Source organism: Streptomyces sp. NPDC093261 (assembly GCF_044753645.1).
Classification (GTDB): domain Bacteria; phylum Actinomycetota; class Actinomycetes; order Streptomycetales; family Streptomycetaceae; genus Streptomyces.
In genome coordinates, this window is the sequence record NZ_JBIVNO010000011.1 from 114,100 (window position 1) to 171,770 (window position 57,671).

Annotated in this window: 41 protein-coding genes, 1 tRNA gene and 6 pseudogenes (2 of these 48 only partly in view); 22 read left to right on the top strand and 26 right to left on the bottom strand. The window is 69.1% G+C overall.

Annotation, left to right across the window (positions count from 1 at the left end):
• On the bottom strand, window positions 1–338 hold the beginning of the coding sequence (locus tag ACIP94_RS23330; RefSeq protein ID WP_402428764.1) for an alpha/beta hydrolase. Its footprint begins 793 nt before the window's first position; only the first 338 of its 1,131 coding nucleotides appear in the window; its start codon is at window positions 336–338; its stop codon lies off the left edge, out of view.
• A 955-nt stretch (window positions 339–1,293) separates the two neighbouring features.
• On the opposite strand from ACIP94_RS23330, the gene ACIP94_RS23335 reads away from it, so the two are divergent.
• The 3 genes from ACIP94_RS23335 (at window position 1,294) to ACIP94_RS23345 (ending at window position 4,492) form a co-directional block, all read left to right on the top strand.
• Window positions 1,294–2,820 (top strand): hypothetical protein, encoded by a 1,527-nt coding sequence (locus tag ACIP94_RS23335; protein ID WP_402428767.1) that lies wholly within the window; start codon window positions 1,294–1,296, stop codon window positions 2,818–2,820.
• Window positions 2,821–2,915: 95 nt separating this feature from the next.
• Window positions 2,916–3,215 carry a LamG-like jellyroll fold domain-containing protein gene (locus ACIP94_RS23340; RefSeq protein ID WP_402428770.1) on the top strand — a complete coding sequence of 100 codons (300 nt, stop codon included), beginning with the start codon at window positions 2,916–2,918 and terminating at the stop codon, window positions 3,213–3,215.
• Between the two features lie 63 nt (window positions 3,216–3,278).
• Window positions 3,279–4,492 (top strand): IS3 family transposase gene (locus tag ACIP94_RS23345; protein WP_402429077.1). Its coding sequence is split into 2 segments (ribosomal slippage): window positions 3,279–3,531 and window positions 3,531–4,492, totalling 1,215 coding nucleotides; the frame shifts between segments, so codons are not numbered across the junction.
• A 179-nt stretch (window positions 4,493–4,671) separates the two neighbouring features.
• Here ACIP94_RS23345 and ACIP94_RS23350 read toward each other — a convergent pair.
• The 5 genes from ACIP94_RS23350 to ACIP94_RS23370 form a co-directional block, all read right to left on the bottom strand.
• Window positions 4,672–5,115, bottom strand: a complete 444-nt coding sequence (locus tag ACIP94_RS23350; RefSeq protein WP_402428773.1) for a hypothetical protein — start codon at window positions 5,113–5,115, stop codon at window positions 4,672–4,674.
• Between the two features lie 495 nt (window positions 5,116–5,610).
• Window positions 5,611–9,507, bottom strand: a complete 3,897-nt coding sequence (locus ACIP94_RS23355; RefSeq protein WP_402428776.1) for a polymorphic toxin-type HINT domain-containing protein — start codon at window positions 9,505–9,507, stop codon at window positions 5,611–5,613.
• Window positions 9,508–9,767: 260 nt separating this feature from the next.
• On the bottom strand, window positions 9,768–11,465 hold the full coding sequence (locus ACIP94_RS23360) for a trypsin-like serine peptidase (RefSeq protein WP_402428779.1): 1,698 nt from the start codon (window positions 11,463–11,465) through the stop codon (window positions 9,768–9,770).
• A 417-nt stretch (window positions 11,466–11,882) separates the two neighbouring features.
• Window positions 11,883–13,454 (bottom strand): trypsin-like serine protease, encoded by a 1,572-nt coding sequence (locus ACIP94_RS23365; RefSeq protein ID WP_402428782.1) that lies wholly within the window; start codon window positions 13,452–13,454, stop codon window positions 11,883–11,885.
• A 50-nt stretch (window positions 13,455–13,504) separates the two neighbouring features.
• The gene (locus tag ACIP94_RS23370; RefSeq protein WP_402428785.1) at window positions 13,505–14,002 is read right to left on the bottom strand and encodes a hypothetical protein; all 498 of its coding nucleotides are present in this window, start codon (window positions 14,000–14,002) and stop codon (window positions 13,505–13,507) included.
• Window positions 14,003–14,445: 443 nt separating this feature from the next.
• On the opposite strand from ACIP94_RS23370, the pseudogene ACIP94_RS23375 reads away from it, so the two are divergent.
• The 3 genes and pseudogenes from ACIP94_RS23375 to ACIP94_RS23385 form a co-directional block, all read left to right on the top strand.
• Window positions 14,446–15,089 (top strand): annotated as a pseudogene (locus tag ACIP94_RS23375) (helix-turn-helix domain-containing protein); the annotation flags it as partial.
• 49 nt (window positions 15,090–15,138) lie between these two features.
• Window positions 15,139–16,821 (top strand): ISAzo13 family transposase, encoded by a 1,683-nt coding sequence (locus tag ACIP94_RS23380; protein WP_402428788.1) that lies wholly within the window; start codon window positions 15,139–15,141, stop codon window positions 16,819–16,821.
• A gap of 13 nt (window positions 16,822–16,834) precedes the next feature.
• Window positions 16,835–17,287, top strand: a pseudogene (locus ACIP94_RS23385) (integrase core domain-containing protein); the annotation flags it as partial.
• A 320-nt stretch (window positions 17,288–17,607) separates the two neighbouring features.
• On the opposite strand, the gene ACIP94_RS23390 reads toward ACIP94_RS23385, so the two are convergent.
• Genes ACIP94_RS23390 through ACIP94_RS23405 form a run of 4 tightly spaced genes read right to left on the bottom strand, consistent with a single transcriptional unit; the run spans window position 17,608 to window position 24,430 of the window.
• Window positions 17,608–20,934, bottom strand: coding sequence for an SAV_2336 N-terminal domain-related protein (locus ACIP94_RS23390; RefSeq protein WP_402428790.1), 3,327 nt, complete (start codon window positions 20,932–20,934; stop codon window positions 17,608–17,610).
• 2 nt (window positions 20,935–20,936) lie between these two features.
• On the bottom strand, window positions 20,937–21,887 hold the full coding sequence (locus ACIP94_RS23395; RefSeq protein WP_402428793.1) for an AAA family ATPase: 951 nt from the start codon (window positions 21,885–21,887) through the stop codon (window positions 20,937–20,939).
• Window positions 21,884–24,031 (bottom strand): trypsin-like peptidase domain-containing protein, encoded by a 2,148-nt coding sequence (locus ACIP94_RS23400; protein WP_402428796.1) that lies wholly within the window; start codon window positions 24,029–24,031, stop codon window positions 21,884–21,886. The genes ACIP94_RS23395 and ACIP94_RS23400 overlap by 4 nt, the downstream gene beginning before the upstream one ends.
• Window positions 24,032–24,034: 3 nt before the next feature.
• Complete coding sequence (locus tag ACIP94_RS23405; protein WP_402428798.1) at window positions 24,035–24,430, bottom strand: CU044_2847 family protein; 396 nt, start codon at window positions 24,428–24,430, stop codon at window positions 24,035–24,037.
• A gap of 402 nt (window positions 24,431–24,832) precedes the next feature.
• Here ACIP94_RS23405 and ACIP94_RS23410 point away from each other — a divergent pair, with 402 nt between their 5' ends.
• Both ACIP94_RS23410 and ACIP94_RS23415 read left to right on the top strand, forming a co-directional pair.
• Window positions 24,833–25,111 carry a helix-turn-helix domain-containing protein gene (locus ACIP94_RS23410; RefSeq protein ID WP_402429080.1) on the top strand — a complete coding sequence of 93 codons (279 nt, stop codon included), beginning with the start codon at window positions 24,833–24,835 and terminating at the stop codon, window positions 25,109–25,111.
• Entirely contained in the window at window positions 25,084–26,046 is a 963-nt protein-coding gene (locus ACIP94_RS23415; protein ID WP_402428801.1) for an integrase core domain-containing protein, read from the top strand. Before ACIP94_RS23410 ends, ACIP94_RS23415 begins: the two co-directional genes overlap by 28 nt.
• A gap of 304 nt (window positions 26,047–26,350) precedes the next feature.
• On the opposite strand, the gene ACIP94_RS23420 is transcribed toward ACIP94_RS23415, so the two are convergent.
• From ACIP94_RS23420 to ACIP94_RS23435, 4 genes are all read right to left on the bottom strand, one after another.
• Window positions 26,351–26,710: a transposase gene (locus ACIP94_RS23420; RefSeq protein WP_402428804.1), complete on the bottom strand. Its 360-nt coding sequence runs from the start codon at window positions 26,708–26,710 to the stop codon at window positions 26,351–26,353.
• A gap of 571 nt (window positions 26,711–27,281) precedes the next feature.
• The gene (locus ACIP94_RS23425; RefSeq protein WP_402428807.1) at window positions 27,282–27,497 is read right to left on the bottom strand and encodes a hypothetical protein; all 216 of its coding nucleotides are present in this window, start codon (window positions 27,495–27,497) and stop codon (window positions 27,282–27,284) included.
• The gene (locus tag ACIP94_RS23430; protein ID WP_402428810.1) at window positions 27,488–34,447 is read right to left on the bottom strand and encodes a polymorphic toxin-type HINT domain-containing protein; all 6,960 of its coding nucleotides are present in this window, start codon (window positions 34,445–34,447) and stop codon (window positions 27,488–27,490) included. Before ACIP94_RS23430 ends, ACIP94_RS23425 begins: the two co-directional genes overlap by 10 nt.
• 783 nt (window positions 34,448–35,230) lie before the next feature.
• The gene (locus ACIP94_RS23435; RefSeq protein WP_402428814.1) at window positions 35,231–35,443 is read right to left on the bottom strand and encodes a hypothetical protein; all 213 of its coding nucleotides are present in this window, start codon (window positions 35,441–35,443) and stop codon (window positions 35,231–35,233) included.
• A 272-nt stretch (window positions 35,444–35,715) separates the two neighbouring features.
• Here ACIP94_RS23435 and ACIP94_RS23440 point away from each other — a divergent pair, with 272 nt between their 5' ends.
• On the top strand, window positions 35,716–36,561 hold the full coding sequence (locus tag ACIP94_RS23440) for a zinc ribbon domain-containing protein (protein ID WP_402428817.1): 846 nt from the start codon (window positions 35,716–35,718) through the stop codon (window positions 36,559–36,561).
• Here the strand turns inward: ACIP94_RS23440 and ACIP94_RS23445 are convergent.
• The 3 genes and pseudogenes from ACIP94_RS23445 to ACIP94_RS23455 form a co-directional block, all read right to left on the bottom strand.
• Window positions 36,543–36,627 (bottom strand) — tRNA-Leu (locus ACIP94_RS23445). The genes ACIP94_RS23440 and ACIP94_RS23445 overlap by 19 nt on opposite strands.
• A gap of 252 nt (window positions 36,628–36,879) precedes the next feature.
• Window positions 36,880–38,421 carry an aldehyde dehydrogenase family protein gene (locus ACIP94_RS23450; RefSeq protein ID WP_402428820.1) on the bottom strand — a complete coding sequence of 514 codons (1,542 nt, stop codon included), beginning with the start codon at window positions 38,419–38,421 and terminating at the stop codon, window positions 36,880–36,882.
• Between the two features lie 142 nt (window positions 38,422–38,563).
• Window positions 38,564–38,941 (bottom strand): annotated as a pseudogene (locus ACIP94_RS23455) (succinate--CoA ligase subunit alpha); the annotation flags it as partial.
• On the opposite strand from ACIP94_RS23455, the gene ACIP94_RS23460 reads away from it, so the two are divergent.
• Window positions 38,894–39,070, top strand: a complete 177-nt coding sequence (locus ACIP94_RS23460) for a hypothetical protein (protein WP_402428823.1) — start codon at window positions 38,894–38,896, stop codon at window positions 39,068–39,070. The pseudogene ACIP94_RS23455 and the gene ACIP94_RS23460 sit on opposite strands and share 48 nt — an antisense overlap.
• A 103-nt stretch (window positions 39,071–39,173) precedes the next feature.
• On the opposite strand, the gene ACIP94_RS23465 is transcribed toward ACIP94_RS23460, so the two are convergent.
• The 4 genes from ACIP94_RS23465 to ACIP94_RS23480 form a co-directional block, all read right to left on the bottom strand.
• The gene (locus ACIP94_RS23465; RefSeq protein WP_402428826.1) at window positions 39,174–39,851 is read right to left on the bottom strand and encodes a GntR family transcriptional regulator; all 678 of its coding nucleotides are present in this window, start codon (window positions 39,849–39,851) and stop codon (window positions 39,174–39,176) included.
• Window positions 39,852–40,002: 151 nt separating this feature from the next.
• On the bottom strand, window positions 40,003–40,950 hold the full coding sequence (locus ACIP94_RS23470) for a beta-ketoacyl-ACP synthase III (protein ID WP_402428829.1): 948 nt from the start codon (window positions 40,948–40,950) through the stop codon (window positions 40,003–40,005).
• Window positions 40,951–41,120: 170 nt separating this feature from the next.
• On the bottom strand, window positions 41,121–41,249 hold the full coding sequence (locus ACIP94_RS23475; RefSeq protein ID WP_402428832.1) for a hypothetical protein: 129 nt from the start codon (window positions 41,247–41,249) through the stop codon (window positions 41,121–41,123).
• On the bottom strand, window positions 41,224–42,549 hold the full coding sequence (locus ACIP94_RS23480; RefSeq protein ID WP_402428833.1) for an OFA family MFS transporter: 1,326 nt from the start codon (window positions 42,547–42,549) through the stop codon (window positions 41,224–41,226). Before ACIP94_RS23480 ends, ACIP94_RS23475 begins: the two co-directional genes overlap by 26 nt.
• 158 nt (window positions 42,550–42,707) lie before the next feature.
• Here ACIP94_RS23480 and ACIP94_RS23485 point away from each other — a divergent pair.
• Window positions 42,708–43,181 (top strand): annotated as a pseudogene (locus ACIP94_RS23485) (4Fe-4S dicluster domain-containing protein); the annotation flags it as partial.
• A 7-nt stretch (window positions 43,182–43,188) separates the two neighbouring features.
• Window positions 43,189–44,037 carry a formate dehydrogenase accessory sulfurtransferase FdhD gene (gene fdhD / locus ACIP94_RS23490; protein WP_402428836.1) on the top strand — a complete coding sequence of 283 codons (849 nt, stop codon included), beginning with the start codon at window positions 43,189–43,191 and terminating at the stop codon, window positions 44,035–44,037.
• Between the two features lie 178 nt (window positions 44,038–44,215).
• Here fdhD and ACIP94_RS23495 read toward each other — a convergent pair whose 3' ends face one another.
• Both ACIP94_RS23495 and ACIP94_RS23500 read right to left on the bottom strand, forming a co-directional pair.
• Window positions 44,216–44,743, bottom strand: coding sequence for an isochorismatase family protein (locus ACIP94_RS23495; RefSeq protein WP_402428839.1), 528 nt, complete (start codon window positions 44,741–44,743; stop codon window positions 44,216–44,218).
• A gap of 19 nt (window positions 44,744–44,762) precedes the next feature.
• A pseudogene (locus ACIP94_RS23500) lies at window positions 44,763–44,939 on the bottom strand (MarR family transcriptional regulator); the annotation flags it as partial.
• Between the two features lie 57 nt (window positions 44,940–44,996).
• Here ACIP94_RS23500 and ACIP94_RS23505 point away from each other — a divergent pair.
• The 3 genes and pseudogenes from ACIP94_RS23505 to ACIP94_RS23515 form a co-directional block, all read left to right on the top strand.
• Window positions 44,997–45,095: pseudogene (locus tag ACIP94_RS23505) on the top strand (zinc-binding dehydrogenase); the annotation flags it as partial.
• 158 nt (window positions 45,096–45,253) lie between these two features.
• Window positions 45,254–47,131, top strand: coding sequence for an exo-alpha-sialidase (locus ACIP94_RS23510; protein ID WP_402428842.1), 1,878 nt, complete (start codon window positions 45,254–45,256; stop codon window positions 47,129–47,131).
• A 10-nt stretch (window positions 47,132–47,141) separates the two neighbouring features.
• Window positions 47,142–48,374 (top strand): hypothetical protein, encoded by a 1,233-nt coding sequence (locus ACIP94_RS23515; RefSeq protein ID WP_402428845.1) that lies wholly within the window; start codon window positions 47,142–47,144, stop codon window positions 48,372–48,374.
• Here the strand turns inward: ACIP94_RS23515 and ACIP94_RS23520 are convergent.
• Window positions 48,313–49,326: a bile acid:sodium symporter family protein gene (locus tag ACIP94_RS23520; protein ID WP_402428848.1), complete on the bottom strand. Its 1,014-nt coding sequence runs from the start codon at window positions 49,324–49,326 to the stop codon at window positions 48,313–48,315. The genes ACIP94_RS23515 and ACIP94_RS23520 overlap by 62 nt on opposite strands.
• Window positions 49,327–49,486: 160 nt before the next feature.
• On the opposite strand from ACIP94_RS23520, the gene ACIP94_RS23525 reads away from it, so the two are divergent.
• The 5 genes from ACIP94_RS23525 to ACIP94_RS23545 all read left to right on the top strand — a co-directional run bounded on the left by ACIP94_RS23525 (window position 49,487) and on the right by ACIP94_RS23545 (window position 54,875).
• Window positions 49,487–50,350 (top strand): LysR substrate-binding domain-containing protein, encoded by an 864-nt coding sequence (locus ACIP94_RS23525; protein WP_402428851.1) that lies wholly within the window; start codon window positions 49,487–49,489, stop codon window positions 50,348–50,350.
• Between the two features lie 413 nt (window positions 50,351–50,763).
• The gene (locus tag ACIP94_RS23530) at window positions 50,764–52,590 is read left to right on the top strand and encodes an AMP-dependent synthetase/ligase (protein WP_402428854.1); all 1,827 of its coding nucleotides are present in this window, start codon (window positions 50,764–50,766) and stop codon (window positions 52,588–52,590) included.
• Window positions 52,591–52,674: 84 nt separating this feature from the next.
• Window positions 52,675–52,857 (top strand): hypothetical protein, encoded by a 183-nt coding sequence (locus ACIP94_RS23535; protein ID WP_402428857.1) that lies wholly within the window; start codon window positions 52,675–52,677, stop codon window positions 52,855–52,857.
• Window positions 52,858–53,107: 250 nt separating this feature from the next.
• The gene (locus ACIP94_RS23540) at window positions 53,108–53,941 is read left to right on the top strand and encodes an aldo/keto reductase (protein ID WP_402428861.1); all 834 of its coding nucleotides are present in this window, start codon (window positions 53,108–53,110) and stop codon (window positions 53,939–53,941) included.
• A 238-nt stretch (window positions 53,942–54,179) separates the two neighbouring features.
• Window positions 54,180–54,875 (top strand): glycoside hydrolase family 75 protein, encoded by a 696-nt coding sequence (locus tag ACIP94_RS23545; protein WP_402428863.1) that lies wholly within the window; start codon window positions 54,180–54,182, stop codon window positions 54,873–54,875.
• A gap of 101 nt (window positions 54,876–54,976) precedes the next feature.
• Here ACIP94_RS23545 and ACIP94_RS23550 read toward each other — a convergent pair whose 3' ends face one another.
• On the bottom strand, window positions 54,977–56,023 hold the full coding sequence (locus ACIP94_RS23550) for a class I SAM-dependent methyltransferase (RefSeq protein WP_402428865.1): 1,047 nt from the start codon (window positions 56,021–56,023) through the stop codon (window positions 54,977–54,979).
• Between the two features lie 159 nt (window positions 56,024–56,182).
• Between ACIP94_RS23550 and ACIP94_RS23555 the strand changes: the two genes are divergently transcribed.
• The gene (locus ACIP94_RS23555) at window positions 56,183–56,953 is read left to right on the top strand and encodes a phytanoyl-CoA dioxygenase family protein (RefSeq protein ID WP_402428868.1); all 771 of its coding nucleotides are present in this window, start codon (window positions 56,183–56,185) and stop codon (window positions 56,951–56,953) included.
• Between the two features lies 1 nt (window position 56,954).
• A complete protein-coding gene (locus ACIP94_RS23560; protein WP_402428872.1) occupies window positions 56,955–57,080 on the top strand; it encodes a hypothetical protein in 126 nt (41 codons plus the stop codon).
• 151 nt (window positions 57,081–57,231) lie between these two features.
• Here ACIP94_RS23560 and ACIP94_RS23565 read toward each other — a convergent pair whose 3' ends face one another.
• Window positions 57,232–57,671, bottom strand: the 3' portion of a protein-coding gene (locus ACIP94_RS23565; RefSeq protein WP_402428875.1) for a class I SAM-dependent methyltransferase. It continues 307 nt past the right edge of the window; 440 of the gene's 747 nt are visible here — the last part of the coding sequence; its start codon lies beyond the right edge, outside the window; its stop codon occupies window positions 57,232–57,234.

Consider the following 57,671-nt stretch of genomic DNA (forward strand, 5'->3'; position numbering starts at 1 on the left):
TGCGGCTGCGCGCCGCCCGAGACGTTCACCGTCTGCGTGCCGACCACCTGGAGGGGGCCGCCGCTCGATCCCGCGGCACCGTTGTCGACGACCACTCCCTGTCCGTTGTCCTGACCGAACAGATCGGACCAACTGGCATAGAACCCGAAGGCCTGGTTGGCGGCCAGCCCGACCGACGCGAAAACGGCGAGCTGGGTGGCGAACAGCAGACCGACCCGTCCGCCGACGGCCTGCCAGTTGCGCCGCGCCAGCCTCGGCCAGTACCAGACCGTGCCGACGAACAGCAGCACGGCCAGCATCAGCGCCAGCACCAGCACTTTGTTGCTTGTGAGACCCATGGGCTCTTTCCCTGACTACGCTTTCCGTTCCTTGGAGTGCACCCCCGCCTTCGCGCGAGCTTGCCCCGGACCTTCCTTCGGTTTTTGAATCGGCTTTATGGTGGGGAGTGAACCGCGCTCCCCAAAAGACCGTCCTAGAGGGCGCAATGTATCGGATGCCCGGAGAGGTACCGAAATCAAGATCACTCGGGGATACGATGTCTGACAGGACAGACGGGGAAAAGCCGGGTCAGGTTCCGAAACAACCTGTGGTGCAGCGCACATTCCGCGGCCCTCGCCCGGAAACCGTCCCCGCGCTGATCGCCAGGGCCTCCACGCTTGTGGGAGTCCTTCACAGTGGGCGTCTTCCCGCGCTTCCGGCACAGCCGTAGGCGCCGCACATGGCCGAAGTCCTGCCGGTCCACCCCCGGACGGGCCGCCATCGACTCCATCTGACCGCCCGTCAGGGGAAGCTTCTTTATCAAACTGAGACCTAAAGGAATTACCTAAGGAGACTTACCAAAAGCCGAAAAAGCACCCTCTACTCTTAACATGCCTTACTAAAAATTTTCCCTGCCTGGTCTCTCCAAAATATCCAGGAAGTATTCCGGGAGCAGTATCCCGACGGACTGCCTAGGACTAGGGAGTCTAACCTCGATCTTGCATGAGGGTCCGTCAGCTTGCTGACAGATTCTTTTTGCTCGTTCGGGGCGGAGATTTCTGCCTGTGGGCAGGCTGATGGCCCGGCTGTCGTGCCGGGTGTGAATGCCAAGCTAAGGGCCAGGCGCTGTCGAGTGGCTGCTGCAGGTCCAGTAGAAGCGCAGCCGCACTTCGGACTCCCCTTCCGCTGTTCCGTGCGTGCGGCCGCGGCCATGGCTGCGGTTCGGGCTGTGAGCCTCTACGATGGCGGCACACAGGACTGTTCACCAGCGGCGTCCAGGCCGGCCAGCCCACCCTGCACATCCTCGGACTGGGCATGCGGCCGACGACCGTCACCGGGAGCGGATCGAGCACCAGGCACTGGGTCGGCACCTGGACGTCGGTCCAGGACACCGCCAAAGTGCAGCTGTCCAGCGGCAGCCCCGCCACCGTCAACGGGCAGACACTGCGTATCCCCGCCCACGTCAGCATCGGCACCGACGACAGCAACGGTGTCCGTATCCACCTGTCCAACGCCATGGGCGCCACACCAGTGACCTTCGACGCAGCCTCCGTCGCAGTGCAAGACCCCACCGCGGGCGGCGCCACCGCGGCCGCGGCACCGACGCCGCTGACCTTCGGCGGCTCCGCCTCCGTCACGATTCCCGCGGGCGGTGATGTCACCAGCGACCAGGTGACCCTGCCTGTCGCGCAGCAGGCGACCGTTTTGGTCAGCCTTCAAGTACACGGCTCCATGTCCGCCATGCCCGACCATGCCATGGCACAGACCCCCGTCTGGATCAGCAACACTGCTAACAGCACCGCAGACGCCCCCGCCACCAACTACACGCAGACCACCTACACCGGTCTGCCGTATCTCTCCGGCATCGACGTCACTACTCCCGCCACTGCCCCCACCGGCTCGCTGGTCCTCTACGGCGACCAGAGCGTCAACGGCGACACCGCTCCCGCCGACGGCCAGCACCACCTCAACGACGCCATCACCAAGGCCCTGGTCGCCGACCTCAACGGGGACAACTCCGTGGATTACGGCGTCCTCAACGCGGGCACCAACAGCAGCAGCCTGAGCAACAACCTGCTGCCGCAGATCACCAACAGCACCACCCCGACCAACGCGCTCAACCCCCTGGACCGCAACGTGCTGGCCCAGGGCAACGTGCGCACCGTCCTCATCTCCACCGGCACCGCGGATCTGCTCAACTGCCCCAGCACCAGCGACGCCGACACGTGCGCCACCCATGTGGAGAACGGACTGGCCTCGCTCAACAGCCAACTGAACTCGTACTACACCGACGACAGCCAGATCTCAGACGGCCAGAACTCCCCCCTCGCCATCTACTTCGCCACCATCCCACCCTTCACCGCAGCCCACTCGGGCACAACGGCCCAGGAAGCAGCGCGCAAGGAAGTCAACGACTACCTGCGCAACAACTTCCAAGGGCAAGTCATCGACTTCGCCGCTGCGGTCTCCACAGACGGCACGACCGTGGACGCGGCCGACCTCATCAACGGCAACCCGTCCGACACCTACTACGCCGCCCTCGCCAGCGAGTACCTCAAGGACACCGCACCCAACACGGTAAGCATCGCGCCGAACCTGATCGTCCCGCTCACCACGGGCAGCGACACCCCCGCGGACGACTGGGAGGCGGCCACCGACGGCACCGACAGCAACGGGGACAACCCGTTCACCACGGTCGGCAGCGCAACGTTCAGCTCCGACGGCCCAGGAGCGGTCAACGCGGCGCCGGCGCAGCGTCCTTCGACGGCAACACCGGATTCCTTGAGAGCGACCACACCGCCGTCAACACCCTCGACGACTACACCATCTCCGCCTGGGTGAAAATCAACTCGGCGGTATCCGCCACCGCGATCTGTCAAGGCACCAGCCAGCACCAGGCGTTCTAGCTCGGCTACGACAGCGGCAACAAGGGCTGGATGTTCCAGACCGCCACCAACAACGATGCAAGCTCCGACTTCCCCACAGCGGAGGGAGACAACAACACCGGCGCCATCGGCACCTGGGCACACCTCCTGGTCACCTACACAGCCCCCGTCGACGGAGACTCCAGCACAGGTGCGATGGCCCTCTACCAAAACGGCACCCTCATGGGAACTGCCACCAACCTCACCCCGCAGTACGACTCCTCCATGCCACTGACCGTCGGCGGCTGCATCAGCAGCACCGACGCAACTGCGCCATACGCCGCCTTCCCCGGCTCCGTCGCAGACGTCTGAGGCTGATCCTTTGGAGTGGACACCCTGACAATGGACCTTGATGGTCCAGGGAGGGATGCCCAGGTGGGACGCCAGTCTCCGTACCCGGGGGAGTTCCGGAAGGATGCCGTCGCGCTCTACCGCGCGTCCGGCGGCAAGCGCACGTACGCGGCGGTGGCCGCGGATCTCGGGATCACCGGGGAGACGCTGCGTACGTGGGTCCGCAAGGACACTGTTCGGTCCGCGCCCGAGTCGTCAGACAGCAGCGTGCAGAGTCCGGCTGAGGAGCTGACCCGGCTGCGAGCCGAGAACCAGCGGCTGCTGAAGGCAGAGAAAGAGTGGCAGCTGGAGCGGGAGATCTTGCGCCGGGCAGCCGCCTATTTCGCTCGGGAGGTGAAGTGAGCCCCCGCCGCTGGGACTTCGTCTCCGACAATCGTGCCGACTTCGGCGTGAAGCGGATATGCCAGGTCCTCGGCGTCTCCCGCTCCGGCTACTACCGGCACCAGGCCACCACGCAGACCCGCGCTGCGCGTCAGGCCGAGCAGGCCGCCGCGGTCGCCGAGATCCGCGAGATCCATGCCGAACACCACGGCGCCTACGGCGCCCCGCGCATCCATGCCGAACTCCGCTCGCGGGGTCGGAAGATCAATCGCAAGCGTGTCACGCGCCTGATGCGCATCAACCAGATCGTCGGCCGTCACCTGCGCCGCACCAAGCGCACCACGATCGCGGACAAGACAGCCCCTCCCACACCGGATCTGCTCATGCGCGACTTCACCGCGAAGACGTTGAACGCCCGGTGGTGCGGCGACATCACGTATATCGCCGTCGGCTCGACGTGGCTGTATCTGGCCACGGTCATCGACATCTGCTCGCGCCGCGTGATCGGCTGGTCCATCGCCGACCACATGCGCACCCAGCTCGTCACCGACGCGATCGAAATGGCGGTCTGCGCCCGCAGCGGCCAGGTCGACGGCGTTGTCTTTCACACGGACAGGGGCGCGCAATATACGGCGGCGGCCTTCGCGGAGGTCTGCCGCCGGCACGGCATCCGCCGCAGCATGGGCCGCGTCGGCTCGAGTTACGACAATGCCCTGGCCGAGTCGTTCTTCCAGGGCCTGAAACGGGAGCTGCTCCACGGACGACGCCTCACCTCGAAGACGCAGACACGGCTGGAGCTGTTCCGCTGGCTGGCCTACTACAACCGGCGCCGCCGCCACTCTGCCCTCGGCTACCTCACGCCAGTCGAGTTCGAGCAACAGCTGATCTCATCACGTACGCTATCGCTCGTCGCATGAAACCCGGTGTCCACTCCCGGGGGTCAACCTCAGCGGAGTCATCACCCGGGGACGTGTACGCGCCCAGCACACGGGCGAGTTCCGCCGACGGAAGCTGCGGCCGCGGTGACAGGGGCGGTGGTGAAACAGTAGGGCGGCTCGTCCGGCGATTTGACGAGCCGCCTTGACAGATACCGACACTAATCGGGCGGACACTGCTTTCGAGCTTGCTCACGAAGCTCATGTGGAAGCGTTTCCGAATCCGCCGCCGATTTCAGCATGTCTAAGACGAGTTGCGAATCGAAGCCGGGCATCTGCGCCATTTGAGTGAGCCACTGAACAGCTAGCGCCATCCAGTATGGACGCCCGCGCCTGAACGCGGATTTCACGGTCAGCTCTACCAGCTTCTGCGGGGTGGAAACTCCGTGTCCTCCAAGGAGGTTCCAGGAGCTTGTGAAGTCATCGAGGCAGTCAGCGAGACTCCGCTCAAGGAAAGGCCACATAGCAACGTAGCCGGATCCTTCCAGAGTCACCCTGCCCTCGTCCGCCTTGCCGACTCCGAGCATTCCGTTAGGCATAACACCCAGCCACGAGTCGTAACTGCTTTTCAGGACTGGCGTCCAGTCTCCCATGTCTAGCCCCATGATTCGTACTCTGCTTGGCCGGGACCGTTCCAGCGGATACAGGGAGGGCGCCCGGGTCGGGGCGCCGCAGGCCGAACAGGTCGCGGATCCCGAACCCGGACATACCGCCAGGGTGGTTGGCCAGTACCGACGGCGGCCTCGTAGCTGAATTCGCCTAAAGAATGGCCTCGCCGGACGTTCGGTGAGGCCCTTCTCTCGCAGGTCACATGGAACCCGGGTTCGTCAGCCCCTCGGGTTGAACCGCTGCAGGAGTAGACGCCCGCGCTCGTTGATGAGCCTCGTATCGGCAATCGGCTTCATGCAGGGATCGAAGTATTCCAACATGTTCCTCGATTCAACGAACGAGATCCCAAGCTCTTCCTGGAACACCCTGAGAAACTCAAGGGGAGTAAGGGGTCGAGGGCTTCGCTGAGCTAGGAATTCGAGGACTTCCAGGAAGGTCGCATTCCCAGTCACCAAGTCTCGCAACCCGGACTCACTGTTCAAGATACTCGCCTACCCTGCTGGTCGCGAAAATATGGGTTCGACGTTGGTGTAATGGCCGAACTCACCCACAAGCTTACTTCTGTCGACCGTCACAACAGTCAATCCATACTTTCCGGTCATATGGCCAGTGAAGGTCTTGGCAGCCGCTTCCTCGAAGGACATGCCTGCTCTGAGATTCGCGTTGAAGGCGTCGAGGTTGCTCGGCATTGCAGGAACCCATTTTGCGTGGAATTCTCTGACCTTTTCTGGGCCAAAATGCTCCATCACGTCCGTGAACATCCGTCCACCTGAAACGGAGCTTCCGCGCTCGACCGCCATGGTCAGCACACCATCGTCCAGACTTGCGAGTACTCCACCGCCCCCCTCGTACATCTTCGTAAAGGAAGTGCAGTCGGCATTATGCACCAGCACCGGCGTCTCGCCTGCCAGCACGTAGTAAGTGTGGATGCCGTTGACCGTGAGGTTGTAGGTGCGGATGTGCTGGTCGTAGAAGCGGTTGGCCTTGACGATGGCAGTGGTGCCATTTGTGCTGAGGAGGGTGGTGCCGGGTTTGAGGTCGTGGGCTTTGACCCACTGGTGTGCCGACGGGCTCCAGAACGGGTGTTCGTAGGTGGCGGTCAGTTTTCGGGGACCGTCGGGGGTGGCGATGGTGAGTTCGTCGAAGTGCTTGTCGCCGTCGGTGACGATGAGACGGCTGACCTTGCGGGGTGCGGTGCGGCCGGTGAGCGGGACGGTGGCCAGGACGGTGTCACCGGGCTGAATGGCTTCAATGTCCTTATTCTGGCTGTTGGCCATGAGGACTTTCGTGCCGGCCGGGAAGCACTTGGTGCAGGTCGTCGCGTAACGCTTGAAGCGCAGTTCCTGCAGCGCTGCGTTCGCTCTCTCGAGGAGTGCGAATTTCGATCTGAGGGTGAGGTCTTCGCTGAGTTCAGCGCAGGCGATGACATTGCCGCCCTTGCAGGCGTCGAGTTGCCCGAGGCCGAGGAGGTCCTTCTCCACGTCCCAAAGCTGCTTGGCCGCGGCTTCGAAGGCGGGGCCCTGGGAGAGGATGTCGCACAGGGTCTCGTTGTGCTGGCACCAGCGCGCCGGATGTTCGACGGCGTCGCAGCCGAGAATGCCGCACCGGTAGCGTGCCTCGGCCTGGGCCCCTGTGTCCTTTTCGGCGGCTTCGCGTTCGGCTTCCTTCTTCTCCACGGCCGCCTGGAAGGCGTCCTTGAAGGCCTGCTCGGCGGCTTTGTAGTCCTTGCCGGCCGCGAGTGCGGAGGCGCGGGCCTGGTCGCCGGCGCTGTAGGCGGCGGCGGAGGAGGCTTGCGCCCACTGGGCGGAGCCGGCGGCGTCGACGGCGGAGACGGCCGCGTCGCTTGCAGCCTGGTTGGCGGAGGCGGCGGCCTTGGCTGCGGTGCGGGCGGAGGCGGCGGCCTGGTCGGCCGAGGCCTGAGCATCCTTCGCGGACTTGGCCGCAACATCGGCGTAGCCCTGGGCCTGCTTCGCCGAAACCTCGGCCTTGTGGCCCCAGTCGGCGGCCTCCTTGGCGGCCTTGGCGGCGTTGGCGGCGGCCTTGTGGGCTTCGGCGGCGTTCTTCTGCGCGGTGGCCGCGACACCCGCCGCGTCCGCGATCAACTGGGCGATCTGCGCGGTGTGGGTCGCGCCCAGGTAGTCCTGGCGCTGCGCCTTGTACTGCCCGACCTGAATGAACTGCTCCAGCAGGTCATCCGGTCCCTCCAGGGCGATGCGGGCGGCTGATTTGACCTGCGGGCCGCCACTGTCGATCAGCTGCGCGGCACGGACGCGTTCGTCCTGGGTGCGTGCCTGGTACTGGCCGGTGGTGAGGAACTGGCGGTACTTCTGCACGTCGTCGGAGTCCAGCGCCGCCCGCCCGCTCTCCTGGACCACGGGGCCGCCGACGCTGATGATCTGGGCGATGGCGACCCGGAAGTCCTGCGCCCCGGCCTGGTACTGGCCGCTGTTCCAGAACGCCGAGACCTGCTCGTCGCTGCCCTTGAGGGCTTCCTCGGCCGCGGTGCGCACCGAGGCCAGGGAGCTCTCCTTCGCCAGCGTCTGCACCCGGTAGCGGTCGTCCTGCCAGGCGGCCTGGGTGCGACGGGTGGTGAGGTAGTCGACAACGTCCTGGTCGGTGCCGGTCAGGGCTTCCTCGGCGGCGCCTCGGCTCCAGGGGCCAGCGGTCTGCAGCGTCGCCAGTGCGACCTTGCGGCCGGCCGCAGCGAGGGTTTTGGGGTCGGCTCCGGGCTGCGCGGCCTGCTCGGCCAGGCTCTTGGCCTGGGCGTCGGTGTCCTTGACCTGCTGGGCGGCCGCCGAGTCCGCGGCGGCGCGCTGGTCCTGCTGGGCTTTGAGGTCCTTGGCCTTGGCGATGCCGGCGTTGGTCCGCTCGGTCAGCTCCTCCGTTTCGACCTTGACTGCGATGTCGTGGGTCTTTTGTGCCTTGGCGACCGCCGCGGTGGCGGCGTCGGCCGCCTGCTGGGCTGCTTTGGCGTGTGCGGAGGACTGGGCTGCGGCGGTCGCGGCCTCACCAGCGTGCTTGGCCGCCTCATCGGCGTCCTTGGCGGCGTTGTCCGCATGGGTGGCCGCGTCGTTGGCCGCATCCCGCGCATCATTGGCCGCACCGGCCGCCTCACCGGCCAGTGAAGCTGCGGCGTTCGCGGCGCGGTTGGCCTCGCCCGCGTGGCGGCGGGCTGCGGCCGCTTCGGCAGCCGCCTCGCTGGAGTGGACGCCGGCCTGGGTGGCGTAGTCGTTGGCCTGATCGGCCGCATCCGCGGCCGCGTTGGCGTTGGCGCCGGCATCGGCGGCGGCCTTCGCGGCGTTGCCCGCCTCCATCGCCGCGTTGCCGGCCTGCGTGGCCGCATCCGCTGCCTGTCGCGCCCCCTTGGCCGCCGCACGAGCGTCCTCGGCCGCCTTACGCGCCGCAGACGCCTTGCCCGCGTCCGTGGCCGCGTCCGCAGCCGCGCTCTGCGCTTGGGCTGCGGCCTGCGCCGCCCCCACCGCCGCCGAAGCAGCCTGCTGCGCCGCACTCGCCGCCAGCCGGGCAGAGTTGTTCGCAGCCGCCGCCGCATCGATCGCCTCCTGCGCGGCTTCCGCGGCCTGCTTGGCCGCAGACGCCGCCCGGCCGGCCGCCGCTGCGGCATGCAAAGAGTCATTCTTCGCCGCCTGGGTCTCAGCCGCGGCCTTCTGCGCGGCCTCCTTGGCCAGCTTCGCCGCCGCAACCGCCCGCGCGGAGGCGTCCTGGGCCGCTTTGGTCTGCGCAGCCGCCTTGCTGCCGGCCTGCCTGGCCTGCTCCGCCAACTGGGCGACGGTGGCGTGCTCCTGATCACGCGCACGCGCCACATATTGGCCGACCTGCAGGAACTCGTGGATGTCGTCCGCCGTGCCGTTCAACGCGATCCGGCCGGCCGCCACCACGTTCGGGCCACCCACGCTGAGGATCTGCGCGACCTGAACGCGTTCGTCCTGCGCCCGCCGATCGTACTGACCGGTCGCCAAGAACGCCCTGATGTCATCGGGCGTCCCGTTCAGCGCAGCACGGCCGGCCTTCTGAACCTCCGGACCACCCTCATCGATGGTCTGCGCGACCTGGACCCGCTGATCCTGAAACAGCGGATCCTGCCAGCCTTCGTCCAGGAAGTTCTCGATGTCGTCCTGGGTGCCGTCCAGAGCTTTGCGGGCCGCCTCCTGCAGATTTCGCCCGCCCACACTGGCCAGCTGCGCCACGGCAACGCGTTCGTCCTGGAAAGTGGCGTCCTTGGCCGTGTCCAGGAAGTGCCTGACGTCGTCGTCACTGCCGGTCAGGGCGACTTCGGCAGCCGCCCGCACCTCCGGCCCGCCCGTCGACCACAGGTCGAGGGCCTGAGCACGGTCGGAGACCTCATCGGTGACAGAGCTGCCGGCACTCACCGGGGCACCGTCGGCCAGCGCTTGGGAGGAAGCGCTCCCGAGCAGACCGGCCGCAAGTGCGATGGGCAGCAGAATTAAACGGAGCATGCGTGCCGCAGGCGAAACCGTTCGCGCCGCGAGTTTTACGGGTCTCATTCTCCTCAACTGTTCCTCACATCGATTAATGGTCGTTTCCCGAGTTGGACTGCCGACGTCCGCAAGCCGGCAACGTTTCACTGTCATTGACGCGGGCACAATGCAGCCCCATTCGTGCCGGTATGTCAGCCCACCGGTACCAGTTGGACTTCGTCGTGCAGGCCCTTGGCGTCGGCGCCGGTGAAGAGGCTGACGTGGCCGTCGGTCCAGCGGACGAGGATGTCGTTCGCGGCGGTGTTGGCGGTGAAGGCGCCCGCGGCGACCACCGTGGCGTCCTTCCACTCCGAATTCCTCGGGCGGATCCTGATCTCACCGGGCAGGCTCTTGCCGGTCAGATCGGGGTAAACGGTGGCCTCACCGTCCGTCCAGCGCACCAGGAGATCGTCTGTGGTGTCGCCGGTGAAGGAGCCCGTGCTGAGCTGACCGGCGTAGGTCCAGGTGGTGTTCTTCGGGACGATCTGCCGTTGCTTCGTCAGTCCGTTGGCCGCCAGGTCGCTGAAGACCGAGATGTGGCCGTCCTTCCAGACGACCAGCAGGTCGTCGCGGTGACCGCCCGGTGTGAAGCGGCCGGCCACCAGCAGACGCGCGTCGTTCTTCCACGCGGGAGTCTTCTGCGGGGCGAGCTGCTTCTCGGCGTGGAAACCCTTGTCATCCACGGTCGTGTACTGGGTCATCTCGCCGTCGTTCCACCGCACCACCAGCCCGTCCGTGCGACCGCCGGCGTTGACGCTGGTAAGCGAGACGGCATTGGTCCAGATGCTCTTGCGGCGCGCCAGCTGGTACTCGGCGGCGAAGGGATGGGTGGGGTCGTTTCCGTCTGCGCCCTGGTAGAGGGTGACCTCGCCGTCGTCCCAGCGGACGATCAGGTCCATGTGCCGGGTGCCGCCCGCGGAGCCGCCGGTGTAGTAGCCGGCCGTCATGGCCACGGCGTGCTTCCAGGTTGCCGCCTTCCCCATGGAGTAGGGCAGCGGCGGTGGTCGGTAGGCGCCGTGGTCGTTGTGGACGGCGTTCTGGGCGTCGTCGTAGAGCTGGAAGAACCGGTCGCCGTACAGGGGGCTGTAGGTGATCCGGTTGTACAGCGGGTCCTTGGTGGACACGTCCGGGCCGCCCTGCATGAAGCCGCCGACGTTGCCGATGATCTGCCCGGTGTCGCCCGACGGGTCGAGAGAGGAGAACCACGGTCCACCGGAGACCCCGCCCCACATGCCCGCGCAGTCGATCTGCATCTGATAGTAGGCCGGCAGCGCGGTCGTCCTGACGCCGGCACAGCGGAACGCGCGGTCCTGCGGGTTATGGTCGACCCGCGGGTAGCCGATGACGGTCGCCTGGTTGGCGAACCCCGGCGTACGAACCAGGGCGTTGGCGCCCACGACGTCCTCGACGTTGCGCCCGTCGTTGTCGGCCAGGCTCGCGAAGGCGAAGTCCAGGTCGGAGTTCCTGCTCTTGTCCGAGGCGTACTGTGCGTCCCGGAACCACTCCTTGACCGGCCACACCCCGTACGGCTGGTCGCCCGCCGGCTTGGTGTGGTCGTACAGGGGAACGAACGCCGCCCTGTTGCCGACACAGTGCCCGGCCGTCAGGAGCAGGTTGCGTCCGGCGCTGCGCACCACACTCGCCGTGCAGTAGTGCGCTTTCATGTCCTTGTCGGTGGTGAAGAGCACGCCGACGGACTTCATGCCGTCGAAGAATTCACCGCTAGCCCCGGTGGCGGCCGACGGCCTCTTGCGCAGCGCCGTCAAGCCCCGCGGCCGGGCGGCCCGGCCCGAGGGATCGGTGGCCGACGCCATGCGCTGGGAGGTCCAGAACCGGATCGCGTCCCGCACTGTCCAAGCACTCTTATCGGCAGGCAACGACGTGGTGGACGGCGACGCCACGGGCGAAGGAGCGGTGGCCACGGACGCGGCCAGGGGCTCCTTCGTCGCGGATCTGCCGGGGGTGGGCGCTGACGCGGCCAGTGCTGTCCCAGCCTCCAGCAGCACCAGTGCCCCGCACAGTGCAGCGGCAGGCCAAAATCGTATTCGTCTGTTACTCAAGTAAAGCTGCTCCAGTCAGGCACGCCGGAGGGCACGCGGGCCTCCGGGCTGTGTGAAGCGACGGCCGTGGCGGAGTACGAGCCACTCTTCGTCTGTGATGAAGCCGTTCCTACGCCGAGTTCAGCGCACGGCCGAGGCAGCCAGGGACTCTCGTTCGTCGTGGACCGCTCCCCTGGCAAGCCGGATCGTAAAGCCGCGGTGACTGCGTCAGTTTGCGGGTGCGAGTTGGATCTCGTCGTGGAGACCCTTGGCATCGACACCGGTGAAAAGGCTGACGTGTCCGTCGTTCCAGCGGACGAGGATGTCGTTCGCGGTGGTATTGGCGGCGAAGGCCCCCGCGGCGACCACGGCGGCGTCCTTCCACTCCGACTTCCTCAGGCGGATCCTGATCTCCCCCGGCAGGGCCTTGCCGGTCAGGCCTGGATAGATCGTGGTCTCGCCGTCGACCCAGCGCACCAGCAGGTCGTCGGTGCTCTTGCCGGTGAAGGACCCGGTGGTCAGGTTCTCGGAGTAGGGCCAGGTGGTGGTGTTCTTGGCGACGATCTGGGTCTGCTTCTTCAGCCCGTTGGCCGCCAGATCACTGAAGACCGAGACGTGGCCGTCCTTCCACTCCACCAGCAGGTCGTCGCGGTGGCCGCCTGGGGTGAAGCGGCCGCCGGTCAGCAGACGCGCGTCGTTCTGCCATTCGGGAGTCTGCCGAGGGGCGAGCTGCTTCTCACCGTGGAAGCCCTTGGCGTCCACGATCGTGTACTGGCTCATCTCGCCGTCAGTCCAGCGCACGACGAGCCCGTCCGTGCTACCGCCGGCATTGACACTGCTGATCGAGACGGCGTGAGTCCAGATGCTCTTACGGGGCGCCAGCTGGTACTCGGCGGCAAACGGGTGCGCGGCGTCGTTGCTCTCGCCGCCCTGGTAGAGGGTCACCTCACCGTCGTCCCACAGCACGATCAGGTCCATGTGCCGGGTGCCGCCCGCGGAGCCGCCGGTGTAGTAGCCCGCGGTCATCTGCACGGCATGCTTCCACGGCGCGTTCGCGAAGGCGGTGCTGTAGGCGACCTGCTGCACCCAGCCGGCCAGATCGTCGACCCGGGCCGCCACCGCCCCGGTGCGGGTCTCGGACGCGTCCATGCCCAGACAACCGCCCTGCCAGGAACGACTGTTCACGCCAGCCACCGTGGTGCGGCCGTCGGTGATGGTCAGCACGGGACCGCCGGTGTCCCCCTTGCAGACGGCGGCGCCGTCGGCCTTCGCCGCCAAGTCCACGGTGGTGGCACCGACGTTCTGGACGGTGAAGGCGGCCGCGTGGACCTGGTCGGGCACCCACTCATCGTGTGTACGCCCGTACCCGACGGCCTGCACCTCGTCCCCCACGCCCGGTGCCGCGCCCGCCACGGGGACGGGCGTGATACCGCTGACGGGCTTGGCCAGTTGCGCCATCACCACATCCCGGTCCGCGCGCGGCGCGAGGTTCACCACCTGCTGGGCGGTGCCGCCGATGGCGGCCGTCGTCTTCAGCTTCGGAGCCCCAGGGGCAAGGGGTCCGCCCGCGGTGTCGGTGAAACAGCTCGCCGCCGTCAACAGCCACTGCGGCGCGACGAGTGTGCCGGAGCAGCCGCGCTGGCCGCCGATGTCGAGGCGTGCGGTGGCGGCCGCTGTGGCGGCGGGGGCCTGCGGGCCCGATACGGCAGTCGCTGGCGCGGCCGACAGGGCGGCGGCAGCCAGGGTGGCAGCGGTGATCAGGCCGCCGGTCCGCGCGGTAGGCGGACGAAAGCCGGACATGAACATTCCCCGTTCAGTCAAAGATCGGTGAGAAGAGAGCAGATGAGCCGTCAGCCGGTGACGCGCAGTTCCACCAGGACGGCGGGTGCACTGCCGGGGATCCCCTCGCCCACGCTCTGATAGCCGTTCTTGTCCACGATCACCGTCTTGGCCGGCACCGAAGGGTCACCCTGCGGTTTCAGATCCGCGCTGATCGGGTGATCGGCGGTCTCCAACGCGAAGACACGCGGCAGCTCGAGGGTGAGGTAGCCGGTCTTGGCGGTGGCCTTGAAGCAGAAGGCTCCCTGCGGCGGCCCGCTGGGGGCTTGCACGGTGAGCACCTTGATCTGCTGAGCCGAGCCATCGCACGTGGCAAGGAGGATGTGCCCATCGCCCTTGATCAGCTTGATGCCCTTGTCATGCTGGATCTGATCCGCGTTCGGGTAACTGAAATCCTCCACCGCGGATGGCGGTGTGTCGGTTCCTGATGGCGGTTGCGGATCCGCAGAGGCGATCAACGGTGTGCCCACAAGCGCCACGAGTACAGCAGCCCCCGCGACGGTGACCATCCTGCGCATACGAGGAGTCACCCAATCCTTTCGAGGCATGGGTGACAGCGCATCTGCAGCCCCCCACGTTCAGACGTAAAGTAAAAATAAGTGGTCGGATGACACTCTAAAACGGCGTCAGATGATCGACAACGTGACCATAATCATCAGCAATTCACGGAACCTGCACAGCAGGCCCACCGTCCGGCGAGTGCATAGCCCCTCGAACGGGCGCACAAGACCCTAAGAGCGGCCCGCATCCCGCCAAGAGGTCTGAGCGACACCCCGAATGTTTCACATTGCATCGAATTAGCAAATTCTTACCGGGCCGAGGTAGGCGGATAGGTCGACCAGCCGTGGTGGGAGGTATCGGGTGCGCGGTCGTCGTGTGCCGTTCGGAAACTCATCGCTGCTGCTCGTAGTGGGTCTGGCGCGCCTCGACAGCTTGCTGGAAGTCTGTTCGGGTGATCGTTTCTCTGGTGTACCAGCTGGCTCGGAAGCTGCTCGCGGTCCCGGCGTTGCTGCTGCGGCGGGATGCAGCCAAGGACGCGGAACTGCTTGTTTTTTACGGCACCAGAATGCAGTGCTGCGTAGGCAGCTCTCGGGACCAGTGGGATATGAACCGGCGGCTCGGCTGTGGTTCGCGGCGCTGTCCTCCCTGATTCCTCGGTGCCGGTGGGCGCAGGTGTTCCCGGTGACGCCTGGGACGTTGCTCGGGTGGCATCGCAGGTTGATCGCCACGAGGTGGGACTACAGCAAGCGACGGGCCAGGCCCGGGAGACCGTCGACGGCGGGTGTGGTGAAGGCGCTGGTGGTGCGGCTGGCTCAGGAGAATCCGCGTTGGGGCTGCCGTCGGATCCAAGGCGAACTGAAGCGGCTCGGGCATCCGGTCGGCTCGACGACGGTCTGGGAGATCCTGACGGCGGCCGGCATTGATCCGGCCCCGCGCCGCAGCGGCCCGACGTGGCGTGAGCTCCTGACAGCGCAGGCCGAGGGCATCATCGCCTGCGACTTCCTGCACATCGATCTGGTCGACCCGCGCCGGGTGTACGCGCTGGTCTTCCTCGAGCACGGCACACGCCGGCTGCGCGTCGCGGGAGTAAGGGCCTGCGGAGAAACAAGTCGTTGCTTCCCTGGTTACTTGTCGTTGTTGTGGTATGGGGATGTTGGAGGGGGTTGAGGCGGCTCTGGCCGCGAAGTTCCAGGCGTTGTTCCCGCACTTGGACGAGCGTCAGCGCCGGTTGGCAATGGGGGCTGAGGCCCGGTCGCTGGGGCACGGCGGGATCCGGAGGGTGGCCCGCGCCGCCGGGGTGCGTGAGGGCACCGTCTCTCGCGGAGTGGCTGAACTGGAGTCCGGGGTGGCCCCGTTGGGTCGGGTCCGCCGGGAAGGCGGAGGCCGCAAGCGCGCGGTAGACCTCGATCCTGGGCTGCGGCCCGCCCTGCTGGCTCTTGTCGAGCCGGACATGCGGGGCGATCCGATGTCGCCCCTGCGCTGGACCACGAAGTCGACCCGTCACCTGGCCGGCGAGCTGACCCGGCAGGGACACCGAATCTCGGCGGAGACCGTGGCCGACCTGCTGCGCGAGGAGGGCTTCAGTCTCCAGGGCAACGCCAAGACCATCGAAGGCAAGCAGCACCCGGACCGTGACGGCCAGTTCCGATACATCAATGAGCAGGCCAAGGAGCACCAGTCCACCGGGGACCCGGTGGTCAGTGTCGACACCAAAAAGAAGGAAGTCGTCGGCAACTACAAAAACGCCGGCCACGAATGGCACCGCGAAGGCGAACCGGTCCGGGTACGGACGCACGACTTCCCGGACCCGGATCTGGGCAAGGCCATCCCCTACGGGATCTACGACTTGGCCGCGAACACCGGATGCGTCAGCGTGGGTACCGACCACGACACCGCAGCGTTCGCCGTGGAAGCCATCCGCCGCTGGTGGAACAGCCAGGGCCGCGGCGCCTATCCGTACTCGAGGCGGCTGCTGATCACCGCGGACGCGGGCGGCTCGAACGGCTACCGCACCCGCGCCTGGAAAGCCGAACTCGCCGCCCTGGCCCTGGAGACCGGCCTGCAAATCACCGTATGTCACTTTCCTCCAGGTACTTCAAAATGGAACAAAGTGGAGCACAGGTTGTTCTCCCACATCACCATGAGCTGGCGCGGCAGGCCCCTCACCAGCCACGAAGTCATCGTGAACAGCATCGCGGCAACCACCACCCGCACCGGGCTGACGGTGCACGCGGAACTCGACACCACCGCCTACGAGACTGGAGTCCGGATCGGCGAAAAGCAGATGGACGCGCTGCCCCTGCATCGCCACGAGTGGCACGGCGACTGGAACTACACCCTTCGGCCCGAGGCGTATGTCCAGGTCAGTGCCGCCCCAAGACCCCTTCGACCAGCCCACCCCGACCTCGCCTGGCTCTGCCACCCCTGCCTGACGGGAATGCCGGCGCAAGAGTGGGACGCACTGATCACCACACTCACCGCTCTCCATGAAGACCAGCGGGAAGAGCATCTGACCAAACGGCGCGGGAACCGGCCCCGGCTGACGGCCCCCGGCACCGGCCGCCGCCCCATGCTCACCCTCGCCGACCGACTCCTGGCCACTCTCCTCCACCACCGGCTCGGCTTCCCGCAGGTCGCCATCGCCCGCCTCTTCAGCGTCACACCCTTCACCATCAACCGGCGTATCCGCGATATCCGCCAGCTCCTCGACACAGCCGGACACACCGTCCACCCTGCCGACCAGCGCCTCGCCACCCTCGACGACCTCCACCGCCTCGCCAACACGGCGGGGATCACCATCCCGACAGAGATCAAGACCGCGAGTTAATAGTCCGCAGGCCCTAACTGCACATCCCACCGGTCCCTGGACGGTCCAGCAGGCGAGAAACGTCGCCGTCGAGTTGGGTGTGCGGGTGGACTCGCTGCGTTTCCTGCTCCGGGACCGGGACGCGAAGTACACCGAGTCCTTCGACGCGGTCTTCGCGGCCGACGACATCGAGGTCGTGAGGACCGCGCCGCGGGCTCCCCGGATGAACGCGCACTGCGAGCGGGTCATTGCTACTTTGCGGCGCGAGGTTCTCGACCACCTGCTGATATGGAACGAGTCCCATGCTCGGCAGGTCCTCGAAGCCTATGCCCGGCACTACAACGGTCATCGCCCGCATCAGGCTCGAGGGCAACTCCCTCCGCTCGCCCAGGAGCACCCAGCGCCCATGACCGCTCCGACCGCTCAGCGGATCCTGCACACCCGAGTGCTGGGTGGCCTGATCAACGAGTACAGATATGCGGCGTGAGCTGCAGCGATGAGTTTTCGAACGGCACACCATCTACGCCAAGCACTGCGCGCGTACGAATGGCACTACAACCAGCACCGCACTCACCGATCGCTGAACACCGCAACACCCCTCCGCGCCCTGCCCCAACCGCTCAAACCCGACGGAATCGACCGCCTCTGCATACGCCGACACGACCACCTCGGCGGAGTCATGCGAGGACCGGCTTGACGGGCCAGCCCGTCCGGGCCGCGGCCGGGAGCTTCGCCATAGGCGGCCTTCGGGGCCGAGGAACGGCAAAGGACCGTCCTGGGATGCCGTGTGCTTACCGGTCCCGTGGGTCAGTCGTCCTGCATCGCCAGCTCCGCCAGCCGGACGAACGCCCCCGTGGTGGCTGGCCGCAGTCGGTCCAGTGACCACCTGGAGGACTGCAGCGTCGCGTCGAAGGGCACGTGCACCACCTGTTCGGGGTCGACTTGCATACGCCGGGCGAACCCGTCGGGCAGGTCACGGCCGGAGCCGCCGTCGAAGTCTGTGACCACGACGAGCGCCCGCCGTGCCAGCCGTTCCCGACCGGTCGCCCGGACGAAGGCGAGGGTGCGGACAGCCGCATCCAGGAACCACTCTGCGGTCCCACAGCACAGGATCAACCGGTCGGTGTGGTCGAGGACCACCTCGGCCGACCCGTCCAGACGCAGCGGTGCCCAGTCGGTGAGGACAAAGGCGTAGTAGGGCGCCGTCTGGGCCAGCACATGGGCGTACTCCTGCTGGTGGGCCGGGTTGGGGCTGAAGTGGCCGGCGCGGTGGGCCACGACTTCCAGGCCGGACGGCAGGCGGGTGGTGCGGGCGCGGATCTTCTCATACGACGATGGGGGTGGCAGCGCCGCCAGATCGCGTACGACAGCCGGGTTCCGGTCGGTGAGGAAGGCGTCCAACGCCCCTTCGGAGGCGGATCCGTCGAGGGCCAGGACCGGTTCACCGCGCACCACGGCAAGAACGGACCCGAGGACCATCGTGGTCGTGGCGCGGCCGCTGTAGTGGTAGGCGCCGACCAGGGTCAAGCGCCTGCTGTGCGGCAAGGGTTCCCGCAGCCGCTCCAGCCGGGCCTCGGCCTCCCGGCGGGCAGAGCCGAAGCGCGGAAGCCGCAGCGCGGGGGGTGTGCCGCTGGCGATCGCGGGCGGCGGCGTGAGCGGCACGGGCTCGACCCGGCTCTCCTGGACCGCCGGTGATCGCGGGCCACCCAGTTGGAGACGGGTTCGGGCGACGTACCGGGCGAGCATCTCGGCGACCTCGCTCGCCGCAGGCCGTTGCGCCGGATCGGGGTCGATGCAGCGCAGCACGAGTCGTCGCAGTTGTTCCCATGTGTCGCCCTGCCACAGATGCATGCCTTCGGGTAGGCCCGGCATGTCCCAGCCGGCCTTGCTGCTGATGACCTGGAGCAGCTCGCCCAGAGCCCGCACGTTGTCTTCGCGGGTGGGAGCGGCGCCCGAGCCCAGGTACATCCCGTCGACGGCACAGTCTGACAGGTCGCCCAGGACCACGGTGCGGCGCAGCACGTACACGCTGTCGGGGTCCAGCGTCGCGGGTATGAGCCGGTTGACGTGGCACAGGGCGACCGCGTTGGCGAGATAGCAGGAGACCAGCAGGCCCTGCAGGGTGTCGAAGGGCGCGGTGCCGTCGGTCAGGGCCCGGGTGAAGATCTCCGCGAGCCGTGTCGGCTGCGCGTCGGGCGCTCCCGCGTCCGCGATCGGTGTCATGGCGAGCCAGGGCGGGGACTCCTGCAGCCCGGCGGTGAGCAGCAGGGGCGCGTACTGGCCCTGGAGGCGGGCCAGCGCCTCGGCCTCCACCGCGATCAGTCCGGCGTTTGCGGCGGGCAGGTCGGCGCGTGGCAGACGCAGTACGGCCTCTCTGCCTTCGGTGTCCACGCCCCGGTAGACGATCGTGCGGCGCCCGCGCCGACGGCCGCGCAGTTCGTAGCCTCCGACGCTGCGCGGGTCCTCGTCGGTGAGCGGTTCCCAGTCGTCCGTACCGGTGCCGGGCCGCAGTGGGGCCGGCACCGGGGTGAGGTGTGTGTCGCCGAAGGACACACCGAACCGGCTGAGGAGCCGACGCTCGATGCTGCTGAACGGCAGCTGCGAGTCGGACAGGGTGTCGGAGCCGTCCGGGTGGAGCAGCCACGCCGGGAAGTCGGGTGAGCTGCCCGCGAGTTCCTCCAGACGGCGCGCGATCCGGCGGCCAGTGCGCAGGAGTTCCGCCTGCGGGACGGCGTCCAGGAGGACTGTCTTGGAGTCGTCCGAGAAGTCGAAGACCCGGTGCTTGGCCGGCAGCGGGCCGGACACGGGGGCCGGGTGGGGCCGCACGAGGCCGCCGAGGAACACTTCGGCAAGGTGTGAGGTGGTGGCGGACCAGGGCACCGCCGTCTGCACCAGCCGCATCACGGGCACGGAGAGCGGGGCGACCGCCGCGAGGTGGGCGGCGAGGCGGTACGCCTCGGGGGTGGCCGCGTCCCGGAAGTGCTGGGCGCTGCTCAGGTCCCGCGCCGTGGCGACGGCGGAGTACCGGTCGGGTCGGGCCAGCAGTGGCAGTTCCACGGTGATGCCGGGTGAGGCGAGCAGCCGGGCCCACACCCGCAGCGAGTCCGCCGTGGGTTCCAGGACGGGGACCGGGATGTCGTCGAAGCTGCTGATTTCAGCGGGCAGCACCGGGTCGGTGATCTTCCAGGAAGTGTTGGCGCCGCCGATGCGCCGGGTGGTGGCCTGCCAGTGTGCGGCCGAGATCCCGGAGGCATCCCACATGTCCGGGGGCAGGGTGTGCAGAACCGCGACCGGGCCTCGGCCCGCGCGCTCGGCGAGCAGCCGGTGCATCGCGCCGGACCGCCAGGCAGGGCCCATGCCGTCGCTGACGACCAGCAACAGGTTCCGTCCGGAGGGGTCGTTGACGGTGGTCAGCGGCAACTCGGTGCTGTCGGGACGGAACGGCCGGGCGTGCAGACGCGGTCGGCTCGCGCTGCGGGTGTCGAGGCCGAGAACCCGGGTGACGGCGAAGGCGCCGAGGCGCTCCAGGAGGGCGCGCAGTTCGGTGCCGAGCCGGTGCCATAGCAGCATGGACAAGCCGTCGTCGACGAGCAGGATGAGGTCCAGCCAGCGTTCTCGTACCGGCCGTTCCACCACGTCCGGCAGGTGCGTCTCGGCGAGCGCCGAGGCGGTGCGGTCCTCGTCGATCTCCGTGCGATGCCGGCTGTCGTGGCGGCGGCGCAACGGGCGCAGGGACCGACCGAGTTCCAGCTCGTCGGCGAGCGCCTTCTCCTCGGGGACGCGCACCGGCAGGGCCCGGCGGGGTTCGCGCCCCGCGGGCGCGGGCCGTGGCTCGGGGGCCGGGGTCTGGCGGGCCGACGAGTACAGGCTGGGGCTGGTAAGGTCCGGCAGCTCCGGGGCGCCGGGCTCAGGCGCGGGCTGGGGCGGAGCGGTACGGTCCTGCGGTCCGGGGTCGTCGGGCGGCGCGGGCTGCTGCGGCCGGTCGGGCGCGTGCCGGCGGAGAGGGGTGTCGGCGCCCGTGGGGAGGCGGCGGGCCAGCCACAGCACGTCGAGGATCTGGTCGGCGTCCAGGTCCAGCCCGCAGCCCGCGAGGGTGCGCAGCACCTCGGAGAGCCGCTCCCCACCGGCCGGCATGGTCACATCGCCCCGGTCAGCTGGTGCAGGACGGCGTCCAGCAGCCCCTCCGCGCCGAGTTCGACACCGCCGGTGCGCAGGAACACGGCGTTGAGCAACTGGTCGGTGGCCAGTTCGCCCAGGGCGCGACGGCGTAGGAAGACCTCGATGATGTCGTCGGCCTCCCGCATCGCCTCCTCGCCGAGGTGCGCGGCGACGATGGTGCGCAGCCGCTGCTCGTCGGGCAGTGGCAGGTCCAGCCGCAGGCACCGGCGCAGGAACGCGGGCGGGAAGTCGCGCTCGCCATTGCTGGTGATGACGACGACCGGGAACTCGGCGCACTGCACAAGCCCTTGGTGGACACGGACGGCGCCGCGGTGGTCGTACGTCTGCACGTCCACGTCGGCCACGTCCTCGGGCAGCCTGGAGAGTTCCGGGATGTCGAAGAAACCGTCCTCGAAGACCGTGAGCAGATCGTTCGGCAGGTCGACGTCGCCCTTGTCCATCTCGTCGATGAGCAGACAGCGCGGGGTGACCGAGGGGACCAGCGCGGTGCCGAGCGGACCGAGCCGGACGAACGTGCCGATGGACGGCTCTCGTTCACCGCGGTCGCGGCTGAGCGTCGTCTCACGCAGCCGGCCGATCGCGTCGTACTGGTAGAGGGCGTCCTTCACGGTCGAGCGGCTGTTGACGGGCCAGCGCAGCAGCTCGCCCAGCCGCAGCTCGTGGGCGATGGCGCGGGCGAGTGAGGACTTCCCGGTCCCGGCCGGCCCGGTGACGAGCAGCGGACGGCGCAGGTGCAGTGCCGCGTTGACGACGTCGGCGTGCTGCGGCGCGATCACGTACGGCAATTCGGGTCGCATCGACCGCGCGGGGGTGAAGCGACGCCACGGCGGGGCCGAGGGCAGCGTGACGGACCGGGGGACGCCGTCGCCGCGGAACAGACGCCAGTCGGCGTCGACAGCGGATGTCATGCGCTCTCCTGGGGTTCGGTCAGGTACAGCCGGGGTACGGTGCGGTCGGCGTCCGCCCAGGCGAGGACCGGGCGGCCGGGGAAATCGGGCGGGTTGGCCTTGGCGTTGGCGCGGTAGTCCCTTACTCCGTCGGGCAGTTCCGGCGTGGCGATCTGCGCCGTGTACCGGACGGTGTGGGAGGTGCCGTCGCGACCTCGGTCCCACACCACCACGGGTATGCCCAGGGCGAGGCAGGTCTGCACGATGCCGTCCCGGGGGCCGGGGGGCACGTCCACACAGACGCGTACGGTGTCGAGTTGGTTGACGAGCCGGGAGTAGATCGCGTCGCGGTCCATGGACGCGGAGACCACGAGCGTCTTGCCCGAGTCGAGCCGACTCCATCGGCTGCGCCAGTGGGCCAGGAACCGGGCGTGCCGACGCAGGAGTTCCGGACAGTGCACCACCAACGGGAACTCCACGCCGAGCACTCCGGGCACAAGGGCCTCCGGGTCCCGTGCCGTCCACTCGTCGACCGGCAGGTTGAGACCGCTGCGGTCCACCAGCACCTCAACGAGGGGCGGCCGTTCGTCGTCGGCGGGTGGCGTGAGGGAATCGAGCACGCGCAGCACTTCCCGCGCGGCCTCCGACGCCGAGTGCGACGTGACGCTGTCCGTCGAGACCTGCCGGGGCCCCGCGCCTTCGTCGCACCAGATCCTCAGCTGATGCCGGCCCTGCCCGGCCCGTGTCACCTGGACCAGGACGCGTACGCGCGCGGCCCGGGCACGCAACGACCGCACCCAGTCCTGGGCGTCGGAGCGGCGTTCACCGATGGCCGCCCGGGGGATGCCCAGCCGCTGTGCCACCCCGTCCGCCCACAATCGCAGCTGTGGCCGTACGGCGCTTGCGCACAGCGCACCGACATACTCCATCACCCGTAACAGTGCGGGCACCCGGGGCTCTCCGTCGCCCGAGCGGCCGTCGCCCGGCAGCGCCTCCAGGTGACTGAGGAGGGCCTCCACGGTGTCCGTGCCGGGCAGCGCCGCCAAGTGCGGCAGCGCGGCACGCACCGCCTCGGGGACCCGCGCCAGCACCTCCGGTTCCATCGCCCGCAGGTGCTTGCGGAGTGCGACGTACTCCCGAGGTGACAGCAACAGGGGCGTCCGGGACAGGGCGCCTGCCGCCAGGACGCGGTCGGCGTCCCGCGGAGCGTCGCGCCGCAGGTTTCCCGCCAGGGCCGCCAGCGCCCGCGGATGCGTCAGCAGGAACGCCGCGAACTCCTCGGGCGTGGGCGGGGTGACGTCGCTGCCGTGCGGGACCCCACAGGCCCGGGCCAGCCGCTTGGCGCCCTCCACGCGGCCGCTTGCGGAAGGGAAGATGTCCTCTATGGCCTGCACCAGCAGCAGGAAGGAGTGATCGTCCGGGTCGGGCGGCTCGGGCATCACACTGTCCAGCACGCCGAGCGGGCGCAGCTCGGCCTCCACGCGCTGCCACGGCGCGGCCCAGCTGCGCCGTGCGAGGTCCTGGGTGCTGGGCAGGCGCGGAGCGCCCGTGCCACGGTCCACGGGCGGCATGAAGTGGGCGACTACCAGGCCGACCACGGCCTTCTCCGCCTCGCACCACAGCGGGCTGCCGCTGTAGCCGGGGCCGACCGCCATTCCGGTGGGCGCGCCGTCCAGATAAGCCCGGGATCCGTTGAGCCGGCGCACGGTGAGGACCGCGAAGGTGGCCTCGACGCCGGAGCCGTGACAGGCCTCCACCTCCTGGCCGACCGTCATGGCCGCCCGACGGGGGCCGGCGGGCAGACCACCGGCCGGCCCGTCCACCCGCAGCACGGCCAGATCGCCGAGCCATTCGTCGTCACCCGGCCGCACTGGTCCGCCGTCGCGGGCGCGCGGGGCGATCCAGTGGGCCACGCGCGCGAAATACCGCTGCGAGGACGCCTCGCCGTCGTGCACCTCGACGACGATCTCAGCCAGTCCGGGCGCTCGCGGGTCGAGCATGGTCCGGCCCAGAGCTGCGTTGATGACGTGAGCGCAGGTCAGCACCGCCTCGCCGCCCAAGACGAATCCCGCCCCCACGGCCTTACCGTCCACGGCCCGGCGGATGGACACGACGTGGAGGGACGCGTCGCCGGCGCCGTCCCCCGCGGTTCCGAACCATCCCACGCGTCACTCCGCCGCGGACGCCGTGCCAGTCTGCGGAGCTGGCTTCCAGCTGGCGGTGACGGTGAGGTGGGCCTGGGCCGTGCCGCCGACGATCCCGAGCTTGAGATCCTGGCCGACCTGGACGCCGAAGGTCACGCTCAGCTCGGTCGGCGGCTCGGGCACGGCCGTGGCCGCGGAGTGGACCTCCTGGAGAAGCGGGCCGAGCGGTCTGAGCGCGCCGCGAAGGGCCCCGGCCGCGAAGTCGACGACCGCCCGCCCACCGGCCGACACGGGTACCGCCCTTCCCATGCCCTCGGGGAGGTCGTCGGCGGGTACGGTAGGCGCCGTGCCGTTGACGGGCGCGAGCAGGAATCGGACGGGTGTGCCGTCCTCAAGTTCGAGGTCACGTGAAGGGGACACGCTCATATTGTCGTCGGCCGGGCGCGCGCCGGAGGCGGTCTCGCGCAACTCGGTTACAAGATCGATGCATGCGGCATCACAATCACCCTTTCAAGCCGACCGCCGAGCCGTACATCGACACACATCTGCCTCAACTTCCTCTGGCCCGTGCTTGGCCGCCACATCGGCGGCGAGCCCGCGGTTACTGAGATTGAAAGGCTTGTCCAGTTTACCGACTACCACGCTGTCCGGGTGGTCTCTGAACTGCACTGATGCGTCGCTTACTGACTTCGGCGTCGTAGGGTCTGGGTCTTCGTCGGACCTGGTGACGGCGTGTCCCTTGGCTGGTACCCCGGAGGTATGCGGTACGCAGATGGGGGCGGGCTGACCGCCGAGCAGCGCAAGCGCCGCGAAGGGGTACGGATGCAGGCCGTCGACCCCTTCAAGGAGCGTGTGAAAGCACCGTGCATCGCCCGGGAGTTACGGGTGAGCGAGAAGTCCGTCTACCAGTGGCGCCGTGCCTGGAGGCGGGCGGGCGGGAGGCCCTGCGCTCCAAGGGGACCCCGGGCTGCGACTGCCTGCTCGGCCCTGTCCCGCGTGAAAATCCGAGTTCGGGCCACTGATCACGACGTTTCGCTGCGGGACGGTGGTAGACCGGGGCGTGATCGAGATCCATGCGGTGGTCATGGCTCTATCTGCTGACGCGCAGGTCGCTGGAGCTGGCGGGACTGCGGCTGCTGGGCAACGCTGCCAAGGACGTCGAACTGCTGGTGCTGCGGCACCAGCTCGCTGTACTCCAACGCCAGCTCGGTAAACCGAGGTTGGAACCGGCCGACCGGGTCCTGCTGGCGGCCCTGTCGCGTCTGCTGCCTAGACAGAGCTGGAGCAGCTTCTTCGTCACCCCAGCGACGCTGCTGCGCTGGCACCGAGAACTGATCGCCGGCAAGTGGACCTACCCCCACAAGAGCCCCGGTCGGCCGCCGATATCGGAGGAGACGCGGGAGCTGATCCTGCGTCTCGCGCGGGAGAATCCGCTGTGGGGACACCGCAGAGTGCAGGGAGAGCTGGCCCGGTTGGGCATCACGGTCTGCGCCGCCACCGTCCGGTCAGTTCTGCGGCAGGGCAACATTCCGCCCGCGCCCCAGCGGGCTCACGACGCCTGGGCCTCCTTCCTACGCGCCCAGGCTTCCGGACTGCTGGCCTGCAACTTCTTCCATGTGGATACCGCGTTCTGCCGGCGGCTGTACGTGCTGTTCCTCATGGAAGTCGCAACGCGCGGAGTGCACGTCCTCGGCATCAGCGCGCACCCGAACCGGGACTGGGTGACCCAGCAGGTGAGGAACTTGATGATGGACCTCGAAGACCGGGTGGACCGGTTCCGGTTCTTCCTACGCGACCGGGACAGGAAGTTCTCCGACGCCTTCGACGCCGTGCTCGCCAACGCGGGCGTGCAGGTGCTACTTTCCCCGCCGAGATCGCCGAAGGCAAACGCCTTCGCGGAACGCTGGGTCGGCACCGTCCGCCGCGAGTGCACCGACCGCCTACTCATCATGAACGAACGGCACCTGCGCACCGTCCTGAACACCTACACCGACCACTACAACCGGCACCGCCCCCACCAATCCCTCCACCAATGATCTCCCCAAGCCTCGGGGACCGGCCAGACGGCACCTGTCATCCCCTTCGGAGGCCGCGTCCGCCGCACTCGACTACTCGGCGGCCTCATCAACGAGTACCAGCAAGCAGCCTGACGGCAGGCAGACAAACGGCCTGATCAGCAGCCCGAACCAGGGTCTTCACGCGGGACACCACGGGGCACCTCCAGCCCTTCGACGCGAGTACCGGGATGAGGTGGCCTGCGCGAGTCCTCGGAATCGTCCGAAGGCTGGGTGGGGGACTCGTTAGGGATATCGCCAGCAGACATGACCTCAGCGTAGCGAGCTAGTAACGCTTTGCGCTCCCCTCTGGAGAAGGGGAGCGGACAACTGTCAGGCGGTGGTGAACAGCGCCCCGGCCGTTCGTGGTCTCCGCAGGCGCCTGGAAGAAACTGCCGGTGCGGACCTTGGGGATCGCCAGGTCGAGATCTCCGGCCTGCGTGGTCAGCGTCTTTCCACGGTGACCGTTGCGCAGGTTGGTCCGGGTCTCGATGTGCTCGCCGGGCTCGGCCCCGATGAACGAGGTGGCCTCGGCCTCGATCAGCTCCTGCAGGATCCGCTGGGCCAGGACCCGGACCAACTCGATTCCGTCCGCCGTACGCAGTGACTCCATCAGCCGGAGTAAGTCATGCTGGGACAAGGCCATCGCGTCACCTCTCTCAACGAGCCTCTCTGCTCGGAGAGTTGCGCGATGGCCGCCTCATGACCAGGGGCTATGCAGAGATCGCTGCTACACCACTTGGCGGGACACCATCGTCTCGTGCACCACGACGTAGCCGGACTCGGCGTATGCCTCACCCAGGGTCAGCTTCTCCTGCGGGAGGTCGACTCCCGCAGTCCGGGCCGGTACCGATGACTACCCCGCACCACCTCGGCGGCCGTAGACGCCGGGCGCGCTCGCAAACGTGCATGAGCCGGCGATTTCGCCGTGCTCGATGACCTGACTGAGCAGCCCGGTTCCCCGCATCAGAGCCATGGCGCCAGGCTTCGGCCAGGTGCCGAATAGGTCCATGTGAGACCACTCCGCCCGGCCGAACCACCAATGCGGGGCAACCCAACGACCGTCTCCGGCAAACACTTCAGGTAACGCCCCCAGCCCACGGCCTGCGTGCTACGGACCACTCCGCAGCACGCAGCCGCAGGCCAGGGCCATCTGCGCCTTGGCACCATCGGGCCTCAACATGCGGGCCAGGAGGGGATTCGGCCGGCTTCGAGAGTCACATCATGTGCACTTCGACCTCAAAGCCTTCCGCGAGCACGTCGTTGAGGTGCTCGGCGTGGGCTCCCAGCCATTGACGCGTCTTGACGAAGGGGGCGGTCAACTCGACAAGCACGTAGTCGGGTGCATCGTCGGTCGATCCTCCGCAGATACAACACCGCAGCCGCTCGGTCACCGCGCCAGTCCACGTCGATCGTTCGTCGGTCATTGCCATCGCCCACTGTTGAGCTTGTTGTCGAGATAGTTCTGTGTCGCGTCGTGCAACACAGTAGTCGGGGCAGCGCTGGGATTACTCAGGTCCCGCACCACAATGTCGTATCTCCCATTTCCGGTGGCCAGAACTTTCACAATTTGCCCATCATTTTGCGTGTACATCGTCCCGTTCTGCCAGACGTGGTCGACGTCGACACCACGCAGGCCTGTGCGGTCCGTACCGTGGATATCGCGGGTGGCTGTCCCGGATTTAGCCGTCTCACCCCAGGCCGCTTCACTCTCCGCGGCACCCTTGTCGGCATTGCGCGGAACGACCGGCTCTCCCCAGTTGCAGTAGCACTCTTCCGCATGAGTCGGTTCGCCGCAGGCATTGTGCACCAGTACGGGCGTGTTTCCAGCCATCACGTAGTACGTGTGAAGTTGCTGGACGGTGAGGTTGTACATGTCCGCGGCGCCAGGGGGGGCGATGACCGCGTCGATGCGGACGTGGTGGTTGGCGGCGGTGTTGAGGGCATGACCGGGTTTGAGTTTTCCGGCGGGGATCCAGGTGTGGAGGGTGTCGTCCCAGAAGGGATGACGCGAGGTGGTGTGGAGCGTTACGTCGTGGCCGCCGGCGCCTCGGATCGTTACATCGACGAGGTCGTCGTCGTGGTGGACCAAGCGAGCGGTGACCTTGCGGGGCCCGCGATGCTTACCACTCGCCTGGTCGGCGCTCTCCACGCGGTCACCCGGTTTGATCTTGCCGATGGGCTTTGTTTTTCGGTCGGCCATCAAAACCGGTGTCTTCGGATCGAAACTGCAGAAGGGAACACCCTCCGCCGCGGCCGCCATGGCTATACCGGCAGCCAGGTCACCGAGAGACTCGCACAGGCTTACAGCCGTGCAAGGGTTGCTCGGTACGTGCTTGATGTCGGCCCAGAAGTGGTAGAACTTCTGGAATCCCTGGCAGGAAGAGGTCCAGAGCAGGTCTTCACCGCTGCACCGTTCACGGTAATAGAGCTCAACGTTCCTCACCGGGGAGAGGTCTGCGCGGTACGTTCCGTAGCTCACCATCTGTGTGATGGTGGGTGTCCCCCCGCCGAAATCCTTCATGAGCTTGATCGGCGGCAGTTTCCTGTCCTCCGGTGGCTCATAGCCGGAGGACGCGGGGTCGTCGTATCGCTTGTACGGCTTGTTGGTGCCGTTGTCTCCGGAGCAGTAGTGCGGGTAGCAGGATTCGAGGCCGCTGGGGTCGGCGGAGGTGACGGGATTATCAGCGGCGTAGGTGTAGCCGCCGAGTTCCTGAGGGCTGGTGGCTTCCAGAATCGGGTCGACGCTGATGAAGCGGCCCAGGCTCGGGTCGTACTTGCGGGCTCCGACGTCCGTGTAGCCGGTGGAGGTGTCCTGGGGTTTGCCGAGGTAGGAGTGGGTGGGGTCGGGCCAGGTGGTCGCATTGGCGCTGGCGCGCGGCTGCCCGTAGGGGGTGTACTGCTGGCGGGCGACCTGTTGGGTGGTGGCGTCCATGGCCAGGGTCGCGGTGCCGTGGGGGTCGTTGAACAGGTACTTCACTCCGCCACCTGGGAGGCTGGAGCGGACGGCCACGGGGGTTCCGGCGCCGCCATGGGTGTAGGCGCGGACGGCGCCGAGGAGGACGTTGGGGGTGACGCCGGTGTTGACGATGATCTCGGTGTCGCCGGCGAACAGAGTGGTTTTGCCGGGGTCGCGGCGGATGAGCTGGTTGCCGTCGGCGTCGTAGAGGTACTTGGTGGTCGTAGGGCTGGAGCCGCCTGTGTCCACCTGGGCCAAGTGGTTCTCGTCGTCCCAGGTCAGGGTCTGGTCGGGGCCGGTGGTGGGGGTGCGGGTGTGCAGGTTGCCGTCTTCGTCGTAGCCGAAGTCGGTCGGGTTGGTGCCACCGGTGGTGGCGGTCAGGGTGTGGGGCTGGGCGCCGGTGCGGTTGCAGTTCGCGGTGCAGCCGTCGGTGTAGGTGGTGGTGACGTTGGTGCTCGAGCCGCCGGTGGCGTGGTCGACGCTCTGCTTCCGATTGCCGATGGCGTCGTAGCTGAAGCTCTGCCAGTAGGAGCCGGGCGTTGTGGTGAGCGTACTGGTCGTGGGCGGATCGGCGGCGCAGTTGTCGTTGGCGATCCAGGCGTCGGTGAGCCGGTCCAGGGCGTCGTAGCCGTAGCACTGCTGGTCGGTGAGGGTGTTGCCGGTCTCCGACTGCTGATCGGTGGCGGAGGTGGGGTTGCCGGAGGCGTCGTAGCTGTACGTGGTCTCGTCGACCGTCGGACCGGGCGCCTTTGTACGGCTGATGAGGCGGTCGGTCAGCCGGCGAGTCTGGTCGTCGTAGCTGTAGGTGGCCCACGCCGGGTTGGTGGAGGCACCCAGGGTGACCTGGGACGGTTCACCGTAGTTCGTGTAGGTGGTCGCACCGACATAGATGTTGGCGCTGCTGCTGGTTTTCGTCGGGTTGCCCAGCGTGTCGCGGCCGTACGTGATCAGCTCGCTGTTCAGCCCCTGGGTGCGCGGGTCGCTTTGCGTGGCCAGCAGTTGGTCCCTGACCGTGTAGGTGTACGTCGTCGTGTACGTCGACGGCAGTGGCGCCTCGGACGCCGGCAGGGTGATCTTTGTTCCGGTCGGCTTGCCGAGGACGGTGTAACCCGTGGCGGCGACCGTGTAGCCGCCGGTCACGCCCTCGACGTTTCGGGTGGAGGAGGTCGGCAGGCCGATGCGCAGCGTGTCGTAGGTCCAGGAGGCGAACTGGAAGTCGGACTTCGAGTGGTCCCTGGCGGTGAGCTTGCGGCCCAGGAGGTCGTAGGTGTAGTCGAGTTCGACCTGCTTGGCGTCGGTGGTGGAGGTCAGATTGCCGGCATCGTCGTACCCGTAGCTGTTGCCGCCCGCGTCCGGGTCGGTCTGCGACCTCTTGCGGCCGAGCAGGTCGTAACCGAACGTCCACACCGTCTTGTCCGGGCCGGTGGCCCGCGTCTGCTGCCCGGCGGCGTTGTAAGCGTAGGTGGTGGATGAGCTGGTGCCGCCGGTGGCGGTGAAGCCTGCCGCCGCCGACCCGCTCAGTGCGGGGGCAGCGGTGTACTGGTCGAGTTCGGTGCTCTGACCGCGAGCGTTCACGACCGTGGTGGTGGCCACGCCGCCCTTGGGCGGCAGGACGGTGGTCTTGTCCCCGGTGTAGGCGGTGGTCGTGGTCCGGCTCTTGGCCCCGTCGTGTTCCTCGGTGACCAAGTCGGCGCGGCCCTGCCCGTCGTGGTCGGTGACGGTGGTGTCCGGGATGGACACCTGCGAGACGGAGATCAGGCTGCTGCCGGGGGTGCCGCCCACGTTGTAGGCGTTGTCGGTGACGACCGTCCAGCCATGCGAGTCGTATTGAGTGTCCGAGACCGTGGTGGTGGAGTTCTCCGCGGTCGCCTGTACCTGCAGTGGCCGCAGCATCGCGTCGTACAGCGTTTCGCTGGTCTTGTAACCCCCGTTGTCCAGGAGCGCGTTGGACGCGACGACTGACGGGGCCGACTGGGACAGGCCGTAGGTGTAGGTCATGTTCGCCGGTGCGCTGTTGGCCTTGACCTCATTGGGCAACCACACGGCGGTCAGTCGGCCAAGTGCGTCGTACGTGAGCGAGGTGAGCAGGCCGGCCGCGTCCGTCTTGGCGGTGGGCAGGGTGCGGCCCGGGTCTACGGTGCTGCTGGTGAGCTGGCAGTCCTTGGATGACGTGGTGGCCGTGGAGCAGTCCACACCGGGCGTGACCTGGGTGATGGTCGTGCTGGTGGTGGGGAGTTCGCTGCTGGACGGGGTGTAGTGGGTGAAGATCGTTTGGGCGAGGCTCTTGCCGTCCGGGGAAGTGGATTTGGGGGTGCGGGTTTCCTTGGTGGCGCGGCCGTAGGAGTCGTAGCTGGTGGCGGCCTGGTCCACGAACGCGGTCGCGGTGGCGCCGCTGGCGGCCGATGCCTTCCGGACCAGGGTGACGTCACCGGTCTTGGGCAGAGCCGGGTTCTGCTGGCCGTCACCGTCGTAGGCGAAGGCGTTGGTGTCGTAGGAGCTGCGGGTGTCGGCGATCAGTGTCCCGCTGGGAGTGGCTCCGGCAGTGGAACAGTCCTGAGCGGTTGTGATGACCTCGGCGGGGACGACCAGGGTGTTTCCGCTGCCGGTGAGGTAGCGGGTGTAGGTGCACTTGGCGACGTTGTCGCTGTCGGCGGTTTCGCCCCGGTCGTCGACCTGCACGGGCATGCCGGTCGTCGATTTGCCCAACGTCCGATTGTAGAAGGTGTCGGTCTCGGTCTTGCGCCAGCCGTAGGACACGGCCTGTCGGGTCAGCGTCTTGGCGGGGCGGACCATCTGCGCGGTCAGGTCCGGAAGACCGCTGCGGTTGCGGCTGGCCGTGGGGCCGATGGCCGTGGGCACGTTGACGACGGCCTTGTCCAGGCTGCCCGTGGCGCTGGTGTAGGTGTCGGTCTCGAACGTCTGGCCGGCCAGGGTGTCGTCGTCCGCGACCGAGATGGCGCCGTCCTGGCTGGTCAGGTCGGGTACGGAACGGGTCTTGCCGCCAGGCAGGGTGTCGCCGTTCATGCCCAGGAAGTAATAGGTCTTCGTCAGGGTCTTCTGGTCGTGGACCTTGGCGCCATTGGTGTAGTGGAAGACGTTGAGGTCTCCGGTGGTGACGTCCACCTCCGGGTAGCCGCGGAATTGGCCCCATGTACGGTTCTTGGCTTTGACGAGTTCGTTGTCGTCGTAGTGCCAGCCGGGGTTGCCCTTGTACGTGTAGTCCGTCTCCAGTTCGGGCTGGGTGCCGTCCTGGTAGGAGTTGTGCGGGTCCGTGGTGACGACGGAGGTGACTTTGTACTTGTAGAACCAGTCCATCCACGGCGACGGCTGCCCGTCCGGCGTCCAGTACACCGGGAAGCAAGACAGGGTGTTGGTCGAGGCGAAGGTCTTGGCTGCCGCATCCGTGGGGTCGTTCGGGTCGCTCGCCGGGGCGCTGGAGCAGTCGGGCCGGTCATAGGTGACCGTGGTCTGCGCGCCGGTCTCGCTGGTGACCGTCTGGATTCGGTCGTGGTACATCAGCGGCATCTGCGGGATCGTCCCGACCCGGTTGGGCAGCTGCAGCGGGGGGTCGAAGCTCACCGCCGGCGTGGACGTACTGCCGGACGCGCCACCCAAGGTGTCCAGGCCGATGCGCTGAATGGAGTCCAGCCACAAGGTGGGCGCGTGGTCACCGCCGTCGGGGAAGGACTGCGTGAAGCTGTACTTGTCGACCTGCTTGGTCGCACCGCCCACCTGGATCTGGGTGGTGATCGACGTCAGGCGCTTGCGGGTCCAGAAGCTCGGGCCGTGGTTGGTGCAGCTCGACGAGCCCGAGGTGCAGTTCAGGTCCACCGGAACGTCTGGCCAGTACGCGGCGTTGGCGGGGGTGAACTGGCTGTCCGCACATGTGTTGCCCGAGGGAGTGCCCGGGATGCAGCGCTCGTCGGTGTCGAAGAGGATCTGCTCCGGCGCGGTGCCCGAGTAGATCGTCGAGGCGGTCATGCCGTAGTCGATGCGGGACAGGGTGCCGCTGCGAGTGTAGGACACCGCGGTGTTCTTCATGTCTGCGCCGTAGTAACCCGTTTCCGGCGAGTAGTACCAGGCGGTGGCGTTGCCATGGGTGTCGACCGCGTAGTCCAGGTTGAAGCGGTAGCCCAGCGTGCAGGAAGTGGAGGCGAAGTCCGTGCTGTCCGGGCAGTCGGATACGCCGCTGTGTGCGTGGTAGACCGGTTCGGTCCACACGGACTTCGTCTCGTCCTTGCCGCTGGACCAGCCCGGCAGCCGGTTGCGGCCGAAGAAGTACTGCACCCCGTCACTGGTGACCTTGAAGTACTCCCCGTTCGCCGTTCCGTTCGTGGCATCGGTCAGGTCCTCGATCTTGGTGGTGGCGTTGTCGTCAGAAGGGCGGAAGGTCTTGGTGGCATCGTCGTAGACGATATCGGTGGACTTGCCGTTCAGCGACAGGGTGAGGATCTGCCCCGCCCAGCATTGGTCGCCATCATTGTCCGGTGCACCGGACGACGAGTCGTCCCGGCAGGACTTGTACGTGCGCTCGACGTAGTTCTCCGTCGAGTTCCAGCCGTCGCCCAGCCACGAAGACTGGTTGTTGGTCCCCTCGGTGCGCGCGTCCTGGGTGGAGGAGGTGTAAGAGAGATCGACGTTCGGTACCGCTCCGCCGATCGCCGGTGGCACCGAGATCGGATAGCTGTAGGTGAACGCGCCCGTGTTGCCGGCAATCGACCAGGAGCCGCCCGGCGACAGACTGGTCGCCGAGTAGTCACCGGACGAACCCGACGTACCCGAGGTTGCCGCCATGACAGTCGCCGCCCCGGGCGACGCCGTCGCCGAGTGAGCAGAGCCGACGGCACGCGACGCCGCCGCGCTCGGGCCCGGGATGGCGACCTGCGCGGACAGCGGCGTGCTGGGGGCAGTGCGCACTGCGGTCTGAGCCTGGCACTTGGTCAGCTTCGGCGTGGTCAGCGCGCAGGCTGGTAGCTGGACAAGGTGCAGTCGTGAGGCGAAGTCACCGCCGAAGGCGTAGCGGAAGGAGGAGTCGTCGACACGCAGGGCGACCTTTCCGCCACCCGGGCTGGTGCGCTGCAGGGTGAAGAGCACACCGTGAATACCGGCCGCCCGCGCGGCCTTCTGGGACAGCACGGTCACCCGCACCCGCTGAGATCCGGTGACGTCCGTCGCCGGTGGCTGTGCACCCGCGGCGGCGCCGAGCAGGACGGGCGTGTTACCGGCCCGCACCTGAGTCGCCTTGGCGGTCAGACGCGTGGAGGCCGCCACGACGGGCAGAGTGACCGTCGCGCTGCCCGGCGCGGGGAGCTTCGTGTGCGCGGTGGGATCGAAGTGCTTGAACGCCTTGCGCGCGGGAACGTGCTTGGGCGTCTTGCGGGTGAAGGGAATCCGCTTGTCGTGCGGAACGGCTGGAGCAGACACGTGCCGCGTCTCCGAAGCGACGGCAGTGGCCACGCCGGAGGGCAGCAGCCCCGCCACCAAGGCGCCTGTCGCTACGAATGCCATGCGATGAGCCCGCCGGACGGCGCAGGTCGCCCGAACGCGTCTCCACCCCGATGTCCGCTCCATGCGGTGCCTTCCCCTCCTCGATCCCAGCACCCACAAGCAGCCCGCCGGTCGAGCGGGTGCACGCCAAAGGGGCGGCACAGTCGATCAAGGCCCCCCGCGGAGCTTCACGCTAGGGCGTGACTTCGACGCAATACGCAAAGGTTCTCCACAGAAGGAGCCAAAAAAAGCACCTGAGTTGACACGTCAGCCGACGTCAGTCCGTCAAAAAGCCACGCAGTGAAGTCACTTGACGAACAGTTAGCAACGGACCTCGACCTTGGTGGCCCTGAGAATTGCACACCGACGCGGGGCCCACGGGGGGAACCGCATGAGTTCGAAGGACACCAACTTCGATGTCCGCCTCTCACACACCCAAACGCGGTTCCAGACGCCCCACGGCGAGGCCGCTCGCCACCGTCCTCGCCGCAACCCTGGCAGCCGGGTCGCTGGCCGCCATGGCACCAGCACATGCGACACCAACCGCTCCAGCTTCCTCACGCCCTCACACCGCACGCGGCAGCGCTCCTCGGTCCGCTGAAACGCGTCTCAACCCCACAGAGGCGGCGTCCGCCCGGGCGAAGGCAACCGGCAAGCCGGTGACCATCGACCAACTCACCGACACGGGAACGGTGGTGGTGGCCAACCCGGACGGCACGTTCACCGCACCGACTCCTCGATGCCGCAGCGCACACTGCAGCGTGGGAGGTGGGTGCCGATCGACACCGCACTGGTGCGGCGGGCGGACGGGACCTGGGCGCCCAAGGCCGCCGTCACGGACGTGGCTTTCTCCGGCGGCGGCTCCGGTGCGCTGGACACGCTGCACAGCGGCAGCGACAAGTTGAGGTTCTCCTGGCCGAGTGCACTGCCCAAGCCGGTGATCTCCGGTGACACCGCGACCTACCCCGACGTGCTGCCCCAGGTCGACCTCCAGCTGACCGCGGACGCCTCCGGGTACTCCTCGATCCTCGTGGTCAAGTCCGCCAAGGCGGCGGCCGATCCACGCCTGCAGCACCTGACTCTCAACACCACCACGGCCAACGTCAAGTTGTCCGCCACGCGCGACGGCGGTGCGCAGGCCACGGACAAGCAAGGAAGAACGCCTCCTCGACATCGACGACGTCACCCTCGGCCACCGCACCACCATGACCCACAACCCCAGCGACGAGTGGATCTGGTCCAACGAACCCGCACACGAGCCGCTCATCGCCAAGGAACTCTTCGAAGCCGCCCAGCGGGCCCGCAGGCAGCGCGCCCGCGCCTACCAGCGGCAGGAACGCCCCAACCGGCGAAGCAGCCAGCGGGCCTACGTCCTGCGAGGCCGGGTGAAGTGCACTCTGTGCGGACGGAAGATGCAGCCCTCTGCGATCCGCGACCGCGTCTACTACCGATGCGAGTACAAAGTACAGGAAGCAGCCCTCTACCCCGGGCTCGACCACCCCCGCACCATCAACCTGCGCGAAGACATCATCTGCCGGGCACTGGATGCATGGATCGCCCGCGCCTTCGCCCCGGACCGGCTCACCGCCACGATCACCGCACTCAGCCAGGCCAGCATCGCGGCAAGCGCGGCGCAGCCCCAAACACTCGAGCAGGCCCAAGCCCGCCAAGCGATCAAGGAATGCGAGCGGCGTCTTGTCCGCTATCAGGCCGCCCTCGACTCCGGAGCCGACCCAACCGTCGTCACCCAGTGGATCAACGACGCGCAACGTGACAGGGAAGCGGCACAGAAGAAGCTCGACGCACTGCCCCCCGTCACCCGCAAGAAGGAACCGCCCCTCACGGCCGGCCAGATCCGGGAGATTACCGAGAGGCTCGGAGACATCGCTCAACGTATCCAAGCCGCAGACGCGGACAAGAAAGAGCCCCTCTACGAGGCCCTGGGCATCACGATCACCTACGACAACGCGACGAGGACCGCGACCGTCAGGTCGAGGCCCTCGATTCCGTATCGCTATAGCGAGTTAGCGAGTGTCCGAGGGGGGACTTGAACCCCCACGCCCGATAAAGGGCACTAGCACCTCAAGCTAGCGCGTCTGCCATTCCGCCACCCGGACTAGGTGTCTGCCGCCTGGCCAGGGGTCTTCCCCGCGGCGACAGGGACAACAATACCAAGGTTTCGGAGTGCCTTTCACCTGCGTATTCAGGGGCACGCCGGGTCCCGGGCGGGCCCGACGTTCGCTTACCCAGCGTGATCGCATGGCTGCGCCTTAACGCGAAGCCCAGGTCAGCGTGTCTCTGCCGCCCCCTCGGCTCGGCCGGGGGAGCCGGGCGCCACCCGCGCGAAGTGGGCGGCGCCCGGCCTCCCGTCACGGCATCAGCTGGTACTCCGGGAAGTTCCCCGGCAGCCGCTCCCCCGGCGGCCCCTGGGTCACCGCGCGGACGAGCAGCTCGCCGCCCACGAAGGCGCCGCGCCAGGACGCGCCGAAGCCGCCGAAGAGTTCGTCGCGGTCGCCGCGGGAGCGGGGCTTGCCGTGGCCGACCTTGAAGGCTCGGATCTGCGGGGCCAGACGGTCGTACGTCTCCTGGTCGTCCGTCGACAGTGTCGCCACCAGGGCGCCGTTCGACGCGTTCATCGCCGCCAGCAGTTCCGCCTCCGTGTCGACCAGGATGATCGTGTCGACCGGGCCGAAGGGTTCCGCGTGGTGCAGCGGGGAGGGCGGGGGCGGGTTCAGAAGGGTCACGGGGTGGACGTAGGCCGAGGTGTCCTGGCCCGGCAGGAAGCGCGCGTCCGCCGCCCGGCCCCGGTGCAGGGGGATCGCGCCGCGGTCGATCGCCTCGGCCACCTGGTCCGTCAGCTCCTTCGCCTTGGCCGCGTTGATCAGCGGGCCGAAGTCCAGTTCGGGGTAGGGGTCCTCGGGGTTCTCCACCGCGAGGGGGTGGCCGACGCGGACTCGGCGGACCGCCGGGAGGTACGCGGCCAGGAACTCGTCGAACAGGGAGCGCTGGACGACGAAGCGCGGGTACGCCGTGCAGCGCTGTTTGCCGTAGTCGAAGAGTTTCGGGACGACCGCGGTGAGCGACTCCCAGTCCGTGTGGTTCCAGATGCCCCAGGTGTTCAGGCCCTCCTGTTCCAGGATGTGCCGTTTGCCCAGGTCGGCGACCGCGGTGGCCACCGCGGCGCCGGTGTCCCGGCCGCCGACGAAGGAGACACAGCCGATCTCGGGCGCCCGCACGAGCGCCTCCGACAGCTCGCCGCCGCTGCCGCTGACGAGGGTGACGGGGATGCCCTCGCGTGCGGCGAGCGCACAGGCCAGGGTGAGGCAGGCGACGCCGCCGTCGGTCGGGGTCTTGGCGATGACCGCGTTGCCCGCCAGGGCCTGCACCAGCAGGGCGTGGACCAGGACGCTCATCGGATAGTTCCAGCTCGCGATGTTCGAGACAGGGCCGTCCAGCGGGGACCGGTCGCCGATCATCCGTTCGATTCCGTCGACGTACCAGCGCACGCCGTCGATGGCCCGGTCCACGTCGGCCTGCGCGAGTCGCCAGGGTTTGCCGATCTCCCAGACGAGGAGGAGGGCCAGCAGTTCGCGGTGTTCCGTGAGGGCGTCCAGGGTCGCCGCGACCCGGGCGCGGCGCTCGGGCAGGGGCACCTGGCGCCAGGCGCGGTGCCGGTCCAGTGCGGCCCGCACGGCACGGTGGGCGCTGCCGCGGTCCAGGCGCGGCGGCCCGGCGATGGGGCTGCCGTCGATCGGGCTGGTGGCGGGCAGCGCCTGGCCGTCCGCCTGCCAGGAGGAGTCCCAGAGGTTCAGGACGCGGTCGTCCCGGAAGGCCTCGGGGGCGACGGCGAGGCAGCGCTGCCAGGCGTCGGACCAGGAGGTACCGGATTTGAGGGTGAGGATGGGTGCCATTCGATTGCTCCGCTCTCGGTGCACAGTCGGGGGCGGGTCGTGCATGGCTCGTCTGTGTCGCACGCACACGGTGCCGGATGCCGGTACAGGAAAGTCGGTACGACGCTAGCGGGGCGTCGCGACGCCTGAAAGTGACCTGGCATCAACTATGAGTGACGTCACGCTCGGCTTCCAGCAGGGTGAGCACCAGGCGCGCCGTCTCGGTGGGCGCGTCGCCCACCTTCACCCCCACCCCTTCCAGCGCTTCCTTCTTCGCCTGCGCGGTACCCGAGGAGCCGGAGACGATGGCGCCCGCATGGCCCATCGTCCGGCCCTCGGGGGCGGTGAAGCCCGCGACATAGCCGACGACCGGCTTGCTGACGTGGTCGCGGATGTAGTCGGCGGCCCGCTCCTCCGCGTCTCCGCCGATCTCGCCGGTCATCACGATGAGCTCCGTGTCGGGGTCGGCCTCGAAGGCGGCCAGGCAGTCGATGTGGGCGGTGCCGACGACCGGGTCTCCGCCGATGCCGACGCAGGTCGATCAGCCCCGGCCAGTCGAACGCCGGCATCATCCCGGCGGACATCGCAATCGCTGCCGATCATCTTCAACTTCAACTACGCGTTCGACACCGCGAACTACGACGAGGTGCTGGACCGGACGACCGGCTGACCGGCGTACCGGCTGATCCCCGTACGGCCGTTGGTGGCCCTCCTGCGTCCGGGAGGGCCACCGCCGGCTGCCCGCATCCGCCCTTCGGTCCTCGCCGGAAAGCTCAGGTCTCCGTACGGGCGTGGTACGACCGCCGTGTGTGCTCGGTGTGTTCGCGCATCAGACGGGTGGCCCGCTGCTCGTCGCGGGCGGCGATCGCGGCGATCAGCTCCCGGTGCTCGTTCCAGGACTGCTGTCCTCGCTGCCGGGCGACCGGGGTGTAGTACCAGCGCACCCGCCGGTCGACCTGCCCGGCCAGCTCAGCGAGCACCGCGTTGCCCGCGAGCTCCATCACCTTCGCGTGGAAGCGGGCGTTCAGCGCGACGGCCCCGTCCACGTCGTCCTCGGCGACGGCACGCTCTCCCTGTGCGCACAGTTCCTCCAGGGCCGCGATGCCGGCGCTGCCCGCGTGCGCGGCGGCGAGCCGGGCGGCCTCCGCCTCCAGCAGCGTACGCACCGTCAGGAGCTGGTCGGCCTCCTCCTCCGTGGGCTCGTGCACGAACGCGCCCTGGGCGGGCCGCAGATCGACCCAGCCCTCGGTGTTCAGCCGCTGCAGCGCCTCGCGCACCGGCTGCCGGGAGACGCCGAGATGCCCGGCGAGTTCGCTCTCCACGAGGTGCTGGCCGGGCTGGAGGGCGCGGGTGGTGATGAGTTCGAGCAGCGCCTCGTAGACACGGTCGCGCAGCGGGCCGGGGCGCTCCAGCCTGGGCACCGCTCCCTGTGGCAGTCCTGTCGACAACATCGCGGTCCCCCTCCAGGGCAACGACGGCGCGATAGCCGGGAAGCCAGTATGGATTGTCTTTCGTCTACAGTCTACGGCGCGCAGGAGGCGTGAAGGGGCGGTCGGGCCGATGGGCGCGCGAGGGCGGTGGCGGAGGGGCACACGGGACGGCTCACGGACACCGGACGACCTGACCCGCGTACGACAGGTTCCCGCCGAAGCCGAAGAGAAGCACCTGGTCCCCCGTGGAGATCTCCCCGCGTTCCACGAGCTTGGACAGGGCGAGCGGAATGCTCGCCGCCGAGGTGTTGCCGGACTCGGCGACATCGCGGGCGACGACCGCGTTGACCGCGCCGAGCTTCTCGGCGAGCGGCTCGATGATCCGAAGGTTGGCCTGGTGCAGCACGACCGCGGCGAGGTCCTCGGGCGCGGTCCCGGCCCGTTCGCAGACCTGCCGGGCGATGGGGGGCAACTGGGTGGTGGCCCACCGGTACACGCTCTGCCCCTCCTGCGTGAACCGCGGGGGCGTGCCCTCGATGCGCACCGCGTGCCCCATCCCGGGCACCGAACCCCACAGCACCGGCCCGATCCCGGTCTCGGCGCCGGCAGGGCACGCCTCCACCACGGCGGCCCCGGCGCCGTCCCCGACCAGCACACAGGTCGTACGGTCCGTCCAGTCCGTCACCTCGGACATCTTGTCGGCGCCGATGACGAGCGCCCGGGTGGCCGCGCCCGCTCGCACGGTGTGGTCGGCGGTGGCGAGGGCGTGGGTGAAGCCCGCGCAGACGACGTTGATGTCCATCGCGGCGGGCTGCGGGACGCCGAGCCGCGCGGCCACGCGGGCGGCCGTGTTCGGCGAACGGTCGACGGCGGTGGAGGTCGCGACCAGGACCAGGTCGATGTCGCCCGGCGCCAGGCCCGCCGCCGCGAGCGCCTTCGCCGCGGCGTGCGCGGCCAGCTCGTCGACGGGCTCGTCGGGCCGGGCGATGTGGCGTGTGCGGATGCCCACCCGGGTCCTGATCCACTCGTCGCTGGTGTCGACCATGCCCGCCAGGTCCTCGTTGGTGAGCACCTTGGCGGGCTGGTAGTGGCCGACGGCGGCGATGCGTGAGCCGTGCATGGGTGGTTCCCCTCGTTGCCGTGGGTAGCGGGATCCACCAGTCTGATCAGTGACTCACGGGTATGGCGGCAGGTGAAGCGACAGGAATGGGCCGTCCGTGTTGTCGGCTTCCCGCAGACCCTCGGACGCCCGAGCATCCGCGGTACGGCCGTCCGGGCTCATCCGCCGGCTCACCCGGTGAACAGTTGCCTCGCCTTCAGGACCAGCTCGTAGAGGCCGTAGCACAGGGGTGCCCCGACCCACAGCCAGGCGAGGACGGTCAATGTCCGCCGCTCAGGCGGGCTGCTCTCGCCGGCCATCGGCGGCCTCCTTCGGTGCGGAGAGGTGGTGGCGGGGGTGGACGGGCCGGACCAGCTCGTTGGCGATGAGTCCGATCACCAGCAGACCGATCATGATCATGAAGGACAGGCCGTAGAGTTCCGGGCCGTGTTTGCCGGCCGCCTTCTGGTGGTCCGCGATCCAGTTCACGATCAGCGGCCCGAGGACTCCCGCGGTCGACCAGGCGGTCAGCAGCCGGCCGTGGATCGCACCCACCTCGTACGTCCCGAAGAGGTCCTTCAGATAGGCGGGGACGGTTGCGAAGCCGCCGCCGTAGAAGGAGAGGATCACCAGCGCGCAGAGGATGAACAGCGGCTTGGACGAGTCGCCGAACGACGCGATGAGCAGGTACATCAGCGCGCCGGCGCCCAGGTAGACGCGGTAGATGTTCTTGCGGCCGATCAGGTCGGAGGCCGAGGACCAGCCGATGCGGCCCGCCATGTTCGCGGCCGACAGCAGGGCGACGAAACCGGCGGCCGCGGAGGCCGACACGGGCGTCGAGGTGCCCGCGAAGAAGTCCGTGATCATGGGCGCGGCCTTCTCCAGGATGCCGATGCCGGCGGTCACGTTCATACAGAGCACGACCCACAGGCACCAGAACTGGGGGGTGCGCACGGCGCCGCGGGCGGAGACCTGCGCACCGCCGACGGCGCTCGGCCCCTCCGCCACGGGCTTCTCGGTGCGCGGCACCCGCACCAGCAGGACGCCGAGCGACATGAAGACGGCGTACGCGAGCCCGTGCACCAGGAAGGCGAGCGCGATCCCGGAGTGGTCGGTACCGAACGACCGGAGCATCTGCGCCGACCAGGGCGAGGCGATCAGCGCGCCGCCGCCGAAGCCCATGATGGCGATGCCGGTGGCCATGCCGGGCCGGTCCGGGAACCACTTGATCAGCGTGGAGACCGGCGAGATGTAGCCGACGCCGAGGCCGATGCCGCCGACGAAGCCGTAGCCGAGGACGATCAGCCAGTACTGCTCGCTCGCCGCACCGAGCGCGGAGATCAGAAAGCCGGAGGAGAAGCAGACGAGGGCCACGGTCATCGCCCAGCGCGGCCCGTTGCGTTCGACGAGCGTGCCTCCGAACGCGGCGGACAGGCCGAGCATGACGATGGCGAGCTGGAACGGCAGGGCGCTTTCGGTGCCGTTGAGGTGGAGCGCGGACTCCAGGGACGGTTTGAACACGCTCCAGGCGTATGCCTGGCCGATGGAGAGATGAACGGACAGAGCGGCGGGCGGCACCAGCCAGCGGCTCCACCCCGAAGGCGCGACGGGAGGGCTCATGTGACGAACGGTAGGCAGCGAAAGGCGAGTTGAGAACCCGTCGCGTCGACCGTATGCGGTGAACGGTATCCGGCGCGCGGCGAACGGTCGTACCGGGCGGTGTGGTCACCGTCCTCGGCCCCAAGGCCGCCGGCGGCGGCGGCAACGGGAACGTGCGGGACGCGGCCCGGCTGGGCGAGGAGCCGCGGATCGACAACGAGCTGTACGTGCGCGACTACGACGAGTGCGTCCTGTGCTACGAGTGCGTGGACGCCTGCGGCGAGCAGTGGCAGAACACCTTCGCGATCACCGTGGCCGGGCCTGGCCTCGGCGCCCGCATCGCCGTCGAGCGCGACGGCCCGCTGACCGAGTCGGCGTGTGTGTACTGCGGCGACTGCGTCGAGGTGTGCCCCACCGGGGCGCTGTCCTTCAAGTCGGAGTTCGACCGGCGCGCGGCGGGTACCTGGGACGAGTCGGCGCAGACGCGTACGACGACCGTGTGCGCGTACTGCGGTGTGGGCTGCGCCCTCACCCCGCACGTGCAGGACAATGAGATCGTCAAGGTCACCTCCTCGCATGACGACCCGGTGACCCACGGCAACCTCTGCATCAAGGGCCGTTTCGGCTACCAGCACGTACAGAACCGGGGCTGATCAGGACATGGGACGAGTCACCGAACGACGCAAGGTGATCCGCATCCGGGACGGCGCGGTCTCCGTCCGCCCGGACACGCTGGTCGCTGAGGAGCCACTGGAGATCCGGCTGAACGGCAAGCCGCTCGCGATCACCATGCGCACCCCGGGCGACGACTTCGCGCTCGCGGCCGGATTCCTGGTCAGTGAGGGGGTGCTCGGCGCGGCTTCCGAACTGCGCAACATCGTCTACTGCGCAGGGGCCACCGTCGACGGCTCGAACACCTACAACGTGGTGGATGTGCAGACCGCGCCGGGTGTGGCCGTCCCCGACATCACGCTCGAGCGCAATGTCTACACGACCTCGTCGTGCGGTCTGTGCGGCAAGGCGAGCCTGGACGCGGTCCGTACGACGGCTCGCTGGCCCATCGCCGACAACCCCCCGGTCCGGGTGGAGCCGGAGCTGCTCGCGAGCCTCCCCGACCGGCTGCGGGCCGCCCAGCGGGTCTTCGACCGGACCGGGGGGCTGCACGCGGCGGCCCTGTTCACCGAGGAGGGGGAGCTGCTCGACATCCGGGAGGACGTGGGCCGGCACAACGCGGTGGACAAACTGGTCGGGCGCGCCCTGCAGAACGGGGACCTGCCCCTTTCCCGGACCCTGCTGCTGGTCTCGGGCCGGGCCTCCTTCGAGCTGGCGCAGAAGGCCGTGATGGCGGGCATCCCGGTGCTGGCGGCGGTCTCGGCGCCCTCGTCGCTGGCGGTCGACCTGGCCGCGGAGACCGGGCTGACGCTGGTGGGCTTCCTGCGGGGCAGTTCCATGAACGTGTACGCGGGCGAGGACCGCATCACCCTGCGGACCGCGGACGCCCGGGGCTGACCGGTTCCCCGCGGCACGGCGGCGGGGAACCGGCCGGCGGGGAGAGCCCCCTGCGCCGCAGGGGCCCCGTCTCAGCCGCGCTCCCGGGCGGCCAGGACGACCGCGGCGATCCTTCCGCAGGCCGAGGTCCATGGCCGCCCCTCGGCCCTGCCACCCGGGCGGGCGGCGGACCGGCCGGTCACCCCGTGGTGAAGCGCACCTGCGAGACCGTCACGACCGATCCCAGGCGGGGGAAGTCGAGCCGGACCGACGCCTCATGCTCGGCGGCGGTGAACGCGGCCATGGCGTCCTCGACGAAGACGAGGCCATAGCCGAGGTCGGCGGCGGCGCGGGCGGTGGACTCCACGCCCAGGTTGGTGGCGACACCGCCGAACACCAGGGTGGTGACGCCCCGTTCCCTCAGGCGCTCGTCGAGGCGGGTGCCCTGGAAGCCGCCGATCGTCCCCTTGACCACCTCCAGGTCGCCGTCCCTGAGCAGGCCGTCCGCCAGTCCGCTGCCGGGCGGCTGCTCGGCGACCGAGGGGCGTTCGACGCGGATGAGCACGACGAGGGCGCCGGCCGCGCGGAACGCCCGCGCCAACTCCTCTGCGGCGAGCAGGACTTCGGTGCCCTTGCGGGGCTCCAGGGGCAGCGCGACGATCCGGTCCATCAGATCGACGAGCACGAGCGCGGTGCGCGCGGAATCGAGCGTGAGAGGTGCGGTCATGACGGAACGTTAACCGCCGTCAGCCCTCCGTGCCCGAGATCCGGATCAGCAGATCCATGAAACGGTCGCGCTCGGCCGCCGAGAGCGTGGCGAGCAGGGTGTCGTTGGCCCGGCGGGCCGCCTGCTCGCAGCGTTCCTGCAGCCGTCCGCCGTCCCGGGTGAGCGACACGGCGTTCTTGCGCCGGTCCTTCGGGTCCGCGAAGACTCCGGCTGCCCGCGGGCGATCCGCGCCATCCGCAAGCCGGTCACGGTCCCCGTCGTCCACGGGGAGTTCCCGCTGGAGGAGGCGGCGAAGGCGCACGCGGTGATCGAGTCACGCGAGAACCTCGGCAAGGTGGTACTGCGCCCCTGACCCCGTGCCGGCTGCCGCGCCCCGCGGGAACATGGGTCCTGCACGCTTCTTGTGGGGCGGTTGAGACCCCAAGTAGCGTCTGTGGCCCGCACGTTGGACATGGGATGTCCAGTATGTCCAGTCACATGAGTCCAGACGCATGAAGGGCGGGCCGCACCATGGCGTCAAGTCTCCGTGCACGACTCAGATCGACCCTGACCGCCGTCCTCACCACCGCCGCGCTCCTCGCGCTGCCGAGCCCGGCGGGTGCGCAACCGTCCCGGAGCGAGGGCCTGTTCGAGCAGCAGGTGCTCTTCAAGGCCTCCCAGGACCCCGGCTACGCCTGCTTCCGCATCCCGGCCGTCGTGAAGACGGCGAAGGGCACCCTCCTCGCCTTCGCCGAGGGCCGCGTGCTCAACTGCGGTGACGCCGCCGACATCGACATCGTGGTCAAGCGCTCCACCGACGGCGGCCGCACCTGGGGCCCGTTGCGGGTCGTCAACGAGGGCGCCGGGGACACCCACGGCAACCCGGCCCCGCTCGTGGACCGGAAGACGGGCCGCGTGCTGCTCGCCGAGACCTACAACACGGGCCGCACGGACAGCGCGAGCTGCTCGGTGCCCTGCGACCGCACGCCCCATCTCCAGTACAGCGACGACGACGGGCTGACCTGGTCGGCGCCACGGGATCTGAGCCCGCAGATCCTGCCCGCGAACTGGAACTCCTGGTACGCGACCGGACCCGTGCACGGCATCCAGCTCACCCGCGGCCGGCACGCGGGCCGTCTGGTCTTCGGAGTCAACGCCGAGACCTGGAACGGCAGCCGGGTCACCGCGAACCACGCCGCACTCATCACGAGCGACGACGGCGGCGACCACTGGCGCATCGGCGCAACCGACTCCTGGCCGATCGCGGACGACGGCACCTTCCGCCAGAAGCCGTCAGAACTCACCCTCGCCGAACGCGAGGACGGTTCGATCCTCGTCAGCGGGCGTGAGCAGGACGGCACCGACCTCGGCCATCGCACCCAGACCGTCAGCCGCGACGGCGGCGGCAGCTTCGTCGCCCCCTTCCAGGATCTGCCGGACCTGTACACGCCCCAGGTGCAGGGCTCGATGCTGCGCCTCGGGGACAGCATCCTGCTGGCCTGCCCCGGCGATCCGGACCGCCGCCGGACGATGATGATCCGCTCCTCCTACGACGGCGGACGCACCTGGGACAGCGTGGACCGCGGCACGGTCGTCACCACGGACTGGTCCGGCTACTCCGACCTGGTCCGCGCCGACCAGGACACCGTGGGACTCATCTACGAGGGCGGCACGGTCGACGCGCGGGACGAGATCCGCTTCGCCCGCTTCACGCAGGACTGGCTGCAACCGCGCCGCGGCCCCGACCCGACCACACCCGACCTGGCCCCGCACGCCCGGCCGGCCGCGGTCCTGGGCGGCGCGCGGCAGACGGACGGGGTGTTCGGCGGCGCCCTGGACTTCGACGGCACCGACGACGCCGTACGCCTGCCGTACCAGTCCCGGCTTCCCCTCGGGGACAAGGACTTCACCGCCTCGCTGTGGTTCCGGTACACGGCGACGGCCGGTGAGCAGCCCCTGCTCTGGATGGGCGGCATCGGCACCTCACAGCCCCAGGCGTGGCTGCGCGGGGAGCCCGCCTCGAACCGCATCCAGGGCCTGATCACGGTCCGCGACGGCGCCGCGGCCCCGCAGTCCGCGTATGTGCGCACCTCCGGCGCGTACAACGACGGCCGGTGGCATCATCTGGCACTGCGCCGGGGCGGAGGCCGGCTCACGCTGTTCATCGACGACACGCGGCTCAGCACCGCGGACGTGCCCGGTTCCGTGAGCCGTAACTCCCCCTTCGGGGTGCACATCGGCCAGCGGATGGACAGCCGGGCCTTCTTCACCGGCGCGATCGACGACGTACGGGTCTACGACCGGGCGCTCGGCGACGACGAGATCACCGCGCTGCGCACCGGCGCCCGGGTCTCCGCCCGGGACACGGTGGTGTGGCTGCCCATGGACCGGGTGAGCGGCAGCCACTAACGTCCCGGGCGTGCCCGACGACGCAACGGCACGACGGCGGGCCGGGACCGGGCTCGGCCTGGTCCTGGCCCTGGTGTGCGCGGCCGTGCTGCTCACCGCCTTCCCGCACCACGACCGGGAGGGCGGCGGCCGCTGCGCCCCGCGCACCCTCGGGTCCTGGACGGCGGACACCACGCTGGACGCCGAGTTCACGCGGTACGGCGACGATCCCGCCCGCACCGACGACTGGACCGGCGGCGACGGCACCCATTCGGTGCGGCTGCCGGACGGGCGGGTGCTGTGGCTGTTCTCCGACACCTATCTCGGCCCGGTGCACGGGCCGCCCAACCCGATCGGCGAGTCGTACGCCTGGCGGGACCTCTCGACCCCGCTGGTACGCAATTCCGGGGTCGTGATGTCCCGTGCGGGCCGGCTGGAGAGCACGCTTCCCGCGCCCCTGTTCCCCGACCCCGCGCCCGGTCGGTGGCGCTGGCCGGTGGCGGCCCGGGTCGAGCCCCGCTCCCCCGGCTCGGCCGAGCAGGTCGTCCGCGTCCTGCTGTGGACCCGTACGACCGGCACATACCCCTGGGTCTACGGGGTCCCCGCCGCCACGGAGGTCGCCACGCTCTCCCTGCCGGATCTGCGCGTCGAGAGCGTCGCACGGATCCTCGGCCAGCGGCAGATCACCGATCCGTCCCGGCGGGTGCTGTTCGGCACGACGGCGGTGGCCGACGGGAAGTGGACCTACGTCTTCGGCGGTGACGATGCCCGGGCCGCCGCACGCCCCGCCTCCCGGGCGTATGTGGCCCGCGTGGAGCGCGGCCGGCTGGCCGAGCCCACGGCCTGGCGGTACTGGAACGGCTCTGGCTGGATCTCCCGGCCCCGGCCCACGGCCGTCCTGGGCGACGGGCGCGGCACCGGCGTGGCGAGCGCGTTCACGGTGGTCCGCGACGAGGGGACCTATGTGCTGTTCACCATGGCCGCAGGCACGCCGGGGCTGACCACGGTCACCTCCTACTGGGCGTGCGCGCCCACGGGGCCCTGGCACGGGCCGGGCCGGGGACTGCGCGCGCCGCTCCCGGGGGGCGAGGTCGCCGCGTACAACCCGCAGGCGCACCCGGAGCTGAGCGGCGACGGCAGGCTGGTGCTCAGCTACGACGTCAACTGGCTGGCGGCGACGGGCGGCGCGGCGCAGGTGAACCTCAGCCGGAACGTGTCCCTGTACCGACCACGGTTCGAGGTGCTGCGGCTGTCCCGGGGCTGACCGCCGGCCGCTCGGCGTCGTGCGCGCGGCGCTTGGCGATCACCGCGCACACCATGAGCTGCATCTGGTGGAAGAGCATCAGCGGGAGCACGGCCAGTGAGGCGTGGGCGCCGAACAGGACACTCGCCATGGGCAGCCCGGAGGCGAGGGACTTCTTGGACCCGGCGAACTGGATCGCGATCCGGTCCTCCCGGCTGAAGCCCAGCGCCCGGCTGCCGTACCAGGTCAGGGCGAGCATCACGGCGAGCAGGGCCGCCTCGACCACGAGCAGGCCGCCCAGCCTGAGCGGGCTCACCAGGTGCCAGATGCCCTGGACCATGCCCTCGCTGAAGGCGGTGTAGACGACAAGCAGGATCGAGCCGCGGTCGACGAGCCCGAGCACCTTCCTGTGCCGGGTGATGAACCCGCCGATCCAGCGCCGCAGCACCTGGCCCGCGAGGAACGGCACCAGCAGCTGGAGCACGATCGTGACGAGCGAGTCCGCGGAGAACCCACCGCCGCTGTCGCCGAGCAGCGCCGCCGCGAGCAGGGGGGTGAGCACGACGCCGGCCAGCGAGGAGAAGGAGCCCGCTGAGATCGCCGCGGGCACATTGCCACGGGCGATCGAGGTGAAGGCGATCGACGACTGGATGGTCGACGGGACGAGTGTGAGGAAGAGCAGGCCGGTGTAGAGGCTGTGCGTCAGCAGCACCGGCACCAGGCCGCGGGCGGCGAGGCCGAGCAGGGGGAAGGTGACGAACGTGCAGGCCAGCACGGTGACATGGAGGCGCCAGTGCCGCAGTCCCGCCAGCGCCTCATGCGTGGAGAGCCGGGCGCCGTAGAGGAAGAAGAGGAAGGCGATGGCGGTCGTGGAGGCACCGGAGGCGACGTCCGCGGCCGTGCCCCGCGCCGGGACGAGGGCCGCGAGCCCCACGGTCCCCAGCAGCAGGAGGATGTAGGGGTCGACGGGCATCCATCGCGGCCATCGCAGGCGTTTCACTGTGCTCCACTACGTCGCTGTACGTCAGGGTTCGGACACGGTCGTGCCGTCTCCATCGTCCTCTCGCGGCGATCGATCGGGAATCCCATACACCGCTCTGACTGTCATCGCGTTTCGCGATAACGTCGAGGGCGTGTACGACCCCGCCCAGCTCCGCACGTTCCTGGCGGTGGCCCAGACGCTGAGTTTCACCCAGGCCGCCCGGCGGCTCGGGCTGCGCCAGTCCACGGTGAGCCAGCATGTGAGACGGCTGGAGGACGCGACCGGGCGCCCGCTGTTCGCCCGGGACACACACTCCGTCCAGCTGACGGAGGACGGCGAGGCGATGCTCGGCTTCGCCCGGCGGATCCTGGAGGTGCACGAGCAGGCCACGGCGTTCTTCACCGGCACCCGGCTGCGCGGCCGGCTGCGGTTCGGTGCCTCGGAGGACTTCGTGCTCACCCGGCTGCCGGAGATCCTGGAGCGCTTCCGCTACGACCACCCCGAGGTGGACCTGGAGCTGACGGTCGAGCTGTCGGGCACTCTGCACGAACAGCTGGCGGCGGGCCGGCTCGATCTGGTGCTGGCCAAGCGGCGTCCTCAGGATCCACGCGGCCAGCTGGTCTGGCACGACAGGCTGGTGTGGATCGGCGCGGAGCGGCTGCGTCTGGACCCCGACCGTCCGGTGCCGCTGATCCTCTATCCCCCGCCGGGCATCACCCGGGCGCGTGCCCTCCAGGCGCTGGAGCATCAGGGGCGCGCCTGGCGCATCGCGTGCACGAGCGGCAGCCTCAACGGTCTGATCGCGGCGGCCCGGGCCGGTCTTGGTGTGATGGCTCACGCCCGGGGGCTGGTCCCGCCGGGCCTGGTGCGGGTTCCGGAGCGGGCGGGCCTGCCGGACCTGGGAGAGATCGACTTCGTGCTGGTCCAGGGGGAGCGCCCGGGCCCGGCGCAGCACACGGCCCAGGCGCTCGCGGCGGCGATCCTGGCGAGCGGGGACCGGCTGCACCGGCGCTAGTGCCGCGCCGGGCGCGGATACGTGAGCCGTTCGACCCGCCGCAGGAACAGGGTCTGGTGCGGTCGCCGCGGGCCGGAGTGACGGAAGCGAGGCCGCACACGCTGAAGGAGACGGCGGCACGGCGGGGCTGAGCGGGGCGGGGCGGTGATCCGCGACCCGGGTCACCGCCCCGTACTACTGGCGAGTAGGGTGTAGGGGGCGGTAACCGCGTCGTACAGATTCCGTGGAGATTAACGCGCCGGAACCTACGACGCCGTAAGGAACTTCGTCCGCCCCCTCCCCATATGCGCATTTTTTCCGGGGCTGACCTGAGCGTTTTGTGCCGTGCCCAACGGGTTTCCCACCCCCTCCCGCCCTGCCGTGCTGTCGGGTAGCTTTCACGGCGCTGTGCGGAGCGCCTCAAGGAGCGGGGATTGCGCGAGTTCACCAACCCTCCGGCGGCGTCGACGCCGCCGGAGGGCGGTCTGGCCGACGTCGTCTTCGAGTATGCCCAGGAGGAGCCGCTCCGTATCGCCCTCGGCCGCAAGGACCAGGAGGGGCACTGGCGCGATGTGACCGCCGCCGAGTTCCGCGACGAGATCCTCGCCCTCGCCAAGGGCCTGCTGGCCCAGGGGGTCCGGTTCGGGGACCGGGTCGCGATCATGTGCCGTACGCGCTACGAGTGGACGCTTTTCGACTTCGCGCTGTGGACCATCGGCGCCGAGGTGGTGCCGATCTATCCCACCTCCTCGGCGGAGCAGGTGTTCTGGATGCTGCACGACGCGCAGGTGTCGGCCGCGATGGTGGAGCACGAGGACCACGCCATGACCATCGCGACGGTCATCGACCGGCTTCCGCAGCTGCACCGGCTGTGGCAGCTGGACGCGGGCGCCCTCCAGGAGCTGTACGACGCGGGCGCGCATGTCGGGGACGAGGTGGTGCACCGGCACCGGCAGGCGGTCACCCCCGACACCACGGCGACCATCATCTACACCTCCGGCACCACCGGCCGCCCCAAGGGCTGTGTGATCTCGCACGGCAACTTCATGTTCGAGGCCGACACGGTCATCGAGCGCTGGGAGCCGGTCTTCCACTCCCGCAAGGGCGATGAGGCGGCCACGCTGCTGTTTCTGCCGCTGGCGCATGTCTTCGGGCGGATGGTGCAGGTCGCGGCCTTGCGCGGCAGGGTCAAGTTCGGCCATCAGCCCCAGCTGAACGCGGCGGCGCTGCTGCCCGACCTGGCGGCGTTCAAGCCGACGTTCTTCCTGGCCGTGCCGTACATCTTCGAGAAGGTCTTCAACGCGGCCCGCCGCAAGGCCGAGAAGGAGGGCCGCTCCGGGCCCTTCGAGAAGGCGGTCGAGGTCGCCGTGAAGTACGCGGACGCGATCGAGGCGAAGGCGTGGGGCCTCGGCCCCGGCCCCTCGGCGGCCCTGCGGATGCAGCACCAGTTCTTCGACAAGGTCGTGTACGCCAGGATCCGCGCGGCGATGGGCGGCCGGGTCCGGCACGCGATGTCCGGCGGCTCGGCGATGGACCGCCGGCTCGGGCTGTTCTTCGCGGGCGCGGGCGTGCAGATCTACGAGGGCTACGGCCTCACGGAGACGACGGCGGCGGCGACCGCGAACCCGCCCGGGCGCACCCGGTACGGCACGGTGGGCCAGGCCATCCCCGGCACCACGGTGCACATCGCGGACGACGGCGAGATCTGGCTGCACGGGGGCCATGTCTTCCAGGGCTACCTCAACAACCAGAAGGCCACGGACGAGGCCCTGCACGACGGCTGGCTCGCCACCGGTGACCTGGGTTCCCTGGACGAGGACGGCTTTCTCACCATCACCGGGCGCAAGAAGGAGATCCTGGTGACCTCCGGCGGCAAGAGCGTCTCGCCGGGGCCGCTGGAGGAGCGGGTACGGGATCATCCGCTGGTCGCGCAGTGCATCGTCGTGGGCAATGACCGCCCCTACGTCGCCGCGCTCGTCACCCTCGACGCCGAGGCCGTGGAGCACTGGCTGGCGATGCGTGGCAAACCACGGCTCACTCCGGCCCAGCTCGTGCGCGATCCCGACCTGGAGACCGAGGTGCGCCGGGCGGTGGTCGCGGCGAACACGCTGGTCTCACAGGCCGAGTCGATCCGCACCTTCCGGATCCTCGCGCATCAGTTCACCGAGGAGCACGGGCTGCTCACCCCGTCGCTGAAGCTGAAGCGCAAGGCGATCGAGAAGGCGTACGAGAACGAGGTGGAAGCGCTGTACCAGACCTGAGCCGGGCCACGGCGACCCCTCGACGCGTCCACCCCCTCGGGGTTCAATGTTCAATCAACCCGGGGGTCGCGAGGAGGTCGCACCATGGCGGAACTGGGCATCGCCGACACGGTCGGCATTCTCCGGCAGCCCGGGGTGCGGCCCCGGGGCAGCAGCGCCGGGCTCGGCTGGGAACGGCTGTATGTGTCGTCCCAGGAGGAGCTGTCCTACCGCGCGGACTTCGGGCCCGCCCCCACGCATCTGGTGATCCTGCACCTCAGTTGGTGAGCGCGAGGGAGCCAGGCGGGGCGGGGATGTTCACATGCGTGCACCCAGCGACTCGTATGGTGCCGCGTTGCGGAGTCACGGGATGAGCGGGCCCGGTGAATGGGTCCGACCCAGGAGGTCGGGTCCATTTCCGGCCAATCTGAGGGGCGTGGCCCAGATTCGGCGGGGAAATCACGGGACAGGAATGCGCACGGATCCGTGATCGTTGACCATGGCAGTACCACCCGACGACTTGAAGGATCGAGAGCTCGTGAGCAGCAAGGTCCCCCCGATCATCCTCAACAACGGCGTCGAGATGCCCCAGCTGGGCTTCGGCGTCTGGCAGGTGCCGGACGACGAGGCGGAGAGCGCCGTCGCCACCGCCCTGGAGGCCGGGTACCGCAGCATCGACACAGCGGCGATCTACGGCAACGAGGAGGGCGTCGGCAAGGCGGTCGCGGCCTCCGGCATCCCGCGCCAGGACCTCTTCATCACCACCAAGCTCTGGAACAGCGACCACGGGTACGACTCCACGCTGCGCGCCTTCGACACCTCGCTGGAGAAGCTCGGCCTGGAGTATGTGGACCTGTATCTCATCCACTGGCCGCTGCCGTCCCGGGGCACGTTCGTCGAGACGTACAAGGCCTTCGAGAAGATCTACGCGGACGGCCGCGCCAAGGCGATCGGCGTCTCCAACTTCCTTCCGGAGCACCTTCGGACGCTGATCAAGGAGACGTCGATCATTCCGGCGGTCGACCAGATCGAGCTGCACCCGCACCTTCAGCAGCACGCGGCGCGCGAGTACCACGCGGAACAGGGCATCGCCACCGAGGCCTGGTCGCCGCTCGGGCAGGGCAAGGGCCTTCTGGAGGTGCCGGCGATCGTGGCCATCGCGCAGAAGCACAACCGGACCCCGGCCCAGGTCGTGCTGCGCTGGCACCTCCAGCTCGGCAACGTGGTGATCCCGAAGTCCGTGACGCCGTCCCGCATCAGGGAGAACATCGACGTCTTCGACTTCACACTGGACACCGAGGACATGGCGGCGATCAGCGCGCTCAACGAGGACCGGCGCATCGGCCCGGACCCGGCGACGTTCGGCGTCTGACAGACCCGCGACCGCACGGCGCGCCCCGGATCGCTTCCACGGCGGCTTCGGGGCGCGCCGCCGTGTGTGCGGTGGCAGGACCGGGCGAGTCGGGGAATCCCCCTGGCTGCGGATTCCGTCCCCGGTCCCCAACTCGCCTCGGCTATACGGGCATGAGGGCTTGACGCGGCCATGGCGAGGGGTCCACCTTGTACGACACTGGTAAGGAAACTTTCCTAACAGAAGGGTCTTCCCCACAGTGCGCACTCGAACACTGACCCTCGCCGCGTCCGCCGGCGCCGCGCTCCTCGCCACCGCCGTGCTCCCTTCCAACGCCTCGGGCGCGACCACTCCCAAGTCCGCCCAGGAGGGCTCCGTCAGCGCGGCCGCCCTCCTCGCCAAGGTGACGTCCTGTTCGCAGATATCGAACGGCAAGTACAAGACCGACGACGAGACCTCGGCCACCGTCCCCGTGTGCGGCAAGAACGGCGCGGTGTTCTGGAAGGCCGACATGGACGTCGACTGCGACGGCCAGGTCACCAGCAAGTGCAACGGCGACACCGACCCCTGGTTCCAGGACGACACCGCATTCCACCAGTCCGACGGCAAGCCCCTGCGCGCCGACTCGCTCCCGTACGTGGTGGTGCCGAGCGCCGGCAGCATCTGGAAGTACTCGAGCTCCGGCATCAAGGGCGGCGGCGTGGTCGCCGTCATCTACGACAACAGGGTCGAGTACGCGGTCGTCGGCGACACCGGCCCCACGAAGATCATCGGCGAGGCGTCGTACGCCACCGCGAAGGCGCTCGGCATCGACCCCGACCCGGAGACCGGCGGTGCGGATTCGGGCGTGACATACATCCTGTTCAAGAACTCCCAGGTGTCGCCGATCGAGAGCCACAGCGCGGCGGTCTCGCTCGGGCAGTCGCTGGCCCAGCAGTTCATCGACAGCAACTGATCGGCCGCTCGGGACCGTTGATCGCCACTCCCCCGGTCCCCCCACGGCCGGGCACGGCCGCCCGGTGCCGCGGCACACGCGGTACCGGGCGCTCGCGCGCCTCAGACGGGCCGCACCGCCGTGTACACCGTGTGTGCCTTCAGCACGAACACATCCGTCCGGCGGTGCACGCTCGCCTCGTCATCCGGGTCGAGAAGGCGGTCGAGGGTGGCGCGGTCCTCGGCGTCGAGGCCGCCGGCCAGGGCCTCGCGCAGCCGGGTCAGGACGGCGGCGACATACGTCCGGGCCCGGTCGCCGACCGGGGCGGGCAGGTCCAGAAGGAAGCTGCGCGTGCCGGTGTGCTTCAGACCGGCGGCGGTCAGCAGGGCCGGCCAGTCCTCCGCCTCGGTGACGGAGCCGGGCAGTTCGGCCCGCATCCGCGCGAACCACTCCGCCTCGGTCGCGTCGAGCCGCGCCTGGAGGCCCGGGCGGCCGATGCCGATGTCCCGCGGCAGGAACCGGGCGGGCAGACCGCCCTCAAGCAGCGCCAGGGTGCCGCCCGGCGCGAGCCGCTCGGCGAACACGGCGAGGGCGGCCCGCTGGTCGCCCAGGTGGTGCAGGCTGTTGCCGGCCCACAGCAGATCGGCAGGGTATGCCAACTCGGTGAGTGCCTCGGGCAGTTCGCCGGTGAGGGTGGAGAACCGGTCGGCGAGGCCGAGGCGGGCGGCCCGGGCACGGGCGCGTTCCAGCAGCGGACCGGAACCGTCCACCGCGACGACCCGCGCACCGGGGAACGCCTCGGCGAAGAGAGCGGAGACGACGCCGGGTCCGCTGCCCGTGTCGACGATCAGGCCGGGCTCCGGCGCCTCCCGCGCCAGCCATGCCATGACCGTCCGGTACAGAGGGGCGAACAGCTCCGCCTGGGACTCCAGCATCGGCCCCATCACGGCCCAGTCGAGGCCGGTGTCGCCGTGGTGGCCATGGTGACCGTGAGGGGCGTGGCGGGCCCGTCCACCTTCGTGGGCCTGTTCGCCTTGGTGAGCCTGCTCGCCTTCGTGGGCCTGTCCGCCTTCATGGGCCTGTTCGCCTTGGTGGGCCTGTTCGCCTTGGTGGGCCTGTTCGCCGTCGTGGCCACGCTCGCCGTCGTGGCCGTGGTGCTGGTGCGCCATGGTGGTCAGCCTCTCTTTCTCGCTGCCGCCAGCCTGCGCCGACAGACCGCGCACAGGCCACTTCTCTTGCCGGAGCAGCAAAATCCGGGGTGTCACACGGCCGGCCGCGGCGGCGAAAAACCGGGTGCGGCACGGCCGGCCGGTCGGGAGCATGAGCCCATGGACGACGAACTGGTGGAGCGTTTCCTCAACGACGGCTTCGTGAAGGTCGAGGGCGCCTTTCCCCAACGGGTCGCCGAGGACTGCGCACGGCTGCTGTGGCGGGAGACGGGCTACGACCCGGAAGACCCCGGCACCTGGAAGGACCCGGTGTACCGGGTGAACGGCATGGCGCAGGGCCCGTTCGCCGCCGCGGCCAACTCCCCCGCCCTGCACGAGGCCTTCGACCTGCTGGTGGGCGAGCGCCGCTGGGAGCCCCGCTACACGCTCGGCACCTTTCCGCTGCGCTTCCCGCACCAGGAGGAGCCGGACGATGCGGGCTGGCACATCGAGGGGAGCTATCTCCCGGAGGGAGCCGACCTGTGGCACGCCAATCTCCGCTCCCGGGAGCGTGCTCTGCTGATGCTCTTCCTGTTCACCGAGGTCACCGAGGACGACGCCCCGACCCGTATCCGCGTGGGCTCGCATCTCGACGTACCGCCGGTCCTCGAGCCGTACGGCGAGGAAGGTGCCTCCTTCCTGGAGCTGGGCCCCCAGGTGGACGCGGCCTCCGCGCATCGCCCGCTCGCGTACGCCACCGGCCGCCCGGGAGACGTCTACCTCTGTCACCCGTTTCTGGTCCACGCCGCCCAGCCCCACCACGGCACCCGGCCCCGGTTCATGGCGCAGCCGCCCCTGTATCCGGCGGTGCCCTGTGAGCTGGAACGGGCGGACGGGAACTACTCGGCGGTGGAGTTCGTGATCCGCCGGGGTCTGGCCCGGGAGGGCTGACATGGCCGACGCCCGGGTCCGGGCCGGGATCCACTTCCGCTCGGCGGACCTCGCCGGATGCCGCGCCGGCAGCCGCATCGGGGTGTGGGCGCTCGCCCACTGCTTCCGGCCGCTGCGTTCGCGGTGAGCACCGGCCTCGTCGCAGCCCGCTTCCCCTGCGGAGTAGGCACCCTGACGGTACGACGGCCGGCGATGAAGGTCTCGGCCCGGGCGGATCGCCTCTGTGAGCAGGACAGTTCCGTGCCGCCCGCGGGGACACGGGCGCGGATGTCCGGGTGTCAGGAGCCGGTCTTGCGGAAGGCCCGGAGGGTGAACTCCGGGTCGGGTCGCGGGCGGTCCTGGTCCGGCAGTGCGGCCAGCCGGACCGTGATCCGCTCTCCGAGCGGATCACCGGGCCTGAGCGTGGTGAACCAGCCGCGTCGCAGGTCCGCCGCCGTGCCGCGGGGGCTTCGGCCCTGGCCGACGCCCTGGAAACGGGCCCCTCCGGCCGGCACCAGACCGCACGCGGCGGCATGTTCCGCGACCGCCTCCGCGGCGTCGGACGCGGGCCGGCGCGGGCGCCGGGCGAGCACGGCGTCGATGTCGCTGCCCACGTCATGCGCGGCGGCCTTGTCGACGGTGGTGACATACACACCGCCCGGCCTCAGCACCCGGGCGCACTCGGCGAGCACGGCCCTCACCTCCCCGGGCCCCTCGACGAGATGCAGCAGCCATACGC

Coding starts and splice junctions, on each gene's coding strand:
- ACIP94_RS23395 (WP_402428793.1), bottom strand. CDS start 21,887: ATGACATCCGCTGTCGACGCCGACTGGCGTCTGTTCCGCGGCGACGGC.
- fdhD (WP_402428836.1), top strand. CDS start 43,189: ATGGGACGAGTCACCGAACGACGCAAGGTGATCCGCATCCGGGACGGC.
- ACIP94_RS23335 (WP_402428767.1), top strand. CDS start 1,294: ATGCGGCCGACGACCGTCACCGGGAGCGGATCGAGCACCAGGCACTGG.
- ACIP94_RS23390 (WP_402428790.1), bottom strand. CDS start 20,934: ATGCCGGCCGGTGGGGAGCGGCTCTCCGAGGTGCTGCGCACCCTCGCG.
- ACIP94_RS23510 (WP_402428842.1), top strand. CDS start 45,254: ATGGCGTCAAGTCTCCGTGCACGACTCAGATCGACCCTGACCGCCGTC.
- ACIP94_RS23450 (WP_402428820.1), bottom strand. CDS start 38,421: ATGGCACCCATCCTCACCCTCAAATCCGGTACCTCCTGGTCCGACGCC.
- ACIP94_RS23475 (WP_402428832.1), bottom strand. CDS start 41,249: ATGGCCGGCGAGAGCAGCCCGCCTGAGCGGCGGACATTGACCGTCCTC.
- ACIP94_RS23440 (WP_402428817.1), top strand. CDS start 35,716: ATGACCCACAACCCCAGCGACGAGTGGATCTGGTCCAACGAACCCGCA.
- ACIP94_RS23550 (WP_402428865.1), bottom strand. CDS start 56,023: ATGGCGCACCAGCACCACGGCCACGACGGCGAGCGTGGCCACGACGGC.
- ACIP94_RS23370 (WP_402428785.1), bottom strand. CDS start 14,002: ATGGTCACCGTCGCGGGGGCTGCTGTACTCGTGGCGCTTGTGGGCACA.
- ACIP94_RS23410 (WP_402429080.1), top strand. CDS start 24,833: ATGCAGGCCGTCGACCCCTTCAAGGAGCGTGTGAAAGCACCGTGCATC.
- ACIP94_RS23380 (WP_402428788.1), top strand. CDS start 15,139: ATGGGGATGTTGGAGGGGGTTGAGGCGGCTCTGGCCGCGAAGTTCCAG.
- ACIP94_RS23535 (WP_402428857.1), top strand. CDS start 52,675: ATGGCGGAACTGGGCATCGCCGACACGGTCGGCATTCTCCGGCAGCCC.
- ACIP94_RS23420 (WP_402428804.1), bottom strand. CDS start 26,710: ATGGCCTTGTCCCAGCATGACTTACTCCGGCTGATGGAGTCACTGCGT.
- ACIP94_RS23555 (WP_402428868.1), top strand. CDS start 56,183: ATGGACGACGAACTGGTGGAGCGTTTCCTCAACGACGGCTTCGTGAAG.
- ACIP94_RS23520 (WP_402428848.1), bottom strand. CDS start 49,326: ATGCCCGTCGACCCCTACATCCTCCTGCTGCTGGGGACCGTGGGGCTC.
- ACIP94_RS23465 (WP_402428826.1), bottom strand. CDS start 39,851: ATGTTGTCGACAGGACTGCCACAGGGAGCGGTGCCCAGGCTGGAGCGC.
- ACIP94_RS23415 (WP_402428801.1), top strand. CDS start 25,084: ATGCGGTGGTCATGGCTCTATCTGCTGACGCGCAGGTCGCTGGAGCTG.
- ACIP94_RS23425 (WP_402428807.1), bottom strand. CDS start 27,497: ATGGCAATGACCGACGAACGATCGACGTGGACTGGCGCGGTGACCGAG.
- ACIP94_RS23495 (WP_402428839.1), bottom strand. CDS start 44,743: ATGACCGCACCTCTCACGCTCGATTCCGCGCGCACCGCGCTCGTGCTC.
- ACIP94_RS23470 (WP_402428829.1), bottom strand. CDS start 40,950: ATGCACGGCTCACGCATCGCCGCCGTCGGCCACTACCAGCCCGCCAAG.
- ACIP94_RS23350 (WP_402428773.1), bottom strand. CDS start 5,115: ATGGGGCTAGACATGGGAGACTGGACGCCAGTCCTGAAAAGCAGTTAC.
- ACIP94_RS23340 (WP_402428770.1), top strand. CDS start 2,916: ATGTTCCAGACCGCCACCAACAACGATGCAAGCTCCGACTTCCCCACA.
- ACIP94_RS23365 (WP_402428782.1), bottom strand. CDS start 13,454: ATGTCCGGCTTTCGTCCGCCTACCGCGCGGACCGGCGGCCTGATCACC.
- ACIP94_RS23560 (WP_402428872.1), top strand. CDS start 56,955: ATGGCCGACGCCCGGGTCCGGGCCGGGATCCACTTCCGCTCGGCGGAC.
- ACIP94_RS23480 (WP_402428833.1), bottom strand. CDS start 42,549: ATGAGCCCTCCCGTCGCGCCTTCGGGGTGGAGCCGCTGGCTGGTGCCG.